General features: G+C 56.3%; 53 protein-coding genes (1 of these 53 running past the window's edge). 18 read left to right on the top strand and 35 right to left on the bottom strand.

The genetic code is table 11. The features are described 5' to 3' along the window. On the bottom strand, positions 1–98 hold the 5' portion of the coding sequence (locus JJQ76_RS09825; RefSeq protein ID WP_210396635.1) for a type 1 glutamine amidotransferase family protein. It extends 97 nt beyond the left edge of the window; 98 of the gene's 195 nt are visible here — the first part of the coding sequence; it begins with the start codon at positions 96–98; the stop codon falls past the left edge of the window. 25 nt (positions 99–123) lie between these two features. Between JJQ76_RS09825 and JJQ76_RS09820 the strand changes: the two genes are divergently transcribed. Beyond that, positions 124–1,737: a recombinase family protein gene (locus JJQ76_RS09820; RefSeq protein WP_210396634.1), complete on the top strand. Its 1,614-nt coding sequence runs from the start codon at positions 124–126 to the stop codon at positions 1,735–1,737. 219 nt (positions 1,738–1,956) lie between these two features. Beyond that, the gene (locus JJQ76_RS09815; protein WP_210396633.1) at positions 1,957–2,754 is read left to right on the top strand and encodes a toxin-antitoxin system YwqK family antitoxin; all 798 of its coding nucleotides are present in this window, start codon (positions 1,957–1,959) and stop codon (positions 2,752–2,754) included. A 98-nt stretch (positions 2,755–2,852) separates the two neighbouring features. On the opposite strand, the gene JJQ76_RS09810 is transcribed toward JJQ76_RS09815, so the two are convergent. Next, positions 2,853–3,254 (bottom strand): H-NS histone family protein, encoded by a 402-nt coding sequence (locus JJQ76_RS09810; RefSeq protein WP_210396632.1) that lies wholly within the window; start codon positions 3,252–3,254, stop codon positions 2,853–2,855. Between the two features lie 267 nt (positions 3,255–3,521). After that, complete coding sequence (locus JJQ76_RS09805; protein WP_210396631.1) at positions 3,522–5,279, bottom strand: hypothetical protein; 1,758 nt, start codon at positions 5,277–5,279, stop codon at positions 3,522–3,524. A gap of 515 nt (positions 5,280–5,794) precedes the next feature. On the opposite strand from JJQ76_RS09805, the gene JJQ76_RS09800 reads away from it, so the two are divergent. The 3 genes from JJQ76_RS09800 (at position 5,795) to JJQ76_RS09790 (ending at position 7,298) form a co-directional block, all read left to right on the top strand. Then, a complete protein-coding gene (locus JJQ76_RS09800; RefSeq protein ID WP_210396630.1) occupies positions 5,795–6,103 on the top strand; it encodes a hypothetical protein in 309 nt (102 codons plus the stop codon). Positions 6,104–6,175: 72 nt separating this feature from the next. After that, positions 6,176–6,847, top strand: a complete 672-nt coding sequence (locus JJQ76_RS09795; protein ID WP_210396629.1) for a recombinase family protein — start codon at positions 6,176–6,178, stop codon at positions 6,845–6,847. Between the two features lie 199 nt (positions 6,848–7,046). Next, the gene (locus JJQ76_RS09790; RefSeq protein WP_210396628.1) at positions 7,047–7,298 is read left to right on the top strand and encodes a hypothetical protein; all 252 of its coding nucleotides are present in this window, start codon (positions 7,047–7,049) and stop codon (positions 7,296–7,298) included. Between the two features lie 60 nt (positions 7,299–7,358). Here the strand turns inward: JJQ76_RS09790 and JJQ76_RS09785 are convergent, their stop codons facing one another. The 4 genes from JJQ76_RS09785 to hspQ all read right to left on the bottom strand — a co-directional run bounded on the left by JJQ76_RS09785 (position 7,359) and on the right by hspQ (position 12,416). Continuing rightward, the gene (locus JJQ76_RS09785) at positions 7,359–8,867 is read right to left on the bottom strand and encodes a hypothetical protein (protein WP_210396627.1); all 1,509 of its coding nucleotides are present in this window, start codon (positions 8,865–8,867) and stop codon (positions 7,359–7,361) included. A 1,098-nt stretch (positions 8,868–9,965) separates the two neighbouring features. Further along, a complete protein-coding gene (locus JJQ76_RS09780) occupies positions 9,966–11,171 on the bottom strand; it encodes a GIY-YIG nuclease family protein (protein WP_210396626.1) in 1,206 nt (401 codons plus the stop codon). Positions 11,172–11,288: 117 nt separating this feature from the next. Continuing rightward, on the bottom strand, positions 11,289–12,038 hold the full coding sequence (locus JJQ76_RS09775) for a type 1 glutamine amidotransferase (protein ID WP_210396625.1): 750 nt from the start codon (positions 12,036–12,038) through the stop codon (positions 11,289–11,291). A gap of 66 nt (positions 12,039–12,104) precedes the next feature. After that, positions 12,105–12,416, bottom strand: a complete 312-nt coding sequence (gene hspQ / locus JJQ76_RS09770) for a heat shock protein HspQ (protein ID WP_210396624.1) — start codon at positions 12,414–12,416, stop codon at positions 12,105–12,107. Between the two features lie 124 nt (positions 12,417–12,540). On the opposite strand from hspQ, the gene msrA reads away from it, so the two are divergent. Further along, positions 12,541–13,134, top strand: a complete 594-nt coding sequence (gene msrA / locus JJQ76_RS09765; RefSeq protein ID WP_210396623.1) for a peptide-methionine (S)-S-oxide reductase MsrA — start codon at positions 12,541–12,543, stop codon at positions 13,132–13,134. A gap of 1 nt (position 13,135) precedes the next feature. Here the strand turns inward: msrA and JJQ76_RS09760 are convergent, their stop codons facing one another. From JJQ76_RS09760 to JJQ76_RS17960, 5 genes are all read right to left on the bottom strand, one after another. Beyond that, on the bottom strand, positions 13,136–13,879 hold the full coding sequence (locus tag JJQ76_RS09760; RefSeq protein WP_210396622.1) for a substrate-binding periplasmic protein: 744 nt from the start codon (positions 13,877–13,879) through the stop codon (positions 13,136–13,138). Between the two features lie 100 nt (positions 13,880–13,979). Then, the gene (locus JJQ76_RS09755) at positions 13,980–14,543 is read right to left on the bottom strand and encodes a DJ-1 family glyoxalase III (RefSeq protein ID WP_210396621.1); all 564 of its coding nucleotides are present in this window, start codon (positions 14,541–14,543) and stop codon (positions 13,980–13,982) included. A 9-nt stretch (positions 14,544–14,552) separates the two neighbouring features. After that, the gene (astA, locus tag JJQ76_RS09750) at positions 14,553–15,605 is read right to left on the bottom strand and encodes an arginine N-succinyltransferase (RefSeq protein ID WP_343232516.1); all 1,053 of its coding nucleotides are present in this window, start codon (positions 15,603–15,605) and stop codon (positions 14,553–14,555) included. A gap of 106 nt (positions 15,606–15,711) precedes the next feature. Then, on the bottom strand, positions 15,712–16,119 hold the full coding sequence (locus JJQ76_RS09745; RefSeq protein WP_210396620.1) for a bacteriohemerythrin: 408 nt from the start codon (positions 16,117–16,119) through the stop codon (positions 15,712–15,714). A gap of 32 nt (positions 16,120–16,151) precedes the next feature. After that, positions 16,152–17,342: an HD-GYP domain-containing protein gene (locus tag JJQ76_RS17960; RefSeq protein ID WP_210396619.1), complete on the bottom strand. Its 1,191-nt coding sequence runs from the start codon at positions 17,340–17,342 to the stop codon at positions 16,152–16,154. A gap of 156 nt (positions 17,343–17,498) precedes the next feature. Here JJQ76_RS17960 and JJQ76_RS09735 point away from each other — a divergent pair, with 156 nt between their 5' ends. Beyond that, positions 17,499–18,974, top strand: a complete 1,476-nt coding sequence (locus JJQ76_RS09735) for an ethylbenzene dehydrogenase-related protein (protein WP_210396618.1) — start codon at positions 17,499–17,501, stop codon at positions 18,972–18,974. 6 nt (positions 18,975–18,980) lie between these two features. Here the strand turns inward: JJQ76_RS09735 and JJQ76_RS09730 are convergent, their stop codons facing one another. The 7 genes from JJQ76_RS09730 to JJQ76_RS09700 all read right to left on the bottom strand — a co-directional run bounded on the left by JJQ76_RS09730 (position 18,981) and on the right by JJQ76_RS09700 (position 27,254). Beyond that, a complete protein-coding gene (locus JJQ76_RS09730; protein WP_210396617.1) occupies positions 18,981–19,982 on the bottom strand; it encodes a nucleoid-associated protein in 1,002 nt (333 codons plus the stop codon). A 64-nt stretch (positions 19,983–20,046) separates the two neighbouring features. Next, complete coding sequence (locus JJQ76_RS09725) at positions 20,047–20,340, bottom strand: hypothetical protein (protein WP_210396616.1); 294 nt, start codon at positions 20,338–20,340, stop codon at positions 20,047–20,049. Then, positions 20,340–21,275 (bottom strand): LysR family transcriptional regulator, encoded by a 936-nt coding sequence (locus tag JJQ76_RS09720; protein WP_210396615.1) that lies wholly within the window; start codon positions 21,273–21,275, stop codon positions 20,340–20,342. Before JJQ76_RS09720 ends, JJQ76_RS09725 begins: the two co-directional genes overlap by 1 nt. Positions 21,276–21,288: 13 nt before the next feature. Beyond that, positions 21,289–21,885, bottom strand: a complete 597-nt coding sequence (locus JJQ76_RS09715; protein WP_210396614.1) for a DUF4136 domain-containing protein — start codon at positions 21,883–21,885, stop codon at positions 21,289–21,291. Positions 21,886–22,011: 126 nt separating this feature from the next. Beyond that, positions 22,012–23,352, bottom strand: a complete 1,341-nt coding sequence (locus tag JJQ76_RS09710) for a TolC family outer membrane protein (RefSeq protein ID WP_210396613.1) — start codon at positions 23,350–23,352, stop codon at positions 22,012–22,014. 423 nt (positions 23,353–23,775) lie between these two features. Further along, entirely contained in the window at positions 23,776–25,551 is a 1,776-nt protein-coding gene (locus JJQ76_RS09705; RefSeq protein ID WP_210396612.1) for an acyl-CoA dehydrogenase C-terminal domain-containing protein, read from the bottom strand. 65 nt (positions 25,552–25,616) lie between these two features. Continuing rightward, positions 25,617–27,254: an acyl-CoA synthetase gene (locus JJQ76_RS09700; protein WP_210396611.1), complete on the bottom strand. Its 1,638-nt coding sequence runs from the start codon at positions 27,252–27,254 to the stop codon at positions 25,617–25,619. Positions 27,255–27,427: 173 nt separating this feature from the next. Between JJQ76_RS09700 and JJQ76_RS09695 the strand changes: the two genes are divergently transcribed. Continuing rightward, on the top strand, positions 27,428–28,915 hold the full coding sequence (locus JJQ76_RS09695) for a PAS domain-containing sensor histidine kinase (RefSeq protein ID WP_210396610.1): 1,488 nt from the start codon (positions 27,428–27,430) through the stop codon (positions 28,913–28,915). Positions 28,916–28,924: 9 nt separating this feature from the next. After that, positions 28,925–29,539, top strand: a complete 615-nt coding sequence (locus JJQ76_RS09690) for a response regulator transcription factor (RefSeq protein ID WP_210396609.1) — start codon at positions 28,925–28,927, stop codon at positions 29,537–29,539. On the opposite strand, the gene JJQ76_RS09685 is transcribed toward JJQ76_RS09690, so the two are convergent. From JJQ76_RS09685 to JJQ76_RS18245, 4 genes are all read right to left on the bottom strand, one after another. Beyond that, on the bottom strand, positions 29,511–30,359 hold the full coding sequence (locus JJQ76_RS09685; protein WP_246480536.1) for an alpha/beta fold hydrolase: 849 nt from the start codon (positions 30,357–30,359) through the stop codon (positions 29,511–29,513). The genes JJQ76_RS09690 and JJQ76_RS09685 overlap by 29 nt on opposite strands. Before the next feature lie 12 nt (positions 30,360–30,371). Further along, complete coding sequence (locus tag JJQ76_RS09680) at positions 30,372–30,806, bottom strand: PaaI family thioesterase (RefSeq protein ID WP_210396608.1); 435 nt, start codon at positions 30,804–30,806, stop codon at positions 30,372–30,374. 78 nt (positions 30,807–30,884) lie between these two features. After that, the gene (locus tag JJQ76_RS09675; protein ID WP_210396607.1) at positions 30,885–32,519 is read right to left on the bottom strand and encodes an AMP-binding protein; all 1,635 of its coding nucleotides are present in this window, start codon (positions 32,517–32,519) and stop codon (positions 30,885–30,887) included. A 440-nt stretch (positions 32,520–32,959) separates the two neighbouring features. After that, entirely contained in the window at positions 32,960–35,242 is a 2,283-nt protein-coding gene (locus JJQ76_RS18245; protein WP_210396606.1) for an NADP-dependent malic enzyme, read from the bottom strand. 310 nt (positions 35,243–35,552) lie between these two features. Between JJQ76_RS18245 and JJQ76_RS09665 the strand changes: the two genes are divergently transcribed. Further along, a complete protein-coding gene (locus JJQ76_RS09665) occupies positions 35,553–36,122 on the top strand; it encodes a hypothetical protein (protein ID WP_210396605.1) in 570 nt (189 codons plus the stop codon). Positions 36,123–36,357: 235 nt separating this feature from the next. Here the strand turns inward: JJQ76_RS09665 and JJQ76_RS09660 are convergent, their stop codons facing one another. Together JJQ76_RS09660 and JJQ76_RS09655 are read right to left on the bottom strand one after the other, a co-directional pair. Further along, positions 36,358–37,287: an electron transfer flavoprotein subunit alpha/FixB family protein gene (locus JJQ76_RS09660; RefSeq protein WP_210396604.1), complete on the bottom strand. Its 930-nt coding sequence runs from the start codon at positions 37,285–37,287 to the stop codon at positions 36,358–36,360. A 2-nt stretch (positions 37,288–37,289) separates the two neighbouring features. Next, complete coding sequence (locus JJQ76_RS09655) at positions 37,290–38,039, bottom strand: electron transfer flavoprotein subunit beta/FixA family protein (protein ID WP_210396603.1); 750 nt, start codon at positions 38,037–38,039, stop codon at positions 37,290–37,292. Positions 38,040–38,281: 242 nt separating this feature from the next. Between JJQ76_RS09655 and JJQ76_RS09650 the strand changes: the two genes are divergently transcribed. Next, the gene (locus JJQ76_RS09650; RefSeq protein ID WP_210396755.1) at positions 38,282–39,916 is read left to right on the top strand and encodes an electron transfer flavoprotein-ubiquinone oxidoreductase; all 1,635 of its coding nucleotides are present in this window, start codon (positions 38,282–38,284) and stop codon (positions 39,914–39,916) included. A gap of 161 nt (positions 39,917–40,077) precedes the next feature. Next, positions 40,078–41,694 carry a sensor histidine kinase gene (locus tag JJQ76_RS09645; protein WP_210396602.1) on the top strand — a complete coding sequence of 539 codons (1,617 nt, stop codon included), beginning with the start codon at positions 40,078–40,080 and terminating at the stop codon, positions 41,692–41,694. A 332-nt stretch (positions 41,695–42,026) separates the two neighbouring features. On the opposite strand, the gene JJQ76_RS09640 is transcribed toward JJQ76_RS09645, so the two are convergent. From JJQ76_RS09640 to JJQ76_RS09610, 7 genes are all read right to left on the bottom strand, one after another. Then, positions 42,027–42,212 carry a hypothetical protein gene (locus JJQ76_RS09640; RefSeq protein WP_210396601.1) on the bottom strand — a complete coding sequence of 62 codons (186 nt, stop codon included), beginning with the start codon at positions 42,210–42,212 and terminating at the stop codon, positions 42,027–42,029. 213 nt (positions 42,213–42,425) lie between these two features. Then, positions 42,426–43,937, bottom strand: coding sequence for a fumarate hydratase (locus tag JJQ76_RS09635; protein WP_210396600.1), 1,512 nt, complete (start codon positions 43,935–43,937; stop codon positions 42,426–42,428). A 115-nt stretch (positions 43,938–44,052) separates the two neighbouring features. Then, positions 44,053–44,904 (bottom strand): prenyltransferase, encoded by an 852-nt coding sequence (locus JJQ76_RS09630; protein ID WP_210396599.1) that lies wholly within the window; start codon positions 44,902–44,904, stop codon positions 44,053–44,055. A 20-nt stretch (positions 44,905–44,924) separates the two neighbouring features. Continuing rightward, a complete protein-coding gene (gene trhP, locus JJQ76_RS09625) occupies positions 44,925–46,307 on the bottom strand; it encodes a prephenate-dependent tRNA uridine(34) hydroxylase TrhP (RefSeq protein WP_210396598.1) in 1,383 nt (460 codons plus the stop codon). Positions 46,308–46,320: 13 nt separating this feature from the next. After that, complete coding sequence (gene thpR, locus JJQ76_RS09620) at positions 46,321–46,911, bottom strand: RNA 2',3'-cyclic phosphodiesterase (protein WP_210396597.1); 591 nt, start codon at positions 46,909–46,911, stop codon at positions 46,321–46,323. 72 nt (positions 46,912–46,983) lie between these two features. Then, positions 46,984–47,904, bottom strand: a complete 921-nt coding sequence (locus JJQ76_RS09615) for a hypothetical protein (protein WP_210396596.1) — start codon at positions 47,902–47,904, stop codon at positions 46,984–46,986. A 33-nt stretch (positions 47,905–47,937) separates the two neighbouring features. Continuing rightward, positions 47,938–48,183, bottom strand: coding sequence for a TIGR02647 family protein (locus JJQ76_RS09610; protein WP_210396595.1), 246 nt, complete (start codon positions 48,181–48,183; stop codon positions 47,938–47,940). A 258-nt stretch (positions 48,184–48,441) separates the two neighbouring features. Here JJQ76_RS09610 and JJQ76_RS09605 point away from each other — a divergent pair, with 258 nt between their 5' ends. Genes JJQ76_RS09605 through JJQ76_RS09585 form a run of 5 tightly spaced genes read left to right on the top strand, consistent with a single transcriptional unit; the run spans position 48,442 to position 53,544 of the window. Next, positions 48,442–50,298 (top strand): NAD(P)H-dependent oxidoreductase subunit E, encoded by a 1,857-nt coding sequence (locus JJQ76_RS09605; protein ID WP_210396594.1) that lies wholly within the window; start codon positions 48,442–48,444, stop codon positions 50,296–50,298. Continuing rightward, positions 50,295–51,050 carry a 2Fe-2S iron-sulfur cluster-binding protein gene (locus JJQ76_RS09600; protein ID WP_210396593.1) on the top strand — a complete coding sequence of 252 codons (756 nt, stop codon included), beginning with the start codon at positions 50,295–50,297 and terminating at the stop codon, positions 51,048–51,050. The genes JJQ76_RS09605 and JJQ76_RS09600 overlap by 4 nt, the downstream gene beginning before the upstream one ends. Further along, positions 51,050–51,619: an NADH-quinone oxidoreductase subunit B family protein gene (locus JJQ76_RS09595; RefSeq protein ID WP_210396592.1), complete on the top strand. Its 570-nt coding sequence runs from the start codon at positions 51,050–51,052 to the stop codon at positions 51,617–51,619. Before JJQ76_RS09600 ends, JJQ76_RS09595 begins: the two co-directional genes overlap by 1 nt. Positions 51,620–51,634: 15 nt before the next feature. Then, entirely contained in the window at positions 51,635–53,074 is a 1,440-nt protein-coding gene (locus JJQ76_RS09590) for a Ni/Fe hydrogenase subunit alpha (RefSeq protein ID WP_210396591.1), read from the top strand. Next, positions 53,071–53,544 carry a hydrogenase maturation protease gene (locus tag JJQ76_RS09585; protein ID WP_210396590.1) on the top strand — a complete coding sequence of 158 codons (474 nt, stop codon included), beginning with the start codon at positions 53,071–53,073 and terminating at the stop codon, positions 53,542–53,544. Before JJQ76_RS09590 ends, JJQ76_RS09585 begins: the two co-directional genes overlap by 4 nt. Before the next feature lie 115 nt (positions 53,545–53,659). Here the strand turns inward: JJQ76_RS09585 and groL are convergent, their stop codons facing one another. The 3 genes from groL to JJQ76_RS09570 all read right to left on the bottom strand — a co-directional run bounded on the left by groL (position 53,660) and on the right by JJQ76_RS09570 (position 56,413). After that, positions 53,660–55,306 (bottom strand): chaperonin GroEL, encoded by a 1,647-nt coding sequence (gene groL / locus JJQ76_RS09580; protein WP_210396589.1) that lies wholly within the window; start codon positions 55,304–55,306, stop codon positions 53,660–53,662. Between the two features lie 63 nt (positions 55,307–55,369). Beyond that, positions 55,370–55,657: a co-chaperone GroES gene (gene groES / locus JJQ76_RS09575; protein ID WP_210396588.1), complete on the bottom strand. Its 288-nt coding sequence runs from the start codon at positions 55,655–55,657 to the stop codon at positions 55,370–55,372. A 237-nt stretch (positions 55,658–55,894) separates the two neighbouring features. Then, positions 55,895–56,413: an FxsA family protein gene (locus tag JJQ76_RS09570; protein WP_210396587.1), complete on the bottom strand. Its 519-nt coding sequence runs from the start codon at positions 56,411–56,413 to the stop codon at positions 55,895–55,897. A gap of 251 nt (positions 56,414–56,664) precedes the next feature. Between JJQ76_RS09570 and JJQ76_RS09565 the strand changes: the two genes are divergently transcribed. After that, positions 56,665–57,426, top strand: coding sequence for an SDR family oxidoreductase (locus JJQ76_RS09565; RefSeq protein WP_210396586.1), 762 nt, complete (start codon positions 56,665–56,667; stop codon positions 57,424–57,426). The last annotated feature ends 89 nt before the right edge of the window (positions 57,427–57,515 follow it).

Raw genomic sequence — 57,515 nt, 5'->3', positions numbered from 1 at the left:
TCGCCATCGGTGTACTTGGCGCGAAACAGGGTCAATCGATCGATCAGCACCTGCTTATCAACCTCCGGGTGCCAGTAAGTAGCATTGTCCAAACACATAGGCTAACCTCTGTGAATGCTAGAGATGAAGCTTTACAGTTACCGTCGGATTTCAAGCGCGGTCCAAAAGAAAGGACATGGGCTATCACGACAATCCGACACTGAACTGCTTCAGCGCCTGTCAGCAAAATACAACCTACCAATATCCGACGAAGTTTTCAGCGATGAAGGTCGCAGCGCGTATCACGGCGACCATCTTGAAAACGATCTTGGCCGCTTTTTACACGCAGTAGAGATTGGCAAGGTCAGGAAAGGCTCAATTTTAGTAATCGAGTCTTTGGACAGACTTTCGCGCCAAGCGGTTAACAAGGCCCAAGAGCTGTTCCTTTCGATCATCAATCGTGGAGTCCGAATCTATACTGGCATCGACGACAAGCTGTACGACAGCGAAGATCAAAACTTGTCAGCGTCGTTGATTGTCTCGCTGATCTACTTCGAACGCGCCAACAACGAATCGGCACACAAATCGTTCCGAACTAAAGCCGCCCAGAAAGCGGCAATAAAAAAATACCTGTCTGGTGAGCGTTGCATCATACCCACTGGCAAAAACCCTTCGTGGGTTGCCGTAAACGAAGAGCGTAACGGCTTTGACCTCGTCCCAGACAAGCAGAGAACTCTTCTCAGACTCAGTGAGCTGTATTTAGAAGGCAAAGGTATGGTCGCGGTTGTTCGGCAACTTGCCGCCGAGGGTTATGAGCCGATTACCAAAGCGCACAACACAACGGTTTATCAGCGCCTGATTCGCAGCCCAATGCTTTATGGCGAAAAGACCTACACGATTGAAAGGCACAAATACGAACTGCCTGATTACTACCCGCCAGTTATGGATCGAGAAACGTGGCTCCGTATGCAGCACCAGCGGACCAAGCGTGTCAGACAGCGCGGGCAAACACCGGACATCAAACTGCTCACTGGCATTGGCATCACCAAGTGCGGCTACTGCGGCTCACCGATTGTTAGCCACGGCAAAAACACGCTGATCTGTCGGACCAAAACCAGAGGCACCGATCATTGCGTCAGAGGCACGGTCAATCAAACCGCGCTTGAAGATGCCATCTTGGCATCGGTCAACGACTGCAAAGGGCTGCTATTCAAGCCCAACAATGATGAGCTGACGGTCAAGCGAATAAAGCTCGTCGAAGAACTGGAACAGGTTAAGGCCAAGATTAAACGACTGGTTAAGCTCGTGGCCCTACTCGATGATGAGATCGAAGACACCGCGATTGAACTCAACAAGCTCCAAGTCCAGAAAAACCACCTAGAAGCTGACATCGAGAATCTGGAGATCAGCGACCAGAAGAAAAACGTCACGCTTGAGGATTGGCAGCCCTACTTAGATTCACATCATCCAGACCGACAACGGCTGCGTGAACTAATCCAAGATACTTTTGAGAGCATCTTAGTGCACTGCATTGGAAGCTGGGCAGACATCGACACTCTCGACGAGATGATCGAGCACCAAGATTTCTATCAAAAAAAGTATGTTGCTTCTGTTGAGCTGATCGCACGAACTGGCGAGCGTTACGGCATCACACTGCACAAAAATAATGGTGGCTATGAAATTGGTTACGTGCCGAAGCTCACAGAAAAAGACCGATCCGAGATCGATAGGCTAAACCAGCTACATGGAGTTTCCTGAAAACCAATCCGCCAGTACTTTAGGCGCCCCAAAGTATAAGACCCAGCACAAACTCTTCAGCCTTCTCTTCTGCTCCACACTCTCCCTTTCTATACACCTACCACATAACGACCAGCCCTCGGCGAAAACTCACGGGAATGCTAGCCAAACATACATAGTAAACGGCCACGAATTAATATAGCCTATCGTTTAAACCTAACATTACATAAGAGGGATACTATGTATAAAACGATTGTATCATTGAGTGCGCTAGTTCTCCTTAGCGGTTGCTTTGAAGAAAAAGTCCTAGATAAAGGCAAAGTAGTTCATAGGAACGGATTAGCTTATGAAATAAATAGCAACGAACCTTTCACAGGATTTAAAACATCATCTTATGCTAACGGGCAACTAGAATACAAAATGAAATTCGTAGATGGCTTATCCGATGGCCCTTATGAGTTTTGGTATGGAAATGGAACCAATCAGGTTCAAGGTTCCTACTCTAAAGGAAAGGAAGACGGCTCTAGAAAGATATTCAAAAGAGATGGAACTTTGGATTATGAATTAACATATTCAGAAGGCGTAATTGTTGGATATAAAGAGCTGAATGGTGACGGATCTATTAAAGTAGACGTAACGTCAACAGATAAAAATGGTACAACAAATAGCAAGCCAATATCAGATAAAGAAATATGCATAAAAGACAAACTATCTAAAGAAACATGGTATATAAGATTTGATGAGGAATACTACACAAACGCTTCAAATAGAATCAAAGATATCAATGATTCTAAAATGTGTGGCAAAAACAGCTGGGATCTAGCAAAAACATCTGACATGAAAAACAGCTCAAGCGTTTTTCTTTCCAGCGCTACAGTGCAGAGAAAAGAAAAGATATTCTCACCGGGTGCAAAATATTTCTGGATCAAGTCTGATAACGATTCTGACTCTGCTCCATATGCAGTCAACAGTTATCAAAGGCCATTCAAATCAACAAACGATAAAAAACGTGGAGCCATATATAAGTCTCAGTCTTGATCTACTCAAATAACTATGACTTATTGATTTTCAATATTTAATAGGCAATCTACAATGATGGTGCCAACAACCTGCCATCATTGTAGATTTAAGCGGGATCAGATCAGACAGTCTTCCTTGCTGCCACCGTTGTCGAAGTACTCTTGAAACACCTTAGGAGTACGCCCACGGCCAGTCCATTGCACAATATTGCCGTCAACACCCTCGATCTGATACTTGGGCTTAACGCTGCCCTTCGTCGCGCTTTTGGCTTTTGCACCACCGATAGCTGCTTCGAGTTCTTCGGCTGAAATCCCAGCTTGAGCCATGGCCTTACGAAGCTCTTCAATTTTCTGTTTCTTCTCTTTGTTGGCTTCGGCAGCCGCAGCTTCTTCAGCCGCACGTTCTTCTATGACCTCCTGAGCGTTGGTTAATAGCTTCTCAAGCTCTGCAACAGATAGGTCTTTGGCAGCCTTACGGAAAGAGTTTTTACGCAACAACAGCTGAATGCTATCGGACATATTTAGAGGGCCTTTTTCAGATGTGAATTCGTGAGGGTATATGTCGGCACTGATTATCGATGCTTTAAATCTTATATTGCTCTGTCGTCGTCAGACTGTAGCATCGAAGATATGGACAAGCAGCGCTTTGAAGAAATCCTATTCGATCCCAAGCGCACTGTCACGGAAGTTGTTAAGCACTATCCAGATCGGACAGTAAGAAGGTTGGTCGATTCGAAAGGCAAAATTTTGGCTGAGCAAATCGTATCCGAAAAAGGCCCCCTATTTTCACAGCAGCATTGTGCTATCAACAGTAATCCTCTGAACAAGTGAATTGATTTTCTGCCCTGTCTTTTTTACTGATCTGATATAACTGTCAGAAATGAAATTCGAAGAATCCTGGCAAAAGACACGATCGTATTCGTCGATGATAGTTAACAGGTCTTCTGTTTGGAGTATCAACAGATTTGCATTAGGGACAAAGGCATAACTGCACACCAAGTTGTGCTGATCGAAGTTGCTAACAATCTGCTTCGCTTCACATGGCAACTGGCGATAGATCACTGGATCAATCTTAGACAGCTGTTTAAGTGTATACCGCTGTGCAACCCCAAAGTTCTTGGCCTGGTATTCAGCAACAAGCTTAGGCTTAAGATTCGCCCCCTGAATTTGGTTATTGAAAACCGTGATCCGAAAATACTCTGGTTTTGGTAGCTCTTCATCAAACGTCACATCCCAGCCCGTTGTTGCTAACACATGCCGAGACAAAGCTACCGCATCAAGCCTGCAACTGGTCTTGATACAATCGTGTACTGGCAGTAGCAGCTTTTGATCACCGTGCTGTTCCCAAAACTCAATCACATGATCAAGTATCGAGCCTTCAATACTCTGATAGATGTTGGCCAGCAGTTTTGACTTTTTTGTTTTGGTGCTGATCTTCGCACCTCCATGCAGCACGTACTCCTTTTGCTTCTTCGCTTCAGTAACAATGCAATCGCCTATAGCTTTATATTCCGCGATAAACGAAGCCACAAACGGGTCAGCCAAAAACTGATCAACTTGTTGTCCGAGGTACTTATAAAGCGCTGTTTGAACCTCTCTTTTCTTACTGAAGTCCCATATCCGACCTTGAGCCTTGGCGAAAAATCCAATGCTGGTGAAGGCCATCTTCACATCATCAACGGATACGTTAACTCGCTTTGCTACACACTTCCTGATGGCTGATCGATCCGCAATATACTGATCAACATGCTGCGCAGAGATGTTCGGATCGATACGACGAGCGTACTGAGTAAGCACTGCGAAACTACAGCACTCAATATCATAGGAAAAGTGACGACCAAGACAGATGTCCCTAATTTCACGGCTACAACCAGACTGTAGATTTATGCCCCTCGCATAGAGCCTTCCTGCATCTGACCGTTCAATTTCATGCGGTATACATCCATTGTTGTCTATCGCGATCTTAAGAGCGGTTGCTAGAAACACCTTCTCTTTTCGTGTCGTTAAAGCGGTATACCTTTGCTGGACCATCTTTTGTATACCATCAACATCGACCAAAACATTGAGGTTACTATTTGGTACTGACAGATCTACACTAGTATTTTTTACTACCCATTGCCCTTTATCTATTACAAGCTCGTCAACTTGATGGCAAAGCGCATCAAACAGTTGGTCTACTTTTTTATTGTTTAAGATATACAGACTAGCTATCCCTTTGCTGCCTTTTATCAGCCGATTAAAGAACGGCATTTTTTCCTTATAAAAATCCCAAACCCTCTTCCTACTCTCTATTCCTCTACCCGCTGTAAAAGTAGTATTTGACATTGACGATTCGAATATTGGGAATCCTTTCTTATTTTTGGGGTAGCTTTTATGTGCCTGATGAAAACTACCAAGAAAAACACCTTCAATTTGTTCAATGTATTTGTCGTAGCCTTTTTTATAGTTCCTTTTTTCCTTTTGATCAGTGATATTCAGCCGTTGGCAAAACGCTTCAAAAGCAAGCTCAGGAAACTTCGTTTTAAGCAAATTTTGAATATCCATGCAGACCCTTATATATCAACAACTTACATGCACGCACAGAAAAGCAAGCAACTACAAATCAATAACTTACAGACTCTGACAGTCCCAAAAGTGTACAAACTACTGTATTAATAGTGGGAGAATGGCATTAAAATGCCCCGATTTGCTGCTTTACACAAGCCCTTATTGCGCATTAGCGCACTTCTATTGGTTATTAGGCACTCTGTAACCAACTGTTATTAATAGCAGCTATAAGCTATTTAGCAGCACATATTGCCAATAACGGCTCTAGCCACCCACTGCAAAAGTGTACAAACTACTGTATTAATATTGGAGAATGGCATTACATACCCAAATTGCTATTGCCATATAGAGCGCTTGAGCGCACTTCTTATTAATTGGTAGTTCTCTGTGTTTTTTTTGTCACATGATATTGTCTGTCACAAACGCCCCCACCAAAATCATAAGTGAAAAACCCAGCTGCGAATCTTGCTGACCTGTTTATCACTGATAAATAAAACAAAAAGGAGACCGCTATGAGCGAACAACCAAAAACAGGCAGCCTCCGAGATGCAGCCAAATATCTCGGAGTTAGTTACACCACGATCAGAAACTTACAAGCGAAAGGGCTGCCGATGATCGAGCCAGGAAAACGCGGCGTTGCAGCCATCATTGATTTGGAGGCGGCCCGAGACTGGTACATCGAAGAATTCCACATGCCGGCCGAATGGCAGCAGCAACGAGAACAGTTGATGGATCAACAGCGCCTACTTAGAGAGCTGGCAGGTAGGCGTGCAATTCTATACGCCCAATATATTGCCCGAGAGCATGGCGGCGTAGAATAGAGATTTTTCTTCGGCTTTCACGACAATAGACTGCAATTAACAACACGCAAGACGACCGTTTAGGGTGATGTTATGAGCAACAACAATCAGAGCCAAAGAGTAATTAGCTACCTTCGGGTCTCGACAAACCAGCAGGAAAAAAGCGGCCTCGGATTGGAAGCCCAAAAAGAGATCGTTGGGAAATACGCTGAAAACTTCGGAGCCGAAATCCTACAAGAGTTTGTCGAAGTCGAATCGGGCGGTAAGAACGACCGCCCTGTTCTGGCCGAAGCTCTGAGAATGGCCCGACTAAAAAATGCAGTGCTTGTGATCGCCAAGTTAGACCGGCTCTCTAGGAACCTCGCTTTTATGGCCTGCCTTATGGACAGTGGCGTTCGGTTCGTCTGTTGTGACAATCCGAATGCCAACGACATGACAATACACATTTTGGCGGCAGTCGCTCAGCAAGAGCGAAAGTTGATCTCAGAAAGAACCAAGGCAGCACTGGCCCGTAAAAAAGCCCAAGGTTTTAAGCTCGGCAATCCGAACCTGCACCTTGTACGCAACACAGACACTCGCCGAGCAACAGCGGCATCAAAGGCAGCAACGCAAAGTTGGCTGTCGGACATCAAAGACGCGGTAAGCCAGTTCGATCATATGACGCTTGCTGCGGCCGCAGATGCGTTGAACGACCTCGGTTTTACAACGAGACGGGGTAAACAATGGTCGGCTATGCAGGTGAGCAGAGTTCGAATGAGCTATTGATACAAGAATGTTAAACAATCAGTGCAAAGCGCACTTTTATTATTTTGTTTCAACAAGATACAACAGACATAAAAACGCAAGAATATGGATATTCTAATTTTCTGTCGTACTTCTAGCTGTTGCTAAAGAGCTACTGGCTGGAATATTTTTCACTCAAGAGCGCTCTTAACCAAATCCACTTCCTACTGGAGAATTTTGAATGAGTGAAACTAACGATATCGATGACCTACTAGCTTCGATTGACGCCGAAAAGCGGGCCGAAAACTCTGCGAAGAAAGCGGAAGAACTGAGGAAAGCGGCCAATGCAAGCCTGCAAGCTCAAATCGACGATAGGATTAGCAGCCTTATTTCCGAGTTCGGGCTAGATCACGACAAGCTTTATAAGTTCATCGAGTCCCATAAGGTTAAATTTCCTTCAACGTCTAACCAAGGTACGACATCAGAAGAATAGGAGTAACAGCCTACAACTTTAGCTAGTATCTAATAGCGGCAGTAAAGTACTGCCGCTATTTTATCTGAACCAAACCTCTGTTTTTTCTCTTCCCCAATCATTTACGTGCTCAGCCCTGGACTCATCATCCCACTCCCCAGATCCAAAAACCCGATTTTTAAGTACAAACTCATCGTTAATATAAAAGACTACAAACTTTGAGTCGTCTTTTAGAGTAATCTTAATATTCAAGTACCTTTCTGAGCCCACGTATCCAAGAAAGCTTTTAGCAAGAGGCTTCCTATTCAGGTACTTCCGATACACTTCTATCTTGTCGATACAAGCTTTTGCCAATTTGTCTGCATGCTTTCTCTTATCGATATTATCAATATTCAGCACATCGCTATCAATTGCCAGCCAGTCATCATCTAATTCAGAATCATCACAATGCCTAGTAGAAACAGCTTCCTTAATATTCCTAAGATCATCTTTGTTCAAGAACGGATTATAACTAGAAGGCATATTTGCATCCCAGTGCCATAATCTATGGCCACACACCCTGAATATAGCATCCTCCACAACTGACTGCATAAACGAATATTTTGAAGCTCGTGTATCTTGGTAATGGTTGTTTTCACACCGATACCGTCGCTCCCGACTATTTTCGTCATAGTAAGCAGTGAATTTTTCATTGCAGAATCGGCATAAAATACGGTCGCCTGCAATATCCACATACTCTCTTCGATTAATCAATTCGTTTATCTGGTCATATTCATCAATGGTAACTGGTGCGAATTTATAATACTCTCGAGCAACCTTAGATCTTTCACCTAATTTAAAAACCCTGTCTCCATACATTGAAACATCTGATAGTGTTTCCTTGATACCTTTTGGCAGCAAGTGATTATTTTTTACATTTGAATGTGAAAGTTTAATATTAGGGTATTCTTCTCTTACTTTTTTGCTCGTCTTCCAGATCGACAAACCTTCATTCAAAACACACCTAATGATAAACTCAATCACAAAATAAGTTTTATCATTTCTAACAACAAATCCAGACTCTTCTTTTGCCCACCACACTTTGTTAGGTATCTTCTTCAAACTCACAACCGGATTGCTATTACCTACTCTATTATTATTGTGATAATCTATTTTTCCTTCTAAGATACTGAAAGATTTTTTATTAGAAGCCTTTTTCTCATCAAAAGAATACTTGGAACTTATTATTTTTGCTAAAAATACTTCATTATCATCAGAATACTTTGGATATATTCCAACCCGGTCAACTTCAACAATCGCCACCGACACGTGCCTTGTAATGCTTCTCAATAAAGATTCATCTAAAGCTCTATGTTTATGCCCCATACCTAACAGCAACCAAGAATCTTTATCTACCTTCCCTTGATCACACGCGTGCAAAAAATCGGTGATAGTATCAGAGGCAACCTCGATTACATCTCCTGAGTGTTTTAAACCTGAATGTTCACATATTCGCTTTATCTTTTCTTTCAAATGATGAGATATTCTATCGACCAGCGATGGTTTACTTCCATTATCTATAAAGCAGTACGCATCCTTTTTCTTAGCCACAACAGTAAAACCTTTAGCCTTGATAATGATGATAAATAATGTAAAGCATACAGTTACGCAACCATGAAAATATCCGAAATAACATCATTAGAAAAGGACACCTCGGCTTCAAACGCGACCATCGGACCTAAACAGTCGGAGCCAGGCAAACCGTTGAAGCCTGTCCAGCCACCGGAAAAGTACCAGCACCGCGACAAGGATGATCTTGAGCCGCAAGACAAGCCCCCAAGAAGCTCCTACAAGCCAGTGAAGCCAAAACCGCCAGAGAAGCCTGTCTAACGATCTTGTGGACGGTATCTTGGCTGAGCCAATGCTGCTCAGCTTGGGTCCATGATGTTTACCGGCTACCTATTGGTTAGGCCGCCACACTAAAGAGGGTTTAGCCGCGGCTTTTGACCAAAAATTTCTCCGCGCCGCGCTCGCATCTCAACCGCATATGCTTCTGCACTGCTGTCGACCAGAACTTACTGGTAATCGAGGTGGTCATGTATGAACTGTTTGGTGAGGTGGTCTAAACGGATCTCACCGCTAGCGAACCTTGGCAGGTCATCCGATACAAGACTTGGTATGACTAATCTGTTTGCTACGTAGACGCAGAACTGGTCGCCGCTGAGCCGTCCAGAAGCATGACTGTTCAGCCTAGTCACTAATCCGTACTTCTTTTTGCCCTGCTCTAACGCCCTCTCGATTTCCCTTCCGGACATACCGCAATAGAACAAGTCATCACCATTCCAGATTGCGTAAACGCCAGCACATACCGATGGGATACTTCCGTTAGGCCAATCCGAAAAGCTGAAGCGCTGTGAGAATTCCATGTCCGAATTTGAGCCTCCTGAGCCGATGCCCTATCTTCGCATAGATATAGAGCCTGCATGAACCTAAGCGCCCTCTCTCCCGCGACAAACTACCAATAGGTTAGGCCCACATTTAGCTGTCACAGGAAGGGGGGGGGCTATGTCTACGACTATCTCGAAACGGGCTTCAAAAATCCGGTTAAAATTCAGAAACGAAAAATATTAGCACTCAGCATACCTTGCACTAATAAACGCAAAAGCAGCCAAGGTTTTTCCGCTTGAAGTGTGTGATTAGCTGGATATATTATTCGTCATTTTTTATTTCAGAGGCGAAACACCAACCATAACCATAAGCCTTTTTTCGGTAACCATATCCGGTCGAACAGGGCTTTCGTAAGCAGACAGAACTAATAGATGAAACACAATTCGTGTTTTTAGCCATGCCATTATCTACGAGCCATCTTGCTGCTGCATGCTGGCTAGGGAATTCCCTTAAAACTTTACCAGTCAGCAAGTCAAGCATATAGATTTCTTTGCTTGTTTTAGCCGCCGCAGCTCTAGCCCTTTTTTTCGAGTTAGCCACTGCTTCATCTGGATTTTTTTCTTTCCATTCTTTTAGAGATGCTTTTCGTTTTGAGTTAGCTTCTTCGCTAGTACGAGATTTAATTAGCTTTTCTTGCCATTCTCTATGTTTCTCTGGATTTTCTTGTGCCCACTTCCTAAGGCTTTCCTTTCGCTTCTCTTGAACTTCAGAGGATTTTATAGCTCTGTGATTTTTCCTTCTAGACTCCAAGTATTCCCTGGGTTTTTCTCTCTTCCATTTATTTATTCGATCACGAGACATTTCGCGATATATCTCTTCGCTCATCACCTCTTTTATTCTTTTATTTCTTGCACGTAAGGCCGGAGTATCTCCTGACCGAAAGGCCTTTATAGAGGCTTCCAACATAGGCTTAAACTGTTCAGGATTGGCTCGCATATGCGCACGTTTTTTTTCACTTGATTCAGCAACCGAAGGATGCTTGCTAGTGCCACCTCCACCTGCTACAAGATTAAGGCATTTTTCATCCAACAGTAAGTCACTATCTACTATAGAAGCTTCCAACTCCTCTGTTTCCTCTGCAGTCTTACATGCTGCAATATAATAACGCAAAAACTGCTCTTTATATTTTTTAAACTTATTTGAAAACTTAACACCTGATCCAGGATAACGCTGCAAATCAGACCATCTTGGACGATTAGCCTTACCTATATAGTACTCACCGCTTTTAAAATTTACTTGGATATAAACAACCCTGTAATAACCATCATTTTTGTTTCTCTTGCGAATAAGATCACTTTGGGACAATACATCAAACCAGCGATCTTTTATTCTTATACGCTCTTTACTAATCCCCAACCTAGCCAAATTTAACTTTGACTTTGGCAAACGATCCTCACTGGTACCGAACGACAATTCCAGCGGGTTAAACATCTCAATTTCAATATTATCGTTAATAGTTATTATCATGATCTATATTTTATCTAACGCATAAATAAAACCTTGAAATTAATAACATTATCAACATCGCAAGAAAAACACCCATCAACGGGTGGACACTACAATCCATCAATTCTTTCTGCCAGATCAGTTCAGCCCTTCCCCAGCTAGCAGCACTCTATCCACAAACTTTTTCAGCAGATTGTTCGACTCAGGCGTTTCCACAGCGCTATCAAGAACTTGTTGCAAGTGACCATCACCGTCGGTGTATTTGTCTTTGAAAATGGTGAGCCTGCTGATGAGTATGGACTTTGACACCTCCGGGTGAAACTGCGTAGTCCAGAACGGCTTTCCCTTGACCCGGAAACTGTGGATGCAGGCACCGGTTTCCGCCAGCAGGACGCAGCCCTTGGGTAGTTCCGTGGCACGTTCACGGTGCACGGAAACCGCCATAAAGGGATTCGGAGTGTCGTGAAACAGCAGATCGTCTGAGGCGGCTGCGGTCAGGCTGATCGGGAGCGTACCCATTTCAAACTCATGATCATCACGGAACACATGCCCCCCCAGCGCTTTTACCGCCAGCTGATGGCCGAAGCAGGACGCGAACACCGGTACCGCATGCTCCAGGCAATAGTTGAGCAGATGCTGGGCAGGAATCACAAAGGGATAATGATCAGGCTCCAGCACACTCGCCTCGCTGGAGCCGCCAACGTAAAGCGCGTCGTAGTCCAGCACCACCGCAGGATCGAACTCGGGGGTGTCGAACAGATTCAGTATCGTAAACTGGCTGTTTTCCAGGCCGCTAAAGCGGGCAAAACTGTCCAGCTCTTCCTGCCGGGTCAGGGCTTCATCGCGAATCTGCAGCAGCAGTATCCGCAGCTGATGGCGTTCTGGCATCCGTGTTCTCTCACTACTCGGGCTCAGGTCGAGAATACCCAAGCTCCCTGAGGATTGCACCCGTGATCAGTTCCCCCGCTGACGGGTCTGGTAGACACCATCCACCAGACCGGAAAAGTGCAGTTCGATATCCGGATGATTGACCGGTTCATCACTGAGGTCGGCTTCGAGGTTGCGTTCGGCCACATAGGTTTCATGGATGGCGTTGTGTACCAACACCCGATACCAGGGGCGGTCCCGCGGTGGTCGGCTGACGGCTTCATTCTGATACCAGTCGTCCGACAATGAAAACACCGGATCCACGTCGATGATCACGCCGCGGTATTCGAACAGGGCATGACGTACCCGCTGGCCGATGGCATAAACAGCCTCGCTCATAGTTCTGTTCCCGCTCAGAGTTCTTAAACACTATAGTCAGCTTGCCGATAGCAGGATCAAACAAAACCTTTTTCGGTCCCTGTAGTCATAGCTTTATCGCCGTCGCCCACATAGGAGTGCGAACATGAGGAACCTTCTGCCCCCCCTGCTTCTGTCATCGCTGCTGGTGTTGCCGGTCAGCGCTCATGCCAGCAGTGCAGAGGCCATCTTCGCCGGTGGCTGTTTCTGGTGTATGGAGGAAGCGTTCGAGCAGGTTGAAGGCGTCGAAGAGGCGGTTTCCGGTTATATCGGCGGGCATCTGGACAACCCCACCTATTATCAGGTGTCTCAGGGGCAGAGCGGGCATACCGAGGCGGTGCAGGTGAGCTACGATCCGGACAAGATCAGTTACAACCAGCTGCTGGATGTGTTCTGGACCAACATAGACCCGGTGGACGGCGGCGGGCAGTTCTGTGATCGCGGCAGCCAGTACCGCAGCGAAATTTTTTACCGTACTCAGGAGGAAAAACTGCTGGCGGAAGCCTCAAAGCTGAAACTGACCCAGGCGGATACCCTGCCTTCCGAGATCGAAACGGACGTGACCCAAGCAAGTGAGTTCTTCGTCGCAGAGGAGTACCACCAGGACTACTACCGCAAGAATCCGGTTCGCTACAGTTTTTATAAATACAGCTGCGGCCGCGCCAAACGACTGGAACAGCTGTGGGGCAAGGCCCCCTGAATCAGGGTTGCAGGCCGTAACTCAGCAGTATATCCGCCACTGTCCCCCGCTCAGCAAGCGCCTGATAGGCGCGACTGAAGCGCAGGTTCCAGTCGCTGTCCGTAGTCTGTTGCGAGAAGCCGACAAAATAATCAAGTTGCCGGTGCCGCCCGGCATAGCGCACGCCCTTAATACCGGCATCACGCATCAGCGCCAGTCCAACGTCGCGGTTGCCATATACCGCATCCAGCCGCCCCGCTTCGAGCTGGCGTAACAACAGTTCCGAATCGCCCTGAACATCGATCCTGAAGGCGACGCCACTCAGGCGCTGCAACTGCGCGAGCGAACGGGAGGTGTTGGAGGGCCCGTAAACACCGATCTTGAGACCGGCCAACTGAACCGGCTCGGCGTAGCGGAGCTGATTGCTCTGCCCAACAAACACCCCGTACTCGGTACTCAACAGCGGGGTGCTGAAGTTTAACCACCGCGCCCGCTCGGCGTTCCAGCCGATCACATACATACCATCCGCATCACCGGCACGCACCCGCGCCTGGGCCCGCGCCCAGGGCAGCAGCTCATGTTCGCAGCGCACCGCAAGTTCAGCACATACGCGGTCGACCAGGGTGCGCGCAGGTCCGGAGACTTCGCCCTCCTTCAGGGTCGAGAAGGGAGGAAATTCATGCGTCACCAGGCGGATCACCCGCTCCTCATCAGCCCAGACAGCGGAACCTAGCAGCACGCACAGCAATCCCAACACCAAACGCATTATCTATCGTCCTCAGCGGTTAACCCTTTTTCACCCGGGAAGATTAAACCCGGCGGACCCAAGCCGCCATAACAATCGGAGTCGCGCCAGGCTGATCGCCTCAACGGCCCGCTTGCACGACCATCGGTGCCGCCACCGCATCGGCCTGCTCGGTGCCGTAAAGGCGGGCCACCAGCGCCAGCGCAAACTCCAGCGCGGTACCCGGCCCCCGACTGGTAATACACTGATCGCCGCACACGACGCTAGCCTCGCTACGGCGTTCAGGCGGCAACCGATCAATAAACCCCGGGTGCGCCGTGGCGGTGGTGCCGGCCAGCAAGCCATGGCGCTCCAGCACCACCGCTGGGGCCGCACAGATGGCCGCATAGTGCCTGCCCGCTGCCTGCTGCGCCTGCAGCAGGCGGGTAAGCACCGCATTGTTGCTGAGCGTTTCAGCCCCGGGCATGCCGCCAGGCAGCACTATCAGGTCGTAGACACATGACTGACAGGCATCAATCAGACAGTCTGCCAGCAACACCACCCCGCGCGATGCCGTGATCTGGGGCTCCGATTCCACTGAAGCCACTGTAACCTGGGCTCCGGCGCGCCGTAATACGTCAACCACCGTTACCGCTTCAATCTCTTCGCTACCGTTCGCTATCGGTACCAGCACCTGTTTCTTCATGCCTGCTCCTTACAGCCTGCGTCGTTGCGGGTAGATCCCTTCGAGTTCGATCACGCGCACCGGATCACCCGCGTTTACCTGCAGCGCAGCAGCCACCTCAGCGGTCAGTGTCAGCGGCCCGTCCGTCGGTAGCACCAACTCGGTGAGGGTCGCCCGAAAACCCGCCAGTCCGGTATTGCAGACCAGACAGGGCTGCCCCCGCCCGTTCATCTCACCGATCTGCACCGTGCGACGCTGACTGTGCTGCACACTATGAATATCAGGCAGTCGAGCCTCAACCGTGGGACCGCCGTCGAAGATATCGATATAACCGTTATGTTCGAAGCCCTCTTTTTCCAGTAGACGCAGCGCCGGCAGGGTCTTGTCATGCACCTGGCTGATTACCGCCTGGGCCTTGGGGCTGAGCAGGTTGACGTAAAGCGGGTACTTGGGCATCAGCTCAGCGATAAACACCTTGTTACCCATGCCCACCAGATAATCAGCCCGGGGAAAGTCCATCTTGAAAAAGTGCTCTCCCAGCCACTCCCAAAAAGGTGAGTGGCCGTTCTCGTCGGACACCCCGCGCATTTCTGCGATCACCCGCGGATTGAAGCGTTGCGGGTGTTCGGCCATAAACAGAAAGCGACACTTGGACAGCAGGCGGCCGTTGGTCCCCTGGCGATAGGGTTCGCGCAGATAGAGGGTGCAGACTTCCGTCGACCCGGTGTAATGGTTACACAGGGTCAACACCTCCATCTTGTTATGTACGTTCAGTTCCCGCGAGGCGTGGACCACTGTTTCACGGTGGTAGTGGTAGAACGCTTCGTGGTTGCCAACCCCGGTAGCGATGGCGGTAGTACCGGCGATGGTGCCGGTGGCCGTATCTTCGAGCACAAACATGTAACGTTCGTTGTCCGGCTCGGCGTTGTCCTGCACGAAGGAGTTCAGCGACTGTTCCAGCTTGGCACGCAGAATAGCGTCATTGGAGGGTAGTGAAGTGAAACCGACACCGGATTCGTCGGCGATCTCTCGTAGCGCAGCAAAGTCACGCTCTAGGATGGGGCGGATCAACATCATTGCCATGTCACTCCAGCTCAGCCCCGCCACGATGGCAAGGCGTCAGGGTAAAACGGCCATTGTCAGCCGGAGGCAGCAAAACTGTCTTGCCTGAATGCGCCCCCCTTTTCGCTTAACTGACGCCCTTGCTCTTGAGAAAACTGGCCAGTTCCACATCCACCACTTTGATATGGTTTTGCAGCCAGTCCTGCAAGAACTGCACAAAAGCACGACAATCGTCCGGACTTGCCGCCAGCAGGCGCATATCAAACTCGAACAGCTGCTCCGCGGTGCGGTTGTGGTTTTGCTTGTGGTCGTCGTAACCCGGGTACTGGAACTCACGCATCAGCGACTCCTCGAACGAGAAGTGCTCCATGGCATAATCCATCAATTGGTTCAGGATGTAGAGATACTCTTCAGAGTCGTCGCCGCGCTCCAGAGCATCCCAGGCATCATTGATGTACCCGATAAACCGTTTATGTTGCTCATCAATCGCCTGTACACCCAACTGCAGCGACTGGTCAAATTCGAACACACTCATCCTGAACTCCGTCATCATCCAATGGTGATATCTTAAGCGGCTGGCAGCATCTTCCACAATCCGGGCAACAACGACCTTAACTCCGGATGAGGTACAGCGTTGACGAACTCCTTAACCGCGCACTCCTTGCTGGTGGTATCCCGGTACAACGGACGAGCCAATGGATTGCCAAAGCGATCCACCAGCACCTCTACATCGGGACTCGCTGCATTAATGCCGGGGCCGGTAGCAATGCCCACTTCCCCGGTCACCAGGCGCAGCATGCAGCCGGGTGGAAACATCCCCAGCTTTTTTATGAACAGTTGCACCAAGGTACTATCGATATCCTCGCCCCGGCCCATGAAGATCTCACGCATAGCGTCTTTTGGCATCCGTTTTTCGCGGTCGCCCCGGGTTCGGACCATGGCCGCAAACACATCGGCTATGGCCAGAATCTTGGCTTGCTTGGTGATTTTGCTCTCCTCCAGACCATGGGGGTAGCCCTTGCCGTTCAGCCGTTCATGGTGCTGTTCTATGGCCGTCAGCCAAACCGGGTCGGTAACTCCTGCCTGGCGCAGCATGCGAATCCCGCTCTCGCAATGGCCGCGTATCTGCTGCCACTGTTCATCTGACAGCGGCGCCTCGCGATGTTGAATGTCGTTCTGCATCTGCCACATACCCACATCATGGGTAAGACCCGCGGCAATCAGCGACCACCGGGTTTCCTTGCTCATGCCCTGGGCGCGGGCCAGCTCGTTGACCAATAATGCCACATGCAGTGCCTTGGTGTGGGCGTAACTGTGGCGTTTGGGGTTGAGATAGACCGCGCCGAGCAGGCCGTCATGATGGAGATCGGCCAGCCGTTGCAGCTCAATGGACATTCGCCGAAGCCCTGCGGCGGTTTCCGGCAACGGCGTCTTGGATAAGTCATCGTAAATTTTCGTCAGTTGCGCAACGTGTTGGTCCAACCAATCGAACACATTGATCTCGCGCACCCGGCGTGGCCGCTGCTCCTGCCCCTCAGCGGCCGGTTTAACCGCAGCAGCGCTGTCAACGGCCAGGTTGTAAACAAAAAGATCGCGTGACAGCAGGCGTTGCCGCTGGGAGGGCGTACGTATCATCGAGCCTTTGGCCAGCAACAGATGCCCCTCCGCATCATGAACCGACAATGACAGGGGTTCACCAACCACGACATCGCTGGCGTTTAAGGGGCGTAACTCTGGTTTTTTGCTACTGGAATTCACTGATACCACCGTGACTCGCTGTACACTGCACTTCAACACCTGCCTCCACCACAGGCGCAGACTAAGATACCATGATTAAAATCAACCTCGCAGACAAGCATCCAAGGTAGTCTTAGCAGTAATGCGCCCACATATCCGTAAAGGACCCTACCCATTATGAACAAAAGCGTATTCATTGCGTCACTTTTCGCTATCGGATCCGCCAGCGCCTCATCGCCGGTCAACACCTATTTTTCTCTGGCGGTGACTGAAAACTCCCACAATCACGCTGGCGACAATCTGCTTTATCTCGACTTTGATGCCGGTCTTGATGCGGTATCGCCGCGGGTGGTCGTATCCCCCAAGATCAAGTCGAACGCGATTACCCTTGACGGGAACCTGGGCGAATGGCGCGACGAGCAGTTCAGCCAGATTACGGCTCGGGTGATGAACAACTACCCGCTGAGCGAGTTTTACGACGCGGTGCCCGGAGAGATCGAGGTCGCCTCCGCCCACGACGACCACCATGTTTACTTCGCCGTACGTTTTACCGATGCCAATCACGACGCCTCAACCAACCGCAATCGCTGGATTTGGGATGGCAACCAGTGGGTGACCAAACCCCACGTGGCAACCAATCCCGCAGCACCCGCCAGCCGGGCAGTAAACGCTGACGATGAGTTGCGTGGCGCGGAAAGCGAAGATCGGGTGCTGTTTATGTTTCCGATCATCGACAAGCTGGGTAACTTCCGTGACGGCCGGCACGGCTGCGCCGGCCTCTGTCACGCGGAGCTGGCCGAGTCCGGCGATCCCGGCGAGAAGATGATCGCTGAGGATGTCGCCAAGATGCGCACCGCCGTTTATGGCGACATGGCCGACATTTGGCACTGGACCAGCACCCGCAGCGCACCCTCCAACACCCTCAAGGACGCATACGCCGATCAGGATGGCCGGCACGGAGACCCGGGGCGTTCCGGCGACCAGGACAACGACTACCGCAAACGGATCGACCGCAAGGGAACACCGGGGCCAGCCTGGGTCAGCCGCAGCGACTACGAGGCCGGCCGTTACAACCAGCCGGGCTTTACCACCGGCCGGTTGACCGAGGACGACCTGCTGGAAGTAACTGCCGACATGCGCTTTGCCAAGGGGGTCAGCGTTCCCTACTCCGTTCCACGTCAGCCGATGGGCAGTTACGCCGATGTCGAGGTGGCCAGCCACTTCAACCCGGATAGCTTCCAATGGACGCTGGAGTTCAAGCGCCGGCTCGATACTGGCAACTTCGAAGATCACAACTTCCTGGAGGGCGAACCGGCGCAACGGCCGACCCTGCCGGTGATCGAGCGGGGCGATTCGGTGCTGGGCGCAAAACTGTTCAAGGAGAGGAAGTGCGTCGCCTGCCACGGCGAGCAAGGCGAGGGGGTATTCGAGAACGGCGCGTGGGTTTATCCTCGGATTCAGCGCGCCTCCGGAGCGCTCATCTACAAGACCGCCGATCCGAATCGGCCCAAGCGACGCGACGCGCTGAGTTTCAAACTGGCACCGGACGCTGAGCGCCCGCGGGCATTGATGCCCTATATCAAACTAACCGCACAGGAAGCCGAACATATCGCCAGTTGGCTGCAGACCCAGTTCACCCCCGCCGGCCAGTAAGCACCCTTAGCGCTTGCCCCGATCCAGCTGTTTACGCAGGGTCGGCGGCAAGCCGCGGATAGTGATGCTGTCGCTGGCGGGATCGTAAACCACCTGTTCTCCCAGCAGCGCTTCGGAAAAGCTCAGGCTCAGTCCCTTCATCGAACCACTATAACGGACAAACTTCTGCAACCCGCGGCGATCCGCCGGAATCTCGCTCATCAGCTCGTCCCCCTGACTGCCGGCGTAGTTAAAAAACTTGTCCGGGTCTTCGGTATCGATAATGCAGGACAGCTCCTTCAACCGCACCCGATCGCCCAGCTCCGCCTGCTCGTTGCAGTATTCATACGCCTTCTGGCGGGCCTGGGACGCTTTGCCGGCGTCTAGCTGCTGCTCGCCACAGTAGTCATTGAATACGCGTAACAAGGTCTGGGTCTGCTTGCGCGCGTCCGCCTCCTCGGTGCAGCCCAACGCGCCAATAAAGGCCTCGCTCGCGCTTTTTCCGGAACGCCCTTTGACGAACGAGCAGTACTGCTGACCACCGCTGCGGCGCCATTCATCCAGATTAATCTTGACTCCCAACTGCAGCTTGCCGATATCCAGATGCTGCGCGTCAGACAGTTCCAGCTGCTCGTCGATCACCACCGACGGCGCGGTGCTTAGCAGCAGCACCAGCAGCTGATCCACCTCCAGCACGGTCAGCCGTACCAGCATCAGGTAGCCCGATAACGGCTCCTCTTGTTGGTCCAGACGCTCTCGCAGACGCTCCAGCAAACGCCGGCTGAATTCGGAAAAATCGGTTTCACCATCCAGGTGTGCCGCCAGCCAGCGCGCACAGGGGAACGCCTCCTGATCGGTCTCGAAGTTGCCGTAGATCTTGCCGGAGCGATTGTTGTAGGTGGCGTTGACCTTACCAATCAACTCTTCCAGAGCTGGCGTCAGCGGCAGCTCGGTACTGCGAGGTTCGACAACCGTGGCGCCGCCCTCTGGCTTGTGAATGTGGTGAACAATCGCGTGCTGGATGGCCATGATGCTTCTCGATCGGATTGGAGGGGGGAGCTATTATGCCAGAAACCGATGCGCACCCAAGGGGTCAGTCACCAATCCCGAAACGGCCGTAGTAGTTCGACGTACAGGTCCTGAAGTAGGCGTCCTGCCCTAACTTCAGCAAGCGCTTACGCTGCGGCACTTCTTGTTCGGTCAGCTCACTCCGGGGCAAACCGGTCAGCAGGCGACTGCGATCGTGGCAAAGCTCCTGCACCAGATAACGCAGCTCCCGCGTGGGCACCGCGGTCGTCGACTCCTCCACCGCACGTCCGGCACAACCGGTGGCCACAACCATCAGCCCCAAAACGGGCAGCACCCGGCGCGCTATCTGCACGGGCATCAGCAATCCGCGCTAATAGCCGCGGCAACCTCATCGGCCAGCAGCTGCCGGAACCACTTGCTGGCGGGGTCGTTATGGGAGCGCTCGTCCCAGAGCAGGTGGATCGCCGACAGGCTCTGGTTAAAGGGTTTGGGTAGTTGCAAAGCCACGGCGCGTTCGCGAAACAGGGATTCCCAGCTATACCGCGGTCCAACCACCAGCGCATCGCTCTGGCACATCGCCTCATTGATGGTCATGGTGTGGGATGATTCCAATAGAATTTTGCGCCGCATGCCCATCGCCTGAAGCTGGATATCCACCGGGCCGCGATCATTGATCCCTTTGAACCAGGCTTTGATATGGGGATAGTGGGTGAACTGCTCGAGCGAGAGTTCAGTTTGGGTCGCCAACGGATGCCCCTGACGCACGAAACAGACCGCCTTGTCTTCATACAGCTTGCGGGCATGAATACCAGCCGGAGTATTTTCCTGAATCACGCCGGTGACGAAATCCAGCATTCCCCTGGCCAGGCTATGTATCGAATCACCATCGTAGGGCACGAACTTGAGCGACACCGCCGGGGCCTCTGTAGCCAGCCGATTGAGCAAGGGCGCAATAAATATCGCCGAAAACGGGTCAGGTACCGCAATAGTAAACTGGCGCTGTAAGGCTCCGGGGTCAAACCCTACCGGAGCCATCAGCTTCACCAGTTCATCCAGGGTCTGCGCAACCGGCTGTGCCAACTGCTGGCTGCGCGGGGTCGGCTCCAGCCCTCGCGGCGTGCGCAGAAACAACGGGTCATCGAACAGGTCGCGCAGCCGCTGCAGGGTTTTACTCATCGCCGGCTGGGTCACGTGCAGCCGCTCGGCCGCCCTCGAGACATTGAGTTCGTCCATCAACGCGTTAAACGCGACCAGCAGGTTCAGGTCTATTCGGTTGAGCTCATCCCGCTTCAAGGGTTAACTCCCGCTATCGTTGCGGTGGGAACTGGGTCAGCGCTCGCTGGACTGCTTCGGTCACGCTCTTCATCGGGTCGCTGTTACTCAGCACACCCCGAATATTGGATTGCCACACCACCTGCCGCGATTCGGCATCAAGAAAATCAATAACCAACGTCCCTTCGGTATAGGTGATCGTTTGGGTTTCCAGACTCCGCGTGTAGTTGATGCGGGTGCGCTGTTCGGGGGGGGTATTCCAGTAGCGGGGATCGGTCTTATCCGGCGAATGGCGGTAGTGGTCGTAGCGATCGCGATCGCCCCAGTAATTTCCGTGCTCTACCAACCGTTCCGAGGTGCGTTTCTGGCTGTCACCGTAATAACTGATCAGAAAATCCGGCGCGCTTTCATCACGCACGATCCCCTTGTTGCGAAGCTCCTGCTCCACGGTGTACTTCAGCCGCTGACTCAGCAGCTGCTGGTCAGCCGGCAAGTCTACCGATTTTTCCGGCATCCAGTCGAAGGTACGGTAGTTGGCGAACTCAACGTAAGGATCGAAGTCGGTGTTCACTGCCATCTGCTGGCAGCCACTCAGCAACAGCGCAATCAGGGGGGCTAACCATCGCAACATCCGCTCTCTCCTCGTTAATCGTCAGACACCTAGCCTGAACCTTCGCTTCGTCAACAGCTTAGATGCTAAGTTCCGAACCTGACAACGGCCGCTGTACGCTCGGGGCGACCGGAGTCGCCCCGGAAACTACTGGGGCGTGTTGCTGCCGGGCGCCGGAAGCCAGCTGCTTGGGCCCGGCGCCTCCAGCCACTGATCGAGCTGGCTGACGTCGTCGGGGCTGAGCGTACCCAGAGTTTCCTTGAACCGAAACAGGTTACGTACGTAAACATAGCGCGCGGTCTCGTAGTCACGCACCGACCCATACAGCGCCCGTTCCGCCTGCAACACATCAACGATGTTACGCGTACCGACGCTGTAACCCGCTTCGGTCGCTTCCAGTGCCGTCTGTGATGAGACGATACTCTGACGACGCGCGGCAACAGTCTGCACATCCGTGGTCAGATTACGAAACAGCGAACGGGTATCCTGCACCACCGCCCTCTGGGTATCCTCACGCAGCTGGGTAGCCGCATCCCAGCGCTGGAAATTCTCCCGGACCCGCGAACTGGTACCCCCGCCCTGATAGAGCGGCAGATTAAAGTTGAGCCCCACAAAACTGCGATCGATCTCCTGAGTCGCGGAGATATTGCCGTCATCCTTGGTGTAGCTGGCGACCAGATCCACCGTGGGATAATGGCCGGCCTGAGAGGACTTGCGGTTGGCTTCTGCCACACCGACGTCGTAATTGGCCAGCTGCAACCCGATGTTACCGTCCAGCGCCTTGTCGACCCAGGGCTGATACTCGGCCGGCGCCAATTCGGTGACCGGAAACTTCTCGCTCAGGCGGTCCAGACTGCGCCAGTTGGCACCGGTGAGGCGATCAATCGCCTCAAAGCTGTTGTCCAGATCACCCTCGGCAATAATCCGGTTCACCCGCGCGCTATCGTAGGCCGCCCGGGCTTCTTCCACATCGGTAATGGCGATCAGGCCTACTTCAAACTGTGCCTGCACCTGGTCCAGACGCCGTTTTACCGCGGCTTCCTCGGCCACAGAGGTGGAGTGATTGGTCTCCGCCAACAGCACGTTGAGGTAGGCTTCGATGGTGCGGCGTATCAGCGCCTGCTCGGCGGCGCTGAATTCAATACCTGCGCGTTCACCTTGCAGCTTTCCCGCCTGATAGTTGTACCAGACATCGGCCCGAAACACCGGCTGGGTCAGGGTAACACCGATGCTGGTGGCGTCACCGTCCAGCGCCAGCGACGGATCGCTATCGGTATGACCGACGCTGGCCTCCAGGTTGATGTTGGGCAGCAGACCGGCGCGGCTTTGGTCAGCCACCTCGGCGCCGGCCAGGTAGTTGGCCCGGGCGGCACGCAGCTGCGGATCACTGTCGAGCGCTTGGCGATAAACCGCCTCCAGATCGGCGGCAACCGCGTTGGGCAGGGTCAGTACGGCTACAATAGCCAGAGTTAGACGATGAGGTTTCAAACCGTTCTCCTTGTCAGGTACAGATCGGCTGGAGGCAGCGTGATCAGATTAATCCATAATAGTACGACAGTTAGACGCAGGGGCCGACCCTTGCGGCAGAAATAGCCCATAAACCGCTGCCATAGTGGTTATAGCCAGCAACTAATTGTAAATCCAAATCATTTGTTACTGACCTCAGCAATACCCCACGATGGATAAAGACTGAACTTCCGACGCGTAAAAGCACCGCATGCCTGCGCTAGACCAACCAGGTCTCGCAAACACTCGAACCCAACGCGGCCCCGCTAGCGGCAAGCTAGTGTCGCCTTCCATAACAACAAAAGCCGGTGAAATCACCGGCTTTTGTGACAGAGCAGCGGATTCCAATCGCCATTGAACGCCTGCGTCATGGCGCAGAGAACCCGCATCAACTGGCGGACTGTATTAGAACAGCGCCTCGTCCAGCGCCATCACCGCATCGCTGCCTTCGGCGCAGATCGCGGCGTAGCCGAGGTAACGGGGCAGAATCTGCTGGAAGTAGAAGCGTGCTGTCGCCTGCTTGGCCTGATAAAAGGGATCGCTATCGCCGGCATCGGCTTTCGCCGCAGCGGCCAGAGCAGACTTCAGCATTAACCAGCCACCGCATAGGGTGCCAGCCAGCATCAGGTAGTTAAACGCGATACTTCCCGCCAGGTTGGCGTCATCGGCCGCGCCGTTCAGCAGCGACGCCTGCACCAGTTCCATCGCCTCAATCCCTGCCGCCAGTGCCGCTGCCTCGGTTTCAAACGCACTACCTTCTGCGCTGACGATCAGCTCACGCATCTCGGCCAGCAGGTTGTGCATCGCCGCACCCTGATCGAACAGGGTCTTGCGGCCGACCAGATCCATCGCCTGGATACCGTTGGTGCCTTCGTAGATCGGCAGGATGCGCGCATCGCGCTGGAACTGTGCCGCACCGGTTTCCTCGATAAAACCCATGCCGCCGTGAACCTGCACGCCCAGCGCAGTGACCTCCTGGGCGATCTCGGTACCCCAGCCTTTGACGATCGGTGTCAGCAGCGCCACCCGCGCCTTCTGCGCCGCTTTCTGTTCGTCGCTGCCGGCATGTTCGTAATCGAGACCCGCGTGAGCAACGTAGGTCAGCGCGCGGGCCGCTTCGGTCAGCGAACGCATGGTCAGCAGCATGCGGCGCACGTCCGGGTGCTTGATGATCGGGCCCGCCTCACGGGTGCCGGGCGCCGGACTCTGCACCCGTTCCCGGGCATAGGTGACGGCATGCTGGTAGGCGCGGTCGGCGATCGCCACCCCCTGCAGACCCACCCCCAGACGGGCGTTATTCATCATGGTAAACATGCAGGCGATGCCTTTGTTCTCTTCGCCCACCAGGTAACCGATGGCGCCGCCCTCGTCGCCGAAGCTCATCACGCAGGTGGGGCTGGCATGGATACCCATTTTGTGTTCCAGCGACACCGCCTTGACGTCGTTGCGCTCACCCAGGCTACCGTCCTCGTTGACCAGGAATTTGGGTACCACGAACAATGAGATCCCCTTCACTCCGGCGGGCGCATCCGGCAGACGCGCCAGCACCAGGTGAACGATATTGTCGGTGAAGTCGTGTTCGCCCCAGGTGATAAAGATCTTCTGGCCGCTGATGCGGTAGTGGTCGCCTTCACGCTCCGCTTTACTGCGGATCGCCGCCAGGTCGGAACCGGCCTGCGGCTCGGTCAGGTTCATGGTGCCGGTCCATTCACCACTGATCAGGCGCGGGATGTAGGTCTGCTTGACGGCGTCGCAGGCGTTGGCCTCCAGCGCTTCAATGGCACCCTGGCTCAGCAACGGACACAGCCCCCAGGACATGTTGGCCGCCTGCCACATCTCCATCACCGGCGTCGCCAGCAACTTGGGCATCCCCTGACCACCGTACTCGGGGTCAAACTGCAATGAGCCCCAGCCGCCTTCGGCAAACTGCTGATAGGCCTCTTTGAAACCAGCCGGCGTGGGTACTTCGTGCTGCTCGGTCAGTTTCACCCCGGCACGGTCACCGGTGTCGTTCAACGGTGCCAGCACTTCCCCTGACAGCTTGCCCGCCTCTTCCAGAATTGCGCTGACCATATCCGGAGTCGCGTCTTCGTAGCCGGGCAGCTGGGCGATCTGCGCCATTCCCGCCACTTCATTGAGGGCGAAGGTCATGTCGGCAAGGGGTGCTCTGTAGTCAGCCATATTCCGTTCCTGTTACTCAATTCGATGAAATCAGCCGGGCAGCAGCCCGGCATAGCAGTCTCTTGTCAGCCCAGGTTCTTGGCCTGGGTCCGCAGTACAAACTTCTGGATCTTGCCGGTCGAGGTCTTGGGCAGATCGCAGAACACCACGGTCTTGGGCGCTTTAAAGCGTGCCATGTTGTCGCGGCAGAACTCGATAATCTCCGCTTCGGTGGCATCACTACCGGGCTTGAGGGTTACAAAGGCACAGGGGGTTTCGCCCCACTTGTCGTCGGGACGCGCCACCACCGCGGCTTCCTGCACCGCCGGGTGGCGATAAAGGGTATCCTCCACCTCAATACTGGAGATGTTTTCACCGCCGGAGATAATGATGTCCTTGGAGCGGTCCTTGATCTCGATATAACCGTCCTCGTGCCATACAGCGAGGTCACCGGAGTGGAACCAGCCGCCATGAAACGCCTCATCGGTGGTGGCCGGGTTCTTCAGGTAGCCCTTCATCACCAGGTTGCCGCGCATAAAAATCTCGCCCATGGTTTCACCGTCGCGGGGCACCGGCTCCATCGTGGTGGGGTCCGCCACCATCAGACCATCCAGCATCGGCGCACGCACGCCCTGACGCGCCTTCAATCGCGCTTTCTGCTCGATGGTGTTGTCGTCCCATTCGTCATGCCAGGCACAAACCACCGAGGGGCCGTAGGTTTCGGTCAGACCGTAGACGTGAGTCACCTTGAAGCCCATCTCCTCCATGCCCTGAATCACTGCGGCGGGCGGTGCAGCGCCGGCGGTCATCACCTTCACCTGATGGGTAATATCCTGCTTCAGCTCGGCCGGGGCACCATTGAGCATATTGAGCACGATCGGTGCACCGCAGAAGTGGTTGACCTTCTCCTTGCGGATCAGGTCGTAGATCGGTTCGGCACGTACATGGCGCAGGCTGACGCTGGTGCCTACGGTGGCGGCGATGGTCCAGGGGAAACACCAGCCGTTGCAGTGAAACATCGGCAGCGTCCAGAGGTAGACCGGGTATTCGCCCATATTCCAGGAGATCGCATTGCTGACCGCATTCAGGTAAGCGCCGCGGTGGTGATAGACAACACCTTTGGGGTTGCCGGTGGTACCGGAGGTGTAGTTAAGGGTGATCGCATTCCACTCGTCCGCCGGCCCCTGCCAGGCGTAATCGGCATCGCCTTCGGCCAGCAACTGTTCATAGCTGATCTCGCCCAGGTGCTCGCCGTCGGTGTAGGTCGGGTCGTCAATGTGCACCAGCAGCGGCTTGACGGTGGCTTTTTCCAGCGCCGCGGAGACCACTTCGGAGAACTCGCGCTCGGTAATCAGCACCTTGGCTTCGGCGTGGTCCAGAATAAAAGCCACCGCTTCGGCATCCAGGCGGGTGTTGATCGAGTTAAGCACTGCGCCACTCATCGGTACCCCGAAGTGGGCCTCAAAATGCTCCGGCAGATTGGGCGCCAGCACCGACACCGTGTCACCAACTTCGATCCCGCGCTTGCTCAGCGCGCTGGCCAGCTTGACGCAGCGCTCGTAGGTCTCGGCCCAGCTGCGACGCACATCGCCATGTATGGTGGCAGTGCGGTTCGGATAAACAAACGCGGCCCGCTCCAGAAAGCTCAGCGGCGACAGTGGCGCATAGTTGGCGGAGTTCTGATCCAGATCCTGCTCGTAGGGGTTGCTGCGAACTGAAGACATACGGGTAATCCCTTCCTGGTTTGGTTATAGTTAACTTGCCGCCGGGGCAACAACAGAGCACAAGCCCAGCCCCCGAAATGGAATCGGACCATAATAAGGGTTTTCCCTGATTTTGCCCAATATACCAAAGTCGGACGCGGCAACAATGACAATAGCAGCCACAATCGCCGTCGATGACTCAAAATGACACCTACCAACCGCTCGATCGCTACCGCCAACTGGCGGAGAAGTCGCCGGACCTGATTTCACGCCACGCACCGGACGATTTCAGCTTCATCGACGTCAATCCGGCGGTGGAGAAACTACTGGGCTACAGCGCCAACGAGATCATCGGCCGCCCCGCTTACGACCTGTTTCACAACGAAGACGCCGACACCTGGAAGAACCGCGCGCAGAGCGTGACCTACCGCGAAGGGGTCTACACCAACGTTTACCGCTTCCAGCGTAAGGATGGCGACTACATCTGGCTGGAAACCACCAGCCGCACCATTCGCGACCCCGACACCGGCGAGATCGAAGAGATCATCTGCGTTTCCCGCGATGTCACCGAGCGAGTGGTGGCCGAGCAGACCATGACCCGGCTGGCACGGGTGGTCGAAGCCAGCTCTGACCTGGTGATGTTCTGTAGCGAAAACCACCTGATCGACTACCTCAACGAAGCGGCGATCCGCACCATGCATATCGACAAGAGCCGCTTCCCTACCCTTCATCTGGAAGAGCTGCTGAGTCGTGAGGGCTTCCGCCAGCTGACCGACGAGGCGCTACCCACGGCGCTGCGCGACGGCAACTGGCGCGGCGCCATCCCGCTGCGGCCCGGCTCAATGGAGGACCGCTACGCCGAGATCCAGCAGATCATCGCCCACAAACGCGACGACGGTCGGCTGCAGTATTTCTCGCTGATCGGGCGCGACGTCACCGACCAGAAAAAGGCCGAAGAGGAAGCGATGCAGCACCAGTTGGAGATGGCCCATATCTCGCGGCTGATGTCGGTGGGCGAGATGGCCTCGGGGCTGGCTCACGAGATCAACCAGCCACTGGCGGCGATCGCCAACTACAGCCGCGGCAGCCTGCGCCGGATCGAAGAGGGCACCATGAGCACGCTGGAGGACGCCGCCAAGGTGTTTACCCTGATCGCCCGCCAGGCGGTGAGGGCCGGCGACATCATCAAGCGGCTACGCAGCTTCGTGAAGAAAACCGAATACCAGCGAATGGATTTCCACATTAACGGCGTGTGTGAGGAGATCGCCCAGTTTCTGGAGCAGGAGGCTCGCAACGAGAACATTCGCTATCGTTTTCGTCTTGATGACAGCGACCCGCGCCTGAACGCGGACAAGGTGCAGATTGAGCAGGTCATCCTCAACCTGTTGCGCAACGCCATCGACGCCTATCGCCATTCGGACAAGGCGGAAAAAACCATTACAATAAGCACCGCGCGAGCGCGGAGCGAGTTGCGCGTCAGGATTCAGGATGAAGCAACCGGTATCAGCCCCGAACAGCTGGAAAATCTGTTTGAGCCGTTCTTCACCACCAAGGACAGCGGCCTCGGCATGGGACTGTCCATCTCCCGCACCATTATCGAAGCGCATGGCGGCCGTCTCTGGGCAGAGTCTGACGGCGCCACGGGTACGACCTTTAACATCCTACTTCCGCTGGAACGGTAGAGCATGATTATGCAGTCACAAATGGACGCCCTGACCATCTTTCTGGTCGATGACGACGACGATTTCCGTGATTCCCTCTCCTGGCTTCTGGAGTCCACCAATCACCCCATCCGCGCCTTTGACTCCGGTGAGCAGTTTCTGGAGCGGTACCGCGGCGAGCCCGGCTGCCTGCTGCTCGATATCCGCATGCCCGGAATCAGCGGACTGGCACTGCAGCAGGAGCTGATCAAACGCGGCCACCGTCTGCCGATCATCGTCATTACCGGCCACGGCGACATCCCCATGGCTGTGACCGCGATCAAGAACGGGGCGGTGGATTTTATCGAAAAGCCGTTTGACGATCAGGTATTGCTCAACCACGTTGAAAAAGCACTGGGGCTGGCGCGAGACTGGTTTACCCAGCAGCAGGCGCAGCAACAGGTTAACCAGAATTGGAACAGTCTGAGCAAACGGGAAAAGCAGGTCATGGAGCTGGTGGTGGCCGGCCACCCCAACAAAGCCATCGCTGAAAAACTGGAGATCAGCCCCAAGACCGTCGAAGTACACCGCGCGCGGGTGATGTCGAAGATGCGTGCCGACAGCCTGCCCGAGCTGGTCAAACAGTGGCAGCAGCTCGGCCGCTGACCGGCCCGAGAGCAGCGATAAACCCGCTCATCGCTGCCAGCGTCTGCTGCGGCGTTTCCAGATGAGGTACGTGACCGGCATCCACCCAGCAGGGCCGTGCCAATGCCCGGCCGCCAGCATTGATGCCGGCACAGATCTGCTCCACCTGGGCAGCACTGCCGTATTGATCGTTCCGCCCCTGCATCACGAGCGCGGGGCATTGAATACGCCCTAACCAGGGGGACAGATCCAGACCTTGAAAGCTGTTCCGCAGCCAGGTCTGGTGCCAACCGCGAAACAGATCGTCGATCTTATCACCGTGATAACGAGCCAGCGGCGCGCGCAGTTTGTCGGCGTAAACAGCCACCGCCGCTTCAATACCCGCACGCGTTTCCGGCTCCACAAACAGATGCGCCGCCGCGGTAATCAGTGCTACCACCCGTTGCCGCATCTCCGCCGCCCCGACCAGCGCGATTGAGCCGCCGTCGCTGTGGCCGACCAACACCAACTGCTCCAGGCCCAACTCGGGCGACAGCGCATCGATCAGTCGCGGCAGCACCACTCGTCCCTGATACTGGAGATAATCATCCGCACGGGGAAGGCGCAACGGGTCAGATCCACCATGCCCCTCGCGTTCATAGAGCAATACCGACATCCCGCAAGCTTCGGCCAGCTGCTCGGGGAAGCGCTTCCACTGCGCAAAACTGCCCAAGGCTTCGTGCAATAGCAGCAGCACCGGTTTGCCGGTCCCCTCTGGATGCTGCCCAAAGCGGATGGACAGCGCTACGCCCTCCACCTCAACCTGACCATTGCGCCATTGCATAGCTGTTGCAGTCATCATGGCGAGGCGGGCTCAACCGCGCTCGCGCTGACCGCGCGGCGGGATTGAGTAGGTACAAGTCACATGAGCAACGGGCAGCTCACCTCCTTCGGAATACAGGCTTACCTCACCCACCGCCAGGCGAGAACCAACCTTGAGCAGCTTGGCCTCGGCGATTACGTCAGCCTCAGGTTTGGGCCGCTGGAGAAAGTTAATGTTGAGGTTGGTGGTGACCGCCAAAGGTACCGGGCCAATCTCCCCCAACAGCGCCACATACACCGCCACATCCGCCAGCGCCATCATCGCGGGCCCCGACACCGTCCCACCGGGCCGCAGATGAGCCTGCTTCGGGGTCAGGCGCATGCGCGCGCCCAGACTGTAGACCGAATCGACGCTGCCGTATTCGGCCCCCTGCGGAAAATGTTCAGCCAGAAATTGGTTGATCTCTTCGACACTCATACAGGGCATGGCTTGCCTCCATTAAACCTAGCGCCACCAAAGACAACAAAGCCCCGGACAGGCCGGGGCTATCTGCACTCAGACGGATTAAGCGACCTCCGCCTCCGCCTGCTGGCGTAACAGGAAGCGCTGAATCTTGCCGCTGGGAGTCTTCGGCAGCTCTTCGACAAAGTCGATCTCGCGCGGGAAGGCGTGGGTCGATAGACGCTTGCGCACGAACTGTTTGAGCTCGTCAGCCAGTTCGTCACTGGCGTCGTAACCCTGTTTCAGCACCACAAAGGCTTTGACGATGGAGCCGCGCTCGGCATCGGGTTTGGCTACCACGCCACTTTCAGCCACGCAGGCATGTTCGATCAGAGTGCTCTCGACGTCTGCCGGCCCGATGCGATAACCGGCCGAGGTGATGATATCGTCGTCACGTCCTGCGAAGGTAAAAGCACCATCGCCATGGGCTTCAACTACATCGCCGGTAAGGTAGTACTTACCGCTGTAGGGCTGCTTTTCGTTCCAGGTATAGCCCTGAAAGAAAAACAGCGGCGAGTTATCCATATCCACCGCCAGTTGCCCGGTTTCACCCTCACCCACCTCCTGAAAGTTGCCGTCCAACGCCACCACCCGGTAGCCGGGCATGGCGTAGCCCATGGAGCCGATGCGCACCTTGTGCTGCAGAGCGTGGTGGTTACATGCGGTCATGCCCGTTTCGGTCTGGCCATAGTGGTCCATCACCGGACAAGCCAGCCGCCGATCGATCCAGTTGATCACCTCGGGATTAAGCGGCTCACCGGCGCTGCTACCCACTCGCAGGCTGAAAGGCTCGGGCTGATCGCCCAGCAGATGGTCATTGGCCATCAGCATCCGGTACGCGGTGGGGGCCGCCGCCAGATTGGTAATCTTGTGCTGACGCAGAAAGTCAAAGGTGTTCTGCGCGGTAAATCCGGCTTCGTTGAAATGGGTGGTACAGCCCAACAGCAACGGACCAACCACAGCGTAGTAGAGACCATACGCCCAACCGGGATCGGCCACGTTCCAGTATATGTCGTCATCCTGCAGACCGATGGCGTACTTCATGTAGACGTGGAATGCCAACAGCGCTTTGGTCGGAACGTGCACCCCCTTGGACTTGCCGACCGTACCGGAGGTAAACATCTGCAGGAAGGGCTGATCCGCGGCAACCACCACGGGCTCAAAGTCGTCAGACTGGCTGTAAACCGCGTCGATAAAGCTCGGTTCACCGGTGGAGGGCGCAGCGCTGACCATGATCACCGGCGGGCAATCTTTAACCTCATCGAGCTTGTGACGGTTAGCCTCGTCGGTCACCAACAGCTTGGTGCCGGCTTTTTCGGTGCGGTATTCAATGGCACCTGAACCAAACGCCGTAAACAGCGGCTGATAGACCGCACCCGCACGCAGGGTACCCATGATAACGACCAGCAGCTCCGGGGTACGAGGCAGCAGCGCCGCCACCCGATCGCCCTGACCGATGCCCTGACTGGCGAGGTAGTTGGCAAACTGGGCGGAGCGGGTTTTCAGCTCGGCAAAGGTAAGTTCGGTAACGCTGCCGTCGGTGGCCTGATGGCGCAGCGCGACTTTGCCGCCGTCAACCCAGCGATCGACACACTCGGCACAGACGTTAAATCCATTGGCGCGGTTTCCCTGCAGTTCGGCTTCGATCTGCTCCGGAGAGAAAGCCGCCATGAAGTCCTGATAGGCAGTGGCTGACATGGAGATGCCCTCATTGTTATCGTTATCGGCTCGGCGGTGGGCCAAAGCACCAGCAACGCCGAAGGGGGTAATAGGTCGAGGGTCAGAATAAGGGCAAGTTTACGTAAGCGTAAAGTTACGAATTGTTTCAGTCGTTGCAACGGTAGCGAGCCGAGGCCGAATCTCGACGGGATCAACGATCCGATCCAAGCGCCCACCCACTACCGCCACAACACACAGCCACCTGATCAACGACCGGGCCTACCACAAGAACTGCAGCGGCGGCGCTATCGCAACGGGCGTGGCAACCGGGGGAGTCGGGCGGCATCCAGCGCATCACAAGCCCATCCCACAGGCGACCTCACTCAGGATAATCGGACAATAAAAAACCGGGCCAGGGTCTAGCCCTGGCCCGGTTTCTCCCTATCCACCGCAGGCTGGCGGCAGCGAATCGCGCCCCGTCAGGCTAGCGCGGCATCCGCGCTCTGGGCATCCGCCACCGCGATCGCGGTCATGTTGAAGATCGAGCGCACACTGGTGCTCTGGGTCATGATGTGCACTGGCTTGGCCGCCCCCAGCAGGATCGGGCCCACCGAGATGCCGCCACCCAGAGTCTTGAGTAGCCCATAGGCGATGTGCGCCGACTCAACGTTGGGCATCACCAGCATATTGGCTTGACCGCGCAGCACCGATTCCGGGAACACCTTGTTGCGCAACTCTTCCGAGATCGCCGCGTCGGCGTGCATCTCGCCCTCAACCAGCAGCTCGGGATCGAGCTGGTTGAGGATTTCGCGCGCCTTGCGCATCTTCAGCGCCCCCGGCAGGTCGTTGGTGCCGAAGTTGGAACTCGACAGCAGCGCCACCTTCGGCAGGATACCAAAGCGACGCATCTCTTCCGCCGCCTGCAAGGTGTTCTGCGCCACCTGTTCAGCACTGGGATCCGGGCTGATGTGGGAATCGCAGATAAAGAAGGTACCAGTGGGCAGGCTGAGTACGGTGGTGGTGGCAAAGTTATCCACCCCGTCCTGCTTACCGATCAGGCTATCGATACGCTCCAAGTGCTGACGGAAGCGACCGTGGGCACCACAGAGCATGGCGTCGGCGTCACCGCGCAGGCACATCATCGCTGCAATCACGGTCTTGTCGGCGTGCATGATGCTCTTCGCCTCGTCCGGCGAGATTCCGCGACGCCCCATACGGGCGCGGTAGTCGGCCAGATAGGGTTCGAACCAGTCGCCGCCAGCCGGATCGATAATGGTGAACTGCTCACCCTCGGTGAGGCGCAGCTGCAGGTCGGTGATCTTGGTGTGGATGCGGTTGCGGTCACCGATCAGAATCGGTTGAGCGACACCTTCATCAACCACCTGCTGCACCGCCTGCAGCACCCGATTGCTCTCACCCTCGGCGAACACTACCCGCTTCGGCTCGGTCTTGGCGCGTTCGAGAATAGGGCTCATCACCTGGCTGGAACGGTAGGCGTAACGGGCGAGACTGCGGCGGTAGGTTTCCAGATCCTCGATCGGGCGGGTCGCCACACCGGTTTCCATGGCGGCCTTGGCCACCGCCGGTGCCACCTCGAAGATCAGGCGCGGATCGAACGGCTTGGGAATCAGGTATTCACGACCAAAGCGCAGCGGCTGACCGGCATAGGCTTTCTGTACCCGATCGATCGGCTCGGCCATGGCCAGATCCGCCAACGCTTTCACACAGGCCACCTTCATCTCTTCGTTGATGGTGGTGGCGCCGCAATCCAGCGCCCCGCGGAAGATAAAGGGGAAACAGAGGACGTTGTTAACCTGGTTGGGGTAGTCGCTGCGCCCCGTCGCCATGATCACGTCGTCACGAACCGCTTTAGCTTCTTCCGGTGTGATCTCCGGGTTAGGGTTGGCCAGCGCCAGGATCATCGGATTGGCGGCCATCTTCTTGACCATCTCCGGCTTGAGCACGCCCGCCGCAGAGAGGCCGAGGAACACGTCGGCACCCTCGATCACGTCGTCGAGGGTACGGGCATCGGTCTTCTGTGCGTAGGCCGCCTTGTACTCATCCATCTGCTCGGTGCGGCCCTCGTAGACCACCCCGGCAATATCGGTGACCCAGATGTTCTCGCGCGGTACACCCATATTGACCAGCAGGTTGAGGCACGACAGCGCCGCCGCACCGGCACCGGACGCCACCAGTTTGATCTTGGAGATATCCTTGCCGACCACCCGCAGACCGTTGAACACCGCCGCGCCGGCAACGATGGCGGTACCGTGCTGGTCGTCATGAAACACCGGGATGTTCATCCGCTCTTTCAGGGTTTTCTCGATGATAAAGCACTCCGGTGCTTTGATATCTTCGAGGTTAATGCCGCCAAAGGTGGGTTCCAGTCGCGCCACGGTTTCGATAAACATCTGCGGGTCAGTTTCGTCCACCTCGATATCAAATACGTCGATATTGGAGAACTTCTTGAACAGTACCGCCTTACCTTCCATCACCGGTTTGGAGGCCAGTGCGCCGATGGCGCCAAGACCCAGCACAGCGGTGCCGTTGGAGATCACCCCCACCAGATTGGCACGGGCAGTCACCGTCGAGGCTTCAAAGGGGTCGCGCACGATCTCGTTACAGGCGGCGGCAACGCCGGGCGAATAAGCCAGCGCCAGATCACGTTGAGTAGCCATCGGCTTGGTGGCGACGATCGCCAACTTGCCGGCCGGTCCCTGGCGATGGTACGCCAGCGCATCCTTATCAAAATCACTTGCCATTCGATTTCACACTCTATGAATTGTTTTTTAATAGTTATGGTCGAATGCATTCGATGGGTGAAAAACCACCCAAATCAACCCTACGACAAGTGCGAGAATCCGCCAAACCGCCGCCCGAAATGCACTCGGGCCCCGTCACCTGGTGTAACAAGGCCGAAAGAACAGAATAAGAGCAAGATGTGCGCCAGCTAGACGACAGACGAACGAAATACACAACTGATCCACACCGGGTCCGGCGACGTAACCCTGACTACCGATAAACAAACAATGCCGCCGGCAGCCAATGAAGGTTCTGCCGGGGAGGTAGCAGGTGTGCAATTACGCTAGTACCAACGACAGTCGGCACCGTGACTCTGCCAGATCAACGATCAGGGCACGTCTGCTCCGGCTTTGGTTGGGGCTGACTTCGACAACCCTGGCCGCCACGACTACAGCGGACAGCCGTATTGATAGCGCCAGCGAGTTCTTGCACCATTACAGCGTCGGATTTACCCTCCACTACCTGTGCGGCAACAACCCCCTTGGAGCCGCCAGCTTCGGCCGGATTCCTCCGGCACAACTCGGGCTGGACCATGCGGCGCTGATCTCCCCCGGACTAATGCGACTAAGCGAATGGTTTAATGATAACCGCCGGCGGCAACGCCAGATATGTGACCGCCGCAGCCGGCTAAACCACTTTTTTGAGCCAAAGGAACTTAGCGACACCGTCATAGAAGGGCTCTGGCAACTCGGGCCCAGTGGTGCGCTTGCCTTCGAGCAGGGGGTCTATTATCGCCTGCAAGGTTACGACCTGGAGTTTGAGTTCTACGTGTTACAGCTGCTGGAGCAACTGCAACCGACGCCATGGCTTAGCCAAAGCGACCGGCAGTCCTGGCGTTGAAACCACCGATCGACCCTCGCCGCCACGGAAACAACAGCATCCGGATTTATAGGCCTGTTACCGCCATCCATGGCTCCCGGGGCATAAAAAAGCCCGGCACATGGCCGGGCAAGGACTCTGGATACTTGGTCGGACACCACGCGGCCTCCCGGGGTCGAATCGGGGGCCAGCAAATCCAGATAGGAGGACTACTTCCGGATCAGCACGGCGGAGTATCCGCCGTGCTGACTGGGTATTACAGTTTCTGTTCGAGCTCGGGTACGGCGTCGAACAGATCCGCCACCAGACCGTAATCGGCAACCGAGAAGATCGGCGCTTCTTCGTCCTTGTTGATGGCGACGATGTACTTGCTGTCTTTCATACCTGCCAGATGCTGGATCGCACCGGAAATACCCACCGCGATGTAAAGCTCGGGTGCGACAATCTTACCGGTCTGGCCCACCTGCATGTCGTTGGGCACAAAGCCGGCGTCAACCGCGGCACGGGAGGCACCCACAGCAGCACCGAGTTTGTCGGCCACCTTTTCCAGCAGGGCGAAGTTCTCGCCGTTGCCCATGCCGCGCCCACCGGAGATCACCACACGTGCCGCGGTCAACTCTGGGCGGTCCGACTTGGCCAGCTCTTCCTTGACGAAACGGGAGATGCCGGCGTCATGAGCAGAGCCCACCGCTTCGATCGTCGCACTGCCGCCGGAGGCTGCCGCCGGATCGAAACCGGTAGCACGCACGGTGATCACCTTGACGCTGTCGCCGGACTGAACCGTAGCGATAGCGTTGCCGGCATAGATCGGGCGCTTGAAAGTATCGGCACTTTCCACCGCAATGATGTCGGACAGTTGCGCTACATCCAGCTGGGCGGCAACGCGCGGCATAAAGTTCTTGCCATTGGTGGTTGCCGGAGCCAACACGTGACCATAGTTGGCGGCCAGCTCAGCCACCAGCGGGGCAATGTTCTCTGCCAGCTGATGGGCATAGGCGGCGTTGTCGGCCAACAATACCTTGCTGACGCCGGCAACCTGAGCCGCAGCTTCAGCAGCAGCGCCGCAATTTTCGCCAGCCACCAGCACGTGGATCTCACCACCGATCTGGGACGCGGCCGCAACAGTGTTCAGGGTCGCCCCCTTGAGGGCGGCGTTGTCGTGTTCTGCAATTACCAGGATGCTCATGATTAAACCACCTTCGCCTCGTTCTTCAGCTTTTCAACCAGCTCGTCAACACTGGCTACCTTGACGCCACCCTGACGCTCGGCCGGTGCTTCCACCTTGAGGGTCTTAAGGCGGGGCGCGACCTCGACGCCGTAATCGGCGGGGGTTTTGGTATCAAGCGGCTTGCGCTTGGCCTTCATGATATTCGGCAGCGACGCGTAGCGTGGCTCGTTGAGACGCAGGTCGGTGGTCACGATCGCCGGCATATTCAGCGACACGGTCTGCAGGCCACCGTCGATCTCGCGGGTCACATCAACGGTGCCCTCACCCAAATTGACTTCAGAAGCAAAGGTACCCTGCGGCATACCGGTCAACGCCCCCAGCATCTGGCCGGTCTGGTTGGCATCGGAATCAATTGACTGCTTACCAAGAATCACCAGCCCCGGCTGTTCCTCATCAACCACCTTGGCCAGCAGCTTGGCAACCGCCAGTGATTCCAGCTCTTCGTCGGTTTCAATCAGGATACCGCGGTCGGCGCCCAGCGCCAGCGCGGTACGAATCTGCTCTTGAGCCGCCTTGGGGCCCATGGACACAACCACGATCTCGTCAGCAGCGCCCTTCTCTTTCAGGCGCACCGCTTCCTCTACCGCGATTTCACAAAAGGGGTTCATCGCCATCTTGACGTTGGCCAGGTCGACACCGGTCTGGTCGCTCTTTACGCGCACCTTGACGTTGTAATCAACGACCCGCTTCACAGCTACTAGAACTTTCATAGAGTCCTCGTTTGTTGTTGTCACCGATAGGAGGTATCGGCCCTTTCCTCCACGCGCTGTTGCGTAATCCAACAGCGCACCAATAGGTAATTTCCCGTAGAAGCTACCAGCGAAATTTACAAAACGCAAATATTTTCTTGCAACAAATTAGGGTATTCCCTAGTATTCAACATCTGACATGCTGCACTCCGGCAGCTCGAACAACATCGATCAAGAGGAGAAGGGTTGTGGAACGCGAAGCTATGGAGTTTGACATCGTCATCGTCGGCGCCGGGCCTGCCGGCCTGTCAGCCGCCTGCCGCTTGATGCAGCAAGCCCAGGAGAAAGAGCAGGAGCTGACCGTCTGCGTGGTCGAAAAAGGCTCCGAAGTCGGCGCCCACATCCTCTCCGGTGCCATTCTGGAACCGCGCGCGCTCAACGAACTTTTCCCCGACTGGAAACAACAGGGCGCACCGCTGGAGACCGAAGTCACCAGCGACGAGATCTACCTGTTCCGCGACGAGACCAAGGCCACCAAAATGCCTAACGCCTTCGTCCCCAAGACCATGCACAACCACGGCAATTACATCATCAGCCTGGGCAACCTCTGCCGCTGGCTGGCAGAGCAAGCCGAAAACCTCGGCGTTGAGATCTTTCCCGGTTTCTCGGCAGCCGAGCTGATCGAAGAAGAGGGCGTGATCAAGGGGATCATCACCGGCGACATGGGCGTCGGCGAAAACGGTGAACCCAAAGACTCCTACATGCCGGGGATGGAGCTGCGCGCCAAATACACCCTGTTTGCCGAGGGCTGCCGCGGCCATCTGGGCAAGCAACTGCTGGAGCGTTTCGAACTGGACAAGGACGCCGACGCCCAGCACTACGGTATCGGCATCAAAGAGCTATGGGATATCGACCCGGCCAAGCACCAGCCCGGTCTGGTCGTTCATGGCGCCGGCTGGCCACTGGAGAAAGGCACCAGTGGCGGCTCCTTCCTGTACCACGCGGAAAACAATCAGGTGGTACTGGGGCTGATTGTTGATCTGAGCTACCAGAACCCCTACCTGAGCCCGTTCGATGAGTTCCAGCGAATGAAACACCACCCGGTATTCAAGCAGTACCTGGAAGGCGGCAAGCGGGTCAGCTACGGTGCTCGCGCCATCACCAAGGGCGGCTTGAACGCGCTGCCGAAGATGAGCTTTCCCGGCGGCCTGTTGATCGGCTGCGATGCCGGCACCCTCAACTTTGCCAAGATCAAGGGTACCCACACCGCCATGAAGAGCGGCATGGTAGCCGCCGAAGTTCTGACCGACGCCCTCGGTGCCGGCGACCAAGGCGGCCACGATTTGCTCGCCTTTGGTGAAGCATTCCAGGCCAGCTGGGCCTATGACGAACTTTACCGGTCGCGCAACTTCGGCCCGGCGCTGCACAAGTGGGGCACCTTTGTCGGCGGCGCATTCAACTACCTCGATCAGAACTGGTTTGGGGGCAAGCTGCCGCTCACCCTGCGCGACAAGACGCCCGATTACGCCCAGCTCAAGGAAGCGTCCCAGTGCCAGCCGATCACCTACCCGAAACCGGATGGCGTGATCAGCTTTGACAAGCTGTCCTCGGTATTCCTCTCCAACACCAACCATGAAGAGGACCAACCCTGCCACCTTAAGCTCAAGGACGCCAGCATTCCGCTGGAGCGCAACCTCAAGCTCTATGCCGAGCCGGCACAGCGCTACTGCCCGGCTGGCGTGTACGAGGTCATCAAAGAAGAGGACGGCAACGAGCGCTTCCAGATCAACTCGCAGAACTGCGTTCACTGCAAAACCTGCGACATCAAGGACCCGTCCCAGAACATCACCTGGGTCACTCCGGAAGGCGCCGGTGGCCCCAACTACCCCAACATGTAAACAGTGCACCGCCACTATCACCAGAGGGCTCACAGAGCCCTCTTTTGTTTCAGGCAGATAATCCCCCGCCCCCCTCGACTGGGCCGCAGTTTGGCGTATAGTTAGTGGGAACCTTCACCCGTGTAGCCCGGCAGGATGCCGGAGTCTTTACAGGTCTGCTTATGCAATCGCTGCTGACTCGTCTGCTTCAGCACCGCCAGAACAATCGCCTCTCCTATCGCCTGCTGGTGTACATCATCATGTGCAGCACCCTGCTGGCCGTTCTCAGCACCGCCTTTCAGCTGTTCTGGGACTACCGCAAGGATGTCGATGACATTGAACACGGGATCCAGTCGATTGAGGCCGGTTACCTCGACTCGCTCGCCTCCAGTCTGTGGAAACTGGACAAGGACCAGATCGCCATCCAGCTCGACGGCATCATGAAGCTGCCGGATATCGCCTATGCGTCTATCACCGAAGTAGTCGCCGGCAAAGAGGAGGCGGTATTCTTTCGCGGCAGTGACGACGGCGAACTGCCGATCCTGCGCGAGTTCGAACTCCATTACCGCGACACATTGGTGGGCAGGCTCACCATCGGTGCCACCCTTAACAACGTCTACGAGCGCCTGCTGCACAAGTTTTTCGTCATCCTCGGCGCCCAGGCGGTCAAAACCTTTCTGGTCTCGATCTGCATCCTGATCATCGTCCACTACATGATTGTTCGTCACCTCAGCACCCTGTCGCGCTACACCCAGCGACTGGACCTGTATAACCTTGATGACGACCTCAAACTCAGCGGCAGCACCTTTCGCAGCCGCACCCCCGACGCCCTCGACCAGCTAGCGGAAACCATCAATCAGATGCGCGCCAACATCAGCAACCAGCTGAAGGAGAAAAAGAAGGCCAAGGACGCGCTGGAAAAGCTTAACGAGGAGCTGGAACAGCGGGTTAAATACCGCACCGCGACCCTCAAAAACACCAATGAACGCTTGAGCAGCGCGCTCGAAGAACTCACCCAAACCCGGGATCAGTTGGTGGAATCGCAAAAGATGGCAGCACTGGGCGAACTGGTGAGCGGCGTCAGCCAGCAACTGGATCAGCCTTTGAGCGATGCACGTCAACAACTGCTGGAGCTGCAGCAGCAGATCCATACCCTGAAAGATCAGCCAACCACCGACCCGGACGGTTTGAAGCGATACCTGCAGCAGCAGGACGAGCTGCTTACTAGACTGGCAGAGGACCTGCACATCTCGGCCGAACTGGTCAGCAGCTTCAAGTTGCTGGCTATCGATGAGCGCAACGAGCAGTCCAAACGCATCCGGCTGCGAGAACTGCTCAGCCAGCGGATCGAGCGTCAGCAAACCGCCATTGATAAGCTGGGCATCACAGTCAAACTGGACTGCGCCGATGACCAGGGACTGATCAGCTACCCCGGCGCCTGGGAACAACTGGTGGATATTCTGCTGGACAACGCAATCACCCATGGCCTCGAGGGAACCGATGCCCCCCAGCTGCGCATTAGTGTAGAGAGCGACCAACAGCAGCTGCGACTGAGCGTGGCGGACAATGGCCGCGGCATTCCGGAAACCATCCTCCCGCGCCTGTTCGACCCCTTTGTCGCGGGCAGCAGCAGCGAAGGCAGCGGCCTCGGCACTCATATTGCCTACAACCTGGTCACCCGGCTGCTAAAAGGCACCATCCGCTGCGACAGCGAGCGTGGCCACGGCAGTCGCTTCGAAATCGAAGTACCGCTGAGGGTGCAAACCCTGCCCGATGACGAAATGGATGACGGCTGGTAGCACGTTTACCCAACAACGGTTTCGACCGATGGCAGCCATCCGTCCACGCGCAGGGTGAGCACCTCCCCCTGTCAGGCCGCAGCTGGCTTGGCAACAACAGCGCGATCAGTTTGCCAAGAGACTCCCCGGCAACGCATACCGAACCAGCCTGACACGACACACTAGGGCATGTGGATACGGCGCGATGAACGCCACCGGCTCACTCGTAGCCGACGCGGCGTGTGACAACCAGCATGGAAACCTCCCGGCGCAGCAGAAGGCGCTGCGGCTCTACCGGACGGGCGGTATAGCGGGGTGCGGCCACGCGTTCAGGGCGATTACGCCACCCGGTGTCAGCGCGGGTTATTGTCGGAGGGTTTGCCAAGCACGATCTGGCGGGGGCCGGCTATCTTCTGCTGGCCGGTCACGCCATTGGGAACCTGCTGGATCTGGCCACCGGCCTTGAGAAAGGCCGCAGTCTGCTCCTTGATCGATTGATGGGTTTCGACCGAGGCTGATTTTTTAGGCTTGCTTGCCATAGGAGGGGGTCCAAGTGAGAGTAGGCCCCCCACTCTAACAGCTTTGCGGGCATGAATCCGGTTTTTAACCCTGCGGGCAGCTGTCGATCCGCCCCGCAACGAAACAGCGCCCGGCTCACCGCCGGCAGTCTTGCCGGGCGGAGAAAACAGGCCGACGGCCCCCTTAAACAAAAAAACGCGGCCGAAGCCGCGCTGTTGAGTCCGCCGCAGGGATTACACCTGCTTGGCGGCGATCTTTTCCTGCCAGATCTGCGGGCCGGTGATGTGGGCGGATTCGCCTTTGCTATCCACCGCCACGGTGACCGGCATATCCTGCACTTCAAACTCGTAGATCGCTTCCATACCCAGCTCGGGGAAGGCGATGGTCTTGGAGGACTTGATCGCCTTGGATACCAGATACGCCGCACCGCCGACCGCCATCAGATAAACCGACTTGTTGTCCTTGATCGCATCGATAGCCACCGGACCCCGCTCGGCTTTGCCGATCATCCCCATCAGGCCGGTCTGCTCCAGCACCTGACGGGTAAACTTGTCCATCCGCGTTGCGGTAGTGGGGCCTGCTGGGCCAACCACTTCGTCACGGACCGGATCTACCGGGCCCACGTAGTAGATAAAGCGCCCTTTGAGGTCCACCGGCAGGGTTTCACCGGCATCCAGCATGCCGCAGAGTTTTTTGTGGGCGGCGTCACGACCGGTCAGCATCTTGCCGTTCAGCAGCAGGGTATCGCCGGTCTTCCAGGTTTCGATCTCTTCCTGGGTTACGGTGTCGAGGTTAACCCGCTTGGTGGTCGGCCCCACTTCAAAGGTCACTTCCGGCCAGTCGCTCAGGGACGGCGGTGTTTGCAGCGCAGGACCGTCACCTTTCAGGGTGAAGTGCGCATGACGGGTCGCGGCGCAGTTGGGGATCATGCATACCGGTAGAGAGGCCGCATGAGTGGGGTAATCCTTGATCTTGATATCCAGCACGGTGGTCAGGCCGCCCAAACCCTGAGCACCGATACCCAACTGGTTAACCTTTTCGAACAGCTCCAGCCGCAGCTCTTCCACCGCGTTCTGGGGACCACGTTCTTTCAGCTCGTGGATATCAATGGGGTCCATCAGTGACTCTTTTGCCAGCACCGCGGCTTTCTCGGCAGTACCGCCGATACCGATACCCAGCATGCCCGGCGGACACCAGCCGGCCCCCATGGTGGGGACGGTCTTCAGCACCCAGTCGACGATAGAGTCGGAGGGGTTCAGCATCACCATCTTGGATTTGTTCTCGGAACCGCCACCCTTGGCCGCTACCTGCACGTCCACCTCGTCACCCGGGACCACGGACATGTGGATCACCGCCGGGGTGTTGTCCTTGGTGTTCTGACGCTTGCCGGCCGGATCCGCCAGCACTGAGGCGCGCAGCACGTTATCCGGGTGCATGTAGGCACGGCGCACGCCTTCGTTGATCATATCTTCAACGCTCATGGTGGCGTCGTCCCAGCGCACGTTCATACCGATCTTGACGAACACGGTGACGATACCGGTGTCCTGACACAGGGGACGATGACCCTCGGCGCTCATGCGGGAGTTGATCAGAATCTGCGCCATGGCGTCTTTGGCCGCCTGGGACTCTTCCTTCAGATAGGCTTCGTGAACCGCTTGTACAAAGTCCACCGGGTGATAGTAGGAAATAAACTGCAGCGCATCGGCAACGCTGTCGATCAGATCATCTTGGCGAATAACGGTCATGCTTCGATCTTCTCCTGTCGAGGTGAGTCCAGGCCGCTCTGCGGCGGGCAGTGGGGCGAAATTATACACCAATAATTCCCGACCGCGTTTGTGCCTTTGTCTAACCCCGGAGCGGCTAAGGCTGGAGCGAAGCCGCAATATAAAGGACGCCGGTCAGCGCCATGAAACGACCGGTCAGCGGGGTGAGCGCGATCCGTTCAGCAGCCTCTGCACGGGTCAGCCTGATCAGCGCAGGCACCAGCAGCAGCACCGGCAGCAGCAACCAGACCCGCTCCAGCTGCCCAGCCAAGGCCATCGCCAACGGCAGCAACAGGCTGGCGCCCAGCAGCGATAAATAGATCGACCGCCCGACCTCGTAGCCCCAGCGCACGCAGAGGGTGCGAATGCCTCGCTCGCTGTCCTCTTCCCAATCACGCAGCTCGTTGCTCAGCAGCAACAGCGCGGTCAGACAGGCCACCGGCAACGAACGCCACCATAGATCATCACGCCAGCTACCGGCCACCGCCAGATAGGCCCCGCAGACCATCAGTACGCCCATCAACCAGAACACCAGCGGCACGCCCAGACCACGGCGCTTGTAGTTGATCGGCTCCTGAGTGTAACCAATGGCGCCCACCAGACCGATCAGCGCCAACAGCAACAGCGGCCAACCGGCGTGCCACAGCAGCGGCAGTGCCAGCAGCCCCACCACCACAAACAGGCCCAGCCCGATGCGGTGGTTGCGCCGGATGCACGCCGCCGCCTGTTCACCCTGCACGCTCGCCGGCAGCAGGTGCAGGTCACTGTGATCATTGATCAGGTTGACACCGGATTGCAGCAGCACCCCCGCCAGCAATGTCACCGCTGCCGCCCACAACGGCCCGCTATCAGCCAGTGCCAGTGCGATACCCAGACCACAGGAGATCAGCGCCACCACCAATGAAAAGGGGCGCAACGCGCGGGAAAAACGGTAACGGGCGACATCCATATCGCGGCAGATTCCTTCCATCAACCTTTGGGGGCGTTGCCGAGGTCACGCATCAGCAGCGCATGGCTCATATCCGCCTCCAGTGGCAGCGGAATCCGCACCACATGGCCGTTGCCGGGCGCGGCATCCACCACCTGTCCCTTACGGTTGATCATCTCGTCAAGACGGAAGCGGCGGTTACCCTGAGGGGTCATCAGCTCCAGGGTGTCGCCCTTCTCAAAGCGGTTCTTGACGTCGATCTCCAACATGCCGTCGTTGAGGCCGATTACCTCACCCACGAACTGCTGGTGCACGCCGACCGAATTGCCGGTCTGGTAGTTCTGGTACTCGTCATGCACGTGACGGCGGTAGAAGCCCTCTGTGTAACCGCGGTTGGCCAGATTCTCCAGCACATCCATCAGCCCCTTGTCGAAGGGACGACCTGCGGCGGCATCGTCGATCGCCTTGCGGTAAACCTGAGCCGTGCGGGCCACGTAATAGTGGGACTTGGTGCGCCCTTCGATTTTGAGCGAATGCACACCCATCTTGGTGAGCCGCTCCACATGCTGAATGGCACGCAGATCCTTGGAGTTCATGATGTAGGTACCGTGCTCATCCTCGAACGCCGGCATGTACTCGCCGGGGCGGGTCTGCTCCTGCAACAGAAAGATCTTGTCGGTGGGTTTGCCCTCACCCAGTTGCGGTCTGCTTTCATCGGTAGCCGGATCGAACGGCTGCACCGGCGCAGAGCCCTCAGCAGATAGCGAGCTCTCAGCAGGCACCAGGTCACCGGAGGCATCCTCTTTGGCTTCATGAGCATCGTACTTCCAGCGGCAGGCATTGGTGCAGGTACCCTGATTGGGATCGCGGTGATTGATATAACCGGACAACAGACAACGTCCGGAATAGGCGATACAGAGCGCGCCGTGAACAAACACCTCCAGCTCCATCTCAGGGCAGCGCTGGCGGATCTCTTCAATCTCATCCAGTGACAGCTCCCGCGACAGGATCACCCGCTCGACCCCGACACTGTACCAGAACTTTACCGTGGCCCAGTTCATCGCATTGGCCTGCACCGACAGATGAATTGGCACTTCCGGCCAGCGCTCGCGCACCAGCATGATCAACCCCGGATCGGACATGATCAGCGCATCCGGTCCCATGGCGATCACCGGCTCCATATCCGCCAGATAGGTGGTGAGTTTGCTATTGTGGGGCATGATGTTGCTGGCCAGATAGAACTTGCGGTTTTGCGCGTGAGCTTCGGCGATACCGGTGGCCAGGTTTTCCAGCTTGAAGTCGTTGTTGCGTACACGCAGGCTGTACCGCGGCTGCCCGGCGTAGACCGCATCGGCACCGTAAGCAAAAGCGTAACGCATATTCTTCAGTGTCCCCGCAGGGGACAGCAGTTCGGGTGTAAACATGGGGAGTCTCGGATTACTTCTGCGTGGCCGTAAGCAACGGCGATTCAACCCCGTGCTCCAGCCGAATATCAAACAAGGGGGTATAGACCGATCCTTTGGCCCCCGGCTTACTCTGGTACAGCACCACCGCGTCGGCGCACATGGGCTGATTCAGCGCCGGCCATAGATCCGGTGCCGCAAAAGGCGCCTCCGGGCTCAAACGGCCAAGGGTAACATGAGGGGTGAAATCGCGATCTTTAACCACGATGCCAGCGTCGTTGACCAGCTCCACCATCCGCTGCTGCAACGCCAGCAACTCCGGCCGGCTTTCGGTCAATGCCGCCAGCAGGCTGAGGCGATCATTGACCTGAAAGTACTCGGCCCGGTCCAGGGTCAGCTGAAACACCGGCCAGCCCCGCAACTGCTCCAGCACCCGCTGCTCCAGCGCCACCACCTGATCCAGAGTAATCTCACCGAGAAAGCACAGGGTCAGGTGGTAACTATCGGCATCGGTCCAGTTCACCACCCCGTGGTCATCCAGCACACTGAGGGTATCAGCGTGATCGGCCAAACGGCGGGTGACCGCGGGTTTCAGCGGAATCGCAAAAAAAGAACGAATGGTCATCGCGGTAGGGCGGGCACCGTAAGCTTGAGCAGGCCCGTCATTTTTTCACCTGTACAAAAAACATTCAACCCCTCAGGATGCAGGCTTATTGGGAATCTGCAGCTGCACGTCGTTAATCCGTTCACGCAGGCGCAAAACCTCTTGATTGATCTGCTTGCGGAACGCATTGATCGATTCGATCGAACGTCCCTGCTCTTCCAGTTGTGCCGCCGCTTTGGCGGGTAACTGCGGATTCTTTTTCAGCGCAGCCAGCTGCTCACTGAGCTGCTTAAGCTGCGCATCCTGCAGTTCATCCAGCTCCTGGTTAGCCTGATCACGCAGCCGCAGTTGCTCGCTCTGTTGGCGCCGGGCATCCTGCTGCTGGGCTTGCGCCACGGTCAGCTCATTAAGCTGTTTGCCGGTCGACGCCAACACCTTGCCACTTTGCTCGACCTGAGTCGCGACTGCACCAACACGCTTATCCACGGAAGCGAGCTGCTTGTCGATTCCCGCGACGCTTTTTTCCAGCTCTTCAATCTTGGGGCGGTTACGCTGGTGTGCCACGGTCCACAACTTGGCTATTTCCGAATCTACATGCGCAATCCGCCCCTCCTGCTGCTGCAGAATCTTCTTCACCTGGGCCTGCAACGCTGCACCGGATTTCGATGCATTTTCATCGGTGGTGCTGATCAGGGCTTCAAGGGCGGCAATTTTGCCGTCAGCTATCTGTTGTTGCTGCTGCATGCCAAGCAGCTGGGACTGCAGCAGGGTTGCCCGCTGTTGACTCCAGAAACCGAAACCCGTGGCTGCCACTATTACCAGCAGCAACATCAGATAGATAAACCCGTGGCCGTGACCGCTGGCACGTGGGGCGGATGGCGGACGCGGCGCCTTGGGGGCCTCGGGTATCGGCTTGGGTTTGGCGGCCGGTTTCGGCTTTACCCGCGGCTCATCCAGTTCGTCCCGTGCGGGCCCCAGATTGGGTACCTCACCGATATCGTCGTCCCGTACCATAGCGTCCTCTATATGTGATTGATAATTGGCGGTCTAGTCCTGCACACCCAGCAATGCCAAAGCGCGCTCCAACGCCTGGGCGGCCTCAACGCCGCGGTCGGTAAGGTAGCCACCATCCGCCTGGCTGACCATCCCCTTGTCAAACAAACGCTCGGAGGCGGCGATAACGTCAGCCGGTGCATCATGATGCACTTTGATCCCGCTTTGCAGCGAGTCCAGATCGTAGCGTGCCAGAAATTCCAGTTCGGCGATGGTTTCAGCGGCAAAGCGTTTCACCATGGGAAATCCTCCTAAGCGATGGTTAGCGAAGCATAACCAGCTTCCCGATGCAGCACCAGCGCTAACTGCCGCTACCCGCGCCAGGAGCCGGTGGTCCGCCATGGGAAGAGACTTCCTGTGAGCAAAATCTTCTCCGGCCGCGGCGCCAATCAATCCAAATTACCCTACGCTTAATAATGACATTAATGAGTCATTGGTTTGAGTCGATGGCGAGCACAGTTGCGACATCGGTCGCCAAGGAAACACTACGGAGGGGTTATGGATGACCAGACTCGGATTGTGAACCAGGCCTGTCAGCGGGTTGGTAACGATCGCCTGCGACTGATGGACATCCTGCTCGACGTACAGCGCGAACTGCGCTGCATCGATCACCGTTCAATCGCCCAGATTGCTCAGCAACTGAACTGTGCCCGAATAGAGGTCGAAGAGGTTGCCAGCTTCTACAGTTTTTTTTCGAGCCCGCGCAAGGGCGACATAGCCATCCGCCTGTGTGACGATATTGTCGACCGCTTTCAGGGAATGCCCGCGATTGCCCGTGCGTTCGAGCAACAACTCGGCATCCGCATGGGTGAAACCAGCGCCGATGGGACTTTTTCGCTCGACTGGACGCCCTGTATCGGACTCAGCGACCAAGCCCCCGCCGCATTGATCAACGACACCCCCGTCACCCGCCTGACTCCCCAGCGGGTGGTGGAGATCATCGCTGAACTCCGCCATCATGGCGACCCGGCAAAACTGAATACGGCTGCCGGCGAGGGCAACAACGCACACCCGCAGATCGCTGTCGAGGTGCACAATCAGATCCGCCATCGCGGTGCAGTACTCCTCAACGACGCGCCTGCCGACGCCGGCCTTGATGTGGCACTGACGCTGAATAGCGACGCCATTCTGCAACGGATCGAGGATTCACAGCTACGCGGCCGCGGCGGGGCCGGATTCCCCACCGGCCGCAAGTGGCGCACCGCCGCCAACACGATTGCCGAACAGCGCTATATCTTCTGCAACGCCGATGAAGGCGAACCCGGGACCTTCAAGGATCGCGTGCTGCTCACCGAACACGCCGAACTGATGATCGAGGGGATGACCATCGCAGCCCTCGCCGTCGGGGCCGCGCACGGCATTATCTATCTTCGTGGTGAATACAGCTACCTCAAGCAGCATCTGGAATCGGTGCTGTCACAACGGCGACAGCAACACCGCCTTGGGTGCAGCATCGGCGGCCGTCCGGGATTTGATTTTGATATCCGCCTGCAACTGGGTGCCGGCGCCTACATGTGTGGTGAAGAGAGCGCCTTGATCAGCTCCTGCGAAGGCCAGCGCGGCGAGCCCAAGACCCGCCCACCCTTTACCGCTGAGCGTGGCTATCTGGGCTACCCCTCGGTGGTCGATAACGTTGAGACTTTCTGCTGCGCCGCTCGTATTCTGACCCGGGGTGCCGCCTGGTTCCGGGGCTTCGGTACCGCCGCCAGTGCGGGAACCAAGCTATTCAGCATCTGCGGCGACTGCGACCGACCCGGTATCTACGAGCTGCCCTTCGGCGTCACCGTCGACGAATTGCTCATCGCCGCCGGCGCCCGAGACCCTGCCGCCGTTCTGGTCGGAGGCCCCAGCGGAGAGCTGATCAGCCAGACCGCCTTTGAACGCCGGATCTGCTTTGAAGACCTCTCCACCGCAGGCGCGGTGGTGGTGTTCAACGATCGCCGCAACATCCTCGAGATCGTCGAGTACTACATGGCGTTCTTCGTCGAGGAGAGCTGCGGTTACTGCACCCCCTGCCGCGTAGGCAACGTATTTCTGCATGAACGGATCAGCAAGGTACGGCAGGGGTTGGCCTCGCCGCAGGACCTCGCGTATCTGCAGGAACTGGGCGACACCATCGCAAAAACCAGCCGCTGCGGCTTGGGCCAGACTTCACCCAACCCTATCCTGTCGAGCTTGCAGAATTTTCCGCTCGTCTACTCGGCGCTGGTAAAGGAGCGCGACGATGGCTGGCAGGCAGGATTCGATATTCAACGGGCACTGGAGGAATCTCGTCGCTTGGCCAAACGACGCTCCTTCATCTACGACCCGAGCTACAGCGACAGCACCAATAGCGACAAGGAGGCCCCGGCATGAACACACCGATCCGCTTTCAGATCGACGGCGTCGAAGTTCTGGCCGAGCCGGGACAATCTATCATGCAAGCGGCCGATGCCGCCGGCATATACATCCCCCGCCTCTGTGACGTCGAGGGGTTGGAGCCGCAGGGCAGCTGCCGGGTCTGTACGGTCAAAGTCAACGGGCGCACCGCAGCCGCCTGCACCCAGCCGGCTGCGGCCGACATCGAGGTCGAGAACGACACGCTGGAGCTGACCAACTATCGCCGCGACCTGGTCCGAATGCTGTTCCACGAAGGCAACCATCTGTGTCCCATCTGCGAAGCCAGCGGGCGCTGTGAGCTGCAAGCGATGGGCTACCGCCTGGGTATCAGTCAGCCAACCAAATACCCCTACCTGCAGCCGGCCAGACCAGTGGATGCCAGCCACCCCGACATCGTCCTCGATACCAACCGCTGTATCCGCTGCGGACGCTGCATTCGCGCTTCACGTGATATCGATGGCAAGTCGGTGTTCGGCTATGTGGGCCGCGGCATTGATAAAAAAGTGGGGGTCAACGGTGACAACCTGCTGGCCACCGATGCCAGCATTGATGACTGCGCCATCGCACTGGAAACCTGCCCCGTGGGCTGCATCATTCAGAAAGGGATGGGGTTCTACAAACCGATAGGCGAACGCAGCTTCGACCACCAGCCGATAGGGTCGAACATCGAGGGCAACCGCAGTGGCGCCGCCCATCGTGAGGAAACCTGGCGCCAAGGAGAGGAGTGATGGCAGAGCAACATAAAAAACGGATCGCCACCGCATCGCTGGCCGGCTGCTTTGGCTGCCACATGTCACTGCTGGATATCGACGAGCGGATACTGGACCTGATAGAACTGGTCGAATTCGATCGATCCCCGCTCAACGACCTCAAGCGCTTTACCCGGCGCTGCGATATCGGCCTGATCGAAGGCGGCTGCTGCAATGAAGAGAACGTGCATACGCTGCGCGACTTTCGCAGCAACTGCGACGTATTGGTAGCGATCGGCCAGTGCGCCGTGATGGGCGGATTACCGGTAATGCGCAACGCCATCATGCACTCGGATGACCCGCTCAAGGAATGCTTCGACGAGGCATATATCGACAGCCCTTACCTGTATAACCCCAGCCACCAGATTCCCAACGATCCGGCACTGCCGCTGATTCTGGACAAAGTGTACACCTGCGTGGATGTGGTGCGGGTGGACTACCAGATTCCGGGTTGCCCACCATCCGGCGACACCCTTTGGCAAACGCTGGTGGCGCTGATCAACAACCGCCCCGCCGATCTGCCCTACGAACTGATCAAATATGACTGAAGGCCGGAGTACCCCATGAGCAAACGCGTGATAGAGATCGATCCCGTCACCCGGGTAGAGGGCCACGGCAAGGTCACCATTCACCTCAACGAGCAGAATCAGGTCGATGAAGCGCGCCTGCATATCGTCGAGTTTCGCGGTTTTGAACGCTTCATCCGCGGACGCCTGTTGTGGGAAGTACCGGTGATCGTGCAACGGCTGTGCGGCATCTGTCCGGTCAGCCATCATCTGGCGGCCGCAAAAGCGATGGACATCATTGTCGGCGCTGATCGACTGACACCCACCGCAGAAAAGATGCGCCGGCTGATGCATTACGGTCAGGTGATGCAGAGCCACGTGCTGCACTTCTTTCATCTCTGCTCCCCCGACCTGCTGTTCGGCTTCGATGCCGATCCCAGCCAACGCAACATCTTTGGCGTTATCAATGCATTCCCGGATCTGGCCCGGCAGGCGGTAATGATGCGCAAGTTCGGCCAGGAGGTGATCCGGGTAACCGCTGGCAAGAAGATCCACGGCACCGGCGCCATTCCCGGCGGCATCAACAAAAGCCTCTCCCTGACTGAACGTGATGCACTGCTGAAGGATATCGACCAGATGCTCAGCTGGAGTCAGGGAGCGCTGAAGATCGCCCGCGACTACTCCCTCGACAATCTCGAGCTGGTTCAACATTTTGCCACCTTCCCCTCCAGCCACATGTCGCTGGTGCGTGAAGACGGGGCCCTTGACCTCTACCACGGCAACCTGCGCGCCATTGATGCCGCCGGCAATCCGATCTTCGACCAGCTCGACTATCAGGGGTACCACCAGCAACTGGTCGAGGAGGTACGTGCCTGGTCCTACATGAAGTTCCCCTTTATCAAAAGCCGCGGCCATCTTGACGGCTGGTACCGGGTCGGCCCGCTTTCGCGGATGAACACCGCCGGATTTATCGACACTCCGGAGGCGGGTAACGCTCACCGTGAGCTCAAGGCGCTCACGCAGGGCCAGCCCAATCCCATGACCCTGGCCAATCACTGGGCACGTATGATCGAGGTCATGCATTGCGTCGAGAAGATCCGCGACCTGCTGCATGACGACGACCTGCAGGGGAAAGATCTGGTCGTCAAGGGCGAACGCCGCGAGGAGGGTGTCGGCGTAATTGAAGCACCGCGCGGAACTCTGATCCACCACTACAAAGTGGATGCCAACGATCAGGTCCGGTTCTGCAACCTGATTGTCTCCACCACCCACAATAACGAGGGGATGAATCGTGCCGTGGCGGCCGTGGCCAAGCAGTACATCTCGGGCGAACCGAGAGTGACCGAAGGCATGCTGAATCACGTCGAAGTCGCGATTCGTGCCTACGACCCCTGCCTCTCCTGCGCCACCCATGCGTTGGGCCAGATGCCGCTGGAGATCGAGCTCGTCGATGCCTCAGGGCAACTCATCGATCGACGGGAGCAGAACAGGCGATGACCGCCAGCGCGGAGTTGAAAAACCGGGTGCTGGTCTTCGGCTACGGTAATCCGGGCCGCCAGGACGACGGCCTCGGGCCGGCGTTGATCGAGGCTCTCGAGCAGGATCCGCCATCTGGCGTGCAACTGGAGTCGGATTACCAGCTGAGCGTGGAGAACGCCTGGGACCTATCCCGGCACCCGCAGGTAATTCTGGTCGACGCCACCGTCGATGGTGACGCCCCGTTTTACTTTCAGCCACTGAGCGCATCGGCAACGATGAGCTTCAGCACCCATTCGGTCTCTCCCGGCGCGGTGTTGCAACTGGCTAGAACCCTGTTTCAGGCCGAACCACAGGTTTACCTGCTCGGCATTCGCGGCTACCAGTTCGCCCATATCGCCGAAGGTTTAACGCCTCAAGCGGCGGAGAACTGCCGTGCAGCGGAGCGCTTCTTGCGCTCTTTTCTGGCGGACGCCGGAGTAACAACCTGAACCTGACCCCGAATCACGCCAGCGCAGAACAGGCATCTGCCACAACTCGCTGCCCCCCTCAGAACGAAAAACCCCGGCCGAGGCCGGGGTTTCAAAGGGTCAGGGACCGGGCTGATTACATCATGCCCATGCCGCCCATGCCGCCCATGCCGCCCATGTCAGGCATGGCCGGGGCCGCGCTCTCTTCCGGGTGCTCGGCAACCATCGCTTCGGTGGTGATCATCAGACCCGCAACGGAAGCGGCCGCCTGCAGCGCAGAACGGGTTACTTTCGCCGGATCCAGGATACCCATTTCGATCATGTCGCCGTACTCACCGGTCGCCGCGTTGTAGCCGTAGTTACCTTTGCCTTCAGCAACATTGGCCAGAACTACAGAGGCTTCGTCACCGGCGTTGGCAACGATCTGACGCAGCGGCGCTTCCATGGCACGGAAGGCCAGCTTGATGCCCACGGTCTGGTCGTGGTTGTCACCTTCCAGCGCACCAACGGTCTGCAGCGCACGAACCAGCGCGACACCGCCACCGGCAACCACACCTTCTTCAACCGCAGCGCGGGTAGAATGCAGCGCGTCTTCAACGCGGGCTTTCTTCTCTTTCATTTCAACTTCAGTCGCCGCACCGACCTTGATCACGGCAACACCGCCAGCCAGCTTGGCCACGCGCTCTTGCAGCTTCTCACGGTCGTAGTCGGAAGAGGTTTCAGCGATCTGGGCGCGAATCTGGCCGACGCGTGCTTCAATCGCAGCGTGCTCGCCCACACCGTCAACCACAGTGGTGTTCTCTTTGGTGATCTGAACCTTCTTCGCCTGGCCCAGATGCTCGATGGTCGCGCCTTCCAGAGTCAGGCCAACCTCTTCAGAGATTACGGTACCGCCGGTGAGGATAGCGATATCTTCCAGCATCGCCTTACGACGATCGCCGAAGCCCGGTGCTTTAACCGCAGCCACCTTAACGATACCGCGCATGTTGTTAACAACCAGTGTTGCCAGCGCTTCGCCTTCAACATCTTCAGCGATGATCAGCAGCGGCGCAGAAGATTTAGCAACGGCTTCCAGAACCGGCAGCAACTCGCGGATGTTGGAAACTTTCTTGTCGACCAGCAGGATATAAGGGCTTTCCAGCTCGACAGACATGTTCTCCTGCTTGTTGATGAAGTAGGGGGACAGGTAACCGCGATCGAACTGCATACCTTCAACCACATCCAGCTCGTTCTCGAGACCGGAACCTTCTTCAACGGTGATAACACCCTCTTTGCCGACCTTTTCCATCGCCTGGGCGATGATGTCACCCACCTGGGTGTCGCTGTTGGCAGAGATGGTGCCTACCTGGGCAATCGCCTTGGAATCGGCACAGGGGGTGGCCATTTTCTGCAGTTCAGCAACCACCGCAGCGGAGGCCTTGTCGATACCACGCTTGAGGTCCATCGGGTTCATACCCGCGGCAACGGACTTCAGGCCTTCGGTCACGATCGCCTGCGCCAGTACGGTGGCGGTGGTCGTCCCGTCGCCAGCCACATCGTTGGCCTGGGACGCTACTTCCTTAACCATCTGTGCGCCCATGTTCTCGAACTTGTCTTTCAGTTCGATCTCTTTAGCAACAGACACACCGTCTTTGGTGATGGTCGGCGCGCCGAAGGACTTTTCCAGTACCACGTTGCGACCTTTCGGACCCAGAGTCGCTTTTACCGCGTCAGCCAGTACGTTGACGCCTTTGAGCATTTTGGAGCGCGCGGAATCGCCGAATTTTACGTCTTTTGCAGCCATTGTTATCGAATCCTATTGCTTAAATTCTTGAATGAATAACGGGGTTGGGAATAAGCGCAGCGCTTACTCGACCACACCCAGGATGTCGGTTTCGCTCATGATCAGCAGCTCTTCACCGTCAACCTTGACAGTGCTACCCGCGTACTGACCGAACAGTACGGTATCGCCCGCTTTAACGTCCATCGGCTGAACTTCACCGTTTTGCAGAATACGGCCTTTACCAACGGCGATCACTTCACCCTGGTTGGGCTTCTCAGCCGCGGAACCCGGAAGCACGATACCGGATGCGGTAGTGGTTTCTTCCTCTTTGCGACGAACAACAACACGATCGTGAAGTGGACGAATGCTCATGTGAGTCTCTCTCCTGATAATAAAATACAGTCTTGTTTGACTTAGCCTGTATCGGGCGGGGAATGCCCCGCGCCCGGCTGAACAGGAAAATGGGGCCGGCTGAATCGAATTCAACCGCCATGGAGAAAAAAAACGGACTTTTTTTTCCTGGATGGGGTAATCAGGCACTGAACCGGCCCTGCCACGCCTTCAGCCACCAAGCGTGGCCAGCGCTGCGTGGTGTTTCCGCCCATCTGCTCAGTCCTCGCGGCGGTACTCACCGTCGATCACGTCACCACCATCAGAAGAGCGACCTGAGCCGTGGCGCCCGGGCCTGGAGCGAAACGGACCGGCATCGTGGCCGCTGGCTGAATCGCGGAAGGGCCCCTCATGCTCGCGCCCCCCTTGCATCTGGCCATTGACCATCACCACCGACCGTTTCTGCAACTCTTTGACGATGCGATTGCGCAACACCGGAATCAGACAGCTGAAGCCGATAGCGTCGGTGACGAATCCGGGAGTCACCAACAACGCCCCGCCCACTGCGAGAATCAACCCTTCGACCATCTCTTTGGCCGGAATCTCACCGCTATCCATGCGACTGCGAGCACGCAGCAGGGTAGACAATCCCTGTTGGCGCAACATGTTGACCCCAATAAAGGCAGACAGCAGCACCAGGCCAATCGTATACCAGGCACCAATCGCCTGCCCGACCTGAATCAGGATGACAATCTCTGTCAGCGGCAGCACCACGAACAGCACGAACAAAAAAGGCATAGTTTCTCCCGCAACCGCACACAGGAAGACCGCGCGGTAAGGCTTTACCACCGGAAACGACCCGTGACCGGCTCGTTTCCGAGCTCTCAGAGAGGCATCTAAACACAGAATTCATGATGCAACGCAGCATTTTTGACCATGGTCTAGATTGACCCTCCCCGCTGCGAACGGTAGCATTCCCGTTCGAAATAAGGGAAAACCCTAAACCAATCACTCTCCCGATAACGGGGGCTCTAATTCGAGATTGCGTTATGAATCTGCAAGATAAAGTGATCGTAATTACCGGCGGTGGACAAGGACTCGGCCGCGCCATGGCTCTTCATCTGGCGAAAAAAGGCGCCAAACCTGCATTGATCGACATGAATCCGGAAGCACTGGATGAAACCGTTGGTCTCTGTCTGGAACTGGGCGTGGAAGCCCGCGCCTACGTTGCCAACGTGGCGGACGAATCCTCGGTAACCGAGGTGTTCGACAGCATTGTCGCAGAGTTCGGTGCAATTCACGGCCTGGTCAACAACGCAGGCATCACCCGTGACGCCATGTTTATCAAAGCCAAAGATGGTGAAGTCACCAAGCGCATGTCACTGGATCAATGGCGTCAGGTGATCGACGTCAATCTAACCGGCGTGTTCCTGTGCGGTCGCGAAGCCGCCACCAAGATGATCGAAACCGGCTCTGAGGGCTGTATCGTCAACATCTCCAGCATCTCGCGCGCCGGCAACATGGGCCAGACCAACTACAGCGCTGCCAAGGCGGGCGTGGTTGCCCTGACCACCACCTGGGCCAAAGAGCTGGCCCGTTTCGGCATCCGCACCGGCGCCATCGCCCCGGGCTTTATCGGTACCGAGATGGTGATGAACATGAAGCCCGAAGCGCTGGACAAAATGACCGCCGGCATCCCGGCTAAGCGGGTCGGTGAACCGGATGAGATCGCCCACGCGGTCGCGTTTATTCTGGAAAACGACTACTTCAGCGGTCGCGTGATCGAAGTCGACGGTGCCCTGCGTCTGTAAGTTCTCGACCTCCTGATCTACCAAGCCGGCATTACGCCGGCTTTTTTATGTCGACCGATTTAGGCTGCTGTGGCCGAATACGGCGCAGA

The sequence above is a fragment of the Motiliproteus sediminis genome (genome assembly GCF_017912535.1).
Taxonomy (GTDB): Bacteria; Pseudomonadota; Gammaproteobacteria; order Pseudomonadales; family Balneatricaceae; genus Motiliproteus; species Motiliproteus sediminis.
This window is presented reverse-complemented; position numbering and strand designations above follow the sequence as displayed.

What these genes read in the sequence shown, in the direction of transcription:
- JJQ76_RS09790 (WP_210396628.1), top strand. Translation starts at nt 7,047, where the DNA reads ATGAGTGAAACTAACGATATCGATGACCTACTAGCTTCGATTGACGCC.
- JJQ76_RS09565 (WP_210396586.1), top strand. Translation starts at nt 56,665, where the DNA reads ATGAATCTGCAAGATAAAGTGATCGTAATTACCGGCGGTGGACAAGGA.
- JJQ76_RS09815 (WP_210396633.1), top strand. Translation starts at nt 1,957, where the DNA reads ATGTATAAAACGATTGTATCATTGAGTGCGCTAGTTCTCCTTAGCGGT.
- JJQ76_RS09660 (WP_210396604.1), bottom strand. Translation starts at nt 37,287, where the DNA reads ATGAGCATCCTGGTAATTGCAGAACACGACAACGCCGCCCTCAAGGGG.
- JJQ76_RS09715 (WP_210396614.1), bottom strand. Translation starts at nt 21,885, where the DNA reads ATGTTGCGATGGTTAGCCCCCCTGATTGCGCTGTTGCTGAGTGGCTGC.
- groES (WP_210396588.1), bottom strand. Translation starts at nt 55,657, where the DNA reads ATGAGCATTCGTCCACTTCACGATCGTGTTGTTGTTCGTCGCAAAGAG.
- JJQ76_RS09725 (WP_210396616.1), bottom strand. Translation starts at nt 20,340, where the DNA reads ATGCCCGTGCAGATAGCGCGCCGGGTGCTGCCCGTTTTGGGGCTGATG.
- JJQ76_RS09635 (WP_210396600.1), bottom strand. Translation starts at nt 43,937, where the DNA reads ATGACCGTTATTCGCCAAGATGATCTGATCGACAGCGTTGCCGATGCG.
- JJQ76_RS09760 (WP_210396622.1), bottom strand. Translation starts at nt 13,879, where the DNA reads ATGCGTTTGGTGTTGGGATTGCTGTGCGTGCTGCTAGGTTCCGCTGTC.
- JJQ76_RS09795 (WP_210396629.1), top strand. Translation starts at nt 6,176, where the DNA reads ATGAGCAACAACAATCAGAGCCAAAGAGTAATTAGCTACCTTCGGGTC.
- JJQ76_RS09600 (WP_210396593.1), top strand. Translation starts at nt 50,295, where the DNA reads ATGAACACACCGATCCGCTTTCAGATCGACGGCGTCGAAGTTCTGGCC.
- JJQ76_RS09590 (WP_210396591.1), top strand. Translation starts at nt 51,635, where the DNA reads ATGAGCAAACGCGTGATAGAGATCGATCCCGTCACCCGGGTAGAGGGC.
- JJQ76_RS09745 (WP_210396620.1), bottom strand. Translation starts at nt 16,119, where the DNA reads ATGAGTGTGTTCGAATTTGACCAGTCGCTGCAGTTGGGTGTACAGGCG.
- JJQ76_RS09640 (WP_210396601.1), bottom strand. Translation starts at nt 42,212, where the DNA reads ATGGCAAGCAAGCCTAAAAAATCAGCCTCGGTCGAAACCCATCAATCG.
- JJQ76_RS09755 (WP_210396621.1), bottom strand. Translation starts at nt 14,543, where the DNA reads ATGAAGAAACAGGTGCTGGTACCGATAGCGAACGGTAGCGAAGAGATT.
- JJQ76_RS09700 (WP_210396611.1), bottom strand. Translation starts at nt 27,254, where the DNA reads ATGTCTTCAGTTCGCAGCAACCCCTACGAGCAGGATCTGGATCAGAAC.
- JJQ76_RS09570 (WP_210396587.1), bottom strand. Translation starts at nt 56,413, where the DNA reads ATGCCTTTTTTGTTCGTGCTGTTCGTGGTGCTGCCGCTGACAGAGATT.
- JJQ76_RS09650 (WP_210396755.1), top strand. Translation starts at nt 38,282, where the DNA reads ATGGAGTTTGACATCGTCATCGTCGGCGCCGGGCCTGCCGGCCTGTCA.
- JJQ76_RS09685 (WP_246480536.1), bottom strand. Translation starts at nt 30,359, where the DNA reads ATGATGACTGCAACAGCTATGCAATGGCGCAATGGTCAGGTTGAGGTG.
- JJQ76_RS09630 (WP_210396599.1), bottom strand. Translation starts at nt 44,904, where the DNA reads ATGGATGTCGCCCGTTACCGTTTTTCCCGCGCGTTGCGCCCCTTTTCA.
- msrA (WP_210396623.1), top strand. Translation starts at nt 12,541, where the DNA reads ATGAGGAACCTTCTGCCCCCCCTGCTTCTGTCATCGCTGCTGGTGTTG.
- JJQ76_RS09645 (WP_210396602.1), top strand. Translation starts at nt 40,078, where the DNA reads ATGCAATCGCTGCTGACTCGTCTGCTTCAGCACCGCCAGAACAATCGC.
- hspQ (WP_210396624.1), bottom strand. Translation starts at nt 12,416, where the DNA reads ATGAGCGAGGCTGTTTATGCCATCGGCCAGCGGGTACGTCATGCCCTG.
- JJQ76_RS18245 (WP_210396606.1), bottom strand. Translation starts at nt 35,242, where the DNA reads ATGGCAAGTGATTTTGATAAGGATGCGCTGGCGTACCATCGCCAGGGA.
- JJQ76_RS09735 (WP_210396618.1), top strand. Translation starts at nt 17,499, where the DNA reads ATGAACAAAAGCGTATTCATTGCGTCACTTTTCGCTATCGGATCCGCC.
- astA (WP_343232516.1), bottom strand. Translation starts at nt 15,605, where the DNA reads ATGGCAATGATGTTGATCCGCCCCATCCTAGAGCGTGACTTTGCTGCG.
- JJQ76_RS09615 (WP_210396596.1), bottom strand. Translation starts at nt 47,904, where the DNA reads ATGGTACGGGACGACGATATCGGTGAGGTACCCAATCTGGGGCCCGCA.
- JJQ76_RS09690 (WP_210396609.1), top strand. Translation starts at nt 28,925, where the DNA reads ATGCAGTCACAAATGGACGCCCTGACCATCTTTCTGGTCGATGACGAC.
- JJQ76_RS09800 (WP_210396630.1), top strand. Translation starts at nt 5,795, where the DNA reads ATGAGCGAACAACCAAAAACAGGCAGCCTCCGAGATGCAGCCAAATAT.
- JJQ76_RS09655 (WP_210396603.1), bottom strand. Translation starts at nt 38,039, where the DNA reads ATGAAAGTTCTAGTAGCTGTGAAGCGGGTCGTTGATTACAACGTCAAG.
- JJQ76_RS09775 (WP_210396625.1), bottom strand. Translation starts at nt 12,038, where the DNA reads ATGCCAGAACGCCATCAGCTGCGGATACTGCTGCTGCAGATTCGCGAT.
- JJQ76_RS09695 (WP_210396610.1), top strand. Translation starts at nt 27,428, where the DNA reads ATGACTCAAAATGACACCTACCAACCGCTCGATCGCTACCGCCAACTG.
- JJQ76_RS09820 (WP_210396634.1), top strand. Translation starts at nt 124, where the DNA reads ATGAAGCTTTACAGTTACCGTCGGATTTCAAGCGCGGTCCAAAAGAAA.
- JJQ76_RS09730 (WP_210396617.1), bottom strand. Translation starts at nt 19,982, where the DNA reads ATGGCCATCCAGCACGCGATTGTTCACCACATTCACAAGCCAGAGGGC.
- JJQ76_RS09595 (WP_210396592.1), top strand. Translation starts at nt 51,050, where the DNA reads ATGGCAGAGCAACATAAAAAACGGATCGCCACCGCATCGCTGGCCGGC.
- JJQ76_RS09605 (WP_210396594.1), top strand. Translation starts at nt 48,442, where the DNA reads ATGGATGACCAGACTCGGATTGTGAACCAGGCCTGTCAGCGGGTTGGT.
- groL (WP_210396589.1), bottom strand. Translation starts at nt 55,306, where the DNA reads ATGGCTGCAAAAGACGTAAAATTCGGCGATTCCGCGCGCTCCAAAATG.
- JJQ76_RS09810 (WP_210396632.1), bottom strand. Translation starts at nt 3,254, where the DNA reads ATGTCCGATAGCATTCAGCTGTTGTTGCGTAAAAACTCTTTCCGTAAG.
- JJQ76_RS09780 (WP_210396626.1), bottom strand. Translation starts at nt 11,171, where the DNA reads ATGATAATAACTATTAACGATAATATTGAAATTGAGATGTTTAACCCG.
- JJQ76_RS09610 (WP_210396595.1), bottom strand. Translation starts at nt 48,183, where the DNA reads ATGGTGAAACGCTTTGCCGCTGAAACCATCGCCGAACTGGAATTTCTG.
- thpR (WP_210396597.1), bottom strand. Translation starts at nt 46,911, where the DNA reads ATGACCATTCGTTCTTTTTTTGCGATTCCGCTGAAACCCGCGGTCACC.
- JJQ76_RS09585 (WP_210396590.1), top strand. Translation starts at nt 53,071, where the DNA reads ATGACCGCCAGCGCGGAGTTGAAAAACCGGGTGCTGGTCTTCGGCTAC.
- JJQ76_RS09675 (WP_210396607.1), bottom strand. Translation starts at nt 32,519, where the DNA reads ATGTCAGCCACTGCCTATCAGGACTTCATGGCGGCTTTCTCTCCGGAG.
- JJQ76_RS09705 (WP_210396612.1), bottom strand. Translation starts at nt 25,551, where the DNA reads ATGGCTGACTACAGAGCACCCCTTGCCGACATGACCTTCGCCCTCAAT.
- JJQ76_RS09805 (WP_210396631.1), bottom strand. Translation starts at nt 5,279, where the DNA reads ATGGATATTCAAAATTTGCTTAAAACGAAGTTTCCTGAGCTTGCTTTT.
- JJQ76_RS09680 (WP_210396608.1), bottom strand. Translation starts at nt 30,806, where the DNA reads ATGCCCTGTATGAGTGTCGAAGAGATCAACCAATTTCTGGCTGAACAT.
- trhP (WP_210396598.1), bottom strand. Translation starts at nt 46,307, where the DNA reads ATGTTTACACCCGAACTGCTGTCCCCTGCGGGGACACTGAAGAATATG.